General features: G+C 67.6%; 51 protein-coding genes and 2 pseudogenes. 26 read left to right on the top strand and 27 right to left on the bottom strand.

Annotation, left to right across the window (positions count from 1 at the left end):
• Nucleotides 1-259 precede the first annotated feature (259 nt).
• A pseudogene (locus tag DR046_RS24390) lies at nucleotides 260-688 on the top strand (IS701 family transposase); the annotation flags it as partial.
• Nucleotides 689-1,867: 1,179 nt separating this feature from the next.
• Here the strand turns inward: DR046_RS24390 and DR046_RS19030 are convergent.
• The 4 genes from DR046_RS19030 to DR046_RS19015 all read right to left on the bottom strand — a co-directional run bounded on the left by DR046_RS19030 (nucleotide 1,868) and on the right by DR046_RS19015 (nucleotide 5,245).
• The gene (locus tag DR046_RS19030) at nucleotides 1,868-2,383 is read right to left on the bottom strand and encodes an SH3 domain-containing protein (protein ID WP_167767187.1); all 516 of its coding nucleotides are present in this window, start codon (nucleotides 2,381-2,383) and stop codon (nucleotides 1,868-1,870) included.
• 110 nt (nucleotides 2,384-2,493) lie between these two features.
• Entirely contained in the window at nucleotides 2,494-4,236 is a 1,743-nt protein-coding gene (locus tag DR046_RS19025) for a serine hydrolase domain-containing protein (RefSeq protein ID WP_167767186.1), read from the bottom strand.
• 115 nt (nucleotides 4,237-4,351) lie between these two features.
• Nucleotides 4,352-4,564, bottom strand: coding sequence for a hypothetical protein (locus tag DR046_RS19020; protein WP_115383954.1), 213 nt, complete (start codon nucleotides 4,562-4,564; stop codon nucleotides 4,352-4,354).
• A 30-nt stretch (nucleotides 4,565-4,594) separates the two neighbouring features.
• Nucleotides 4,595-5,245 (bottom strand): pyridoxamine 5'-phosphate oxidase family protein, encoded by a 651-nt coding sequence (locus DR046_RS19015; RefSeq protein WP_115383953.1) that lies wholly within the window; start codon nucleotides 5,243-5,245, stop codon nucleotides 4,595-4,597.
• Between the two features lie 78 nt (nucleotides 5,246-5,323).
• Between DR046_RS19015 and pdxR the strand changes: the two genes are divergently transcribed.
• Together pdxR and DR046_RS19005 are read left to right on the top strand one after the other, a co-directional pair.
• Entirely contained in the window at nucleotides 5,324-6,760 is a 1,437-nt protein-coding gene (gene pdxR, locus DR046_RS19010) for a MocR-like pyridoxine biosynthesis transcription factor PdxR (protein WP_167767185.1), read from the top strand.
• Between the two features lie 96 nt (nucleotides 6,761-6,856).
• Complete coding sequence (locus tag DR046_RS19005; protein ID WP_115383951.1) at nucleotides 6,857-7,957, top strand: acyltransferase family protein; 1,101 nt, start codon at nucleotides 6,857-6,859, stop codon at nucleotides 7,955-7,957.
• A gap of 16 nt (nucleotides 7,958-7,973) precedes the next feature.
• Here DR046_RS19005 and DR046_RS24710 read toward each other — a convergent pair whose 3' ends face one another.
• From DR046_RS24710 to DR046_RS24705, 4 genes and pseudogenes are all read right to left on the bottom strand, one after another.
• Nucleotides 7,974-8,294 carry a DUF1349 domain-containing protein gene (locus DR046_RS24710; RefSeq protein WP_115383950.1) on the bottom strand — a complete coding sequence of 107 codons (321 nt, stop codon included), beginning with the start codon at nucleotides 8,292-8,294 and terminating at the stop codon, nucleotides 7,974-7,976.
• 25 nt (nucleotides 8,295-8,319) lie between these two features.
• Nucleotides 8,320-8,505, bottom strand: a pseudogene (locus tag DR046_RS24935) (DUF1349 domain-containing protein); the annotation flags it as partial.
• Between the two features lie 28 nt (nucleotides 8,506-8,533).
• Nucleotides 8,534-9,439 carry a GNAT family N-acetyltransferase gene (locus DR046_RS18995; RefSeq protein ID WP_245191010.1) on the bottom strand — a complete coding sequence of 302 codons (906 nt, stop codon included), beginning with the start codon at nucleotides 9,437-9,439 and terminating at the stop codon, nucleotides 8,534-8,536.
• Nucleotides 9,436-9,606 carry a helix-turn-helix domain-containing protein gene (locus tag DR046_RS24705; RefSeq protein ID WP_115383962.1) on the bottom strand — a complete coding sequence of 57 codons (171 nt, stop codon included), beginning with the start codon at nucleotides 9,604-9,606 and terminating at the stop codon, nucleotides 9,436-9,438. Before DR046_RS24705 ends, DR046_RS18995 begins: the two co-directional genes overlap by 4 nt.
• Before the next feature lie 240 nt (nucleotides 9,607-9,846).
• On the opposite strand from DR046_RS24705, the gene DR046_RS18980 reads away from it, so the two are divergent.
• Both DR046_RS18980 and DR046_RS18975 read left to right on the top strand, forming a co-directional pair.
• Nucleotides 9,847-10,425, top strand: coding sequence for a TetR/AcrR family transcriptional regulator (locus DR046_RS18980; protein WP_115383949.1), 579 nt, complete (start codon nucleotides 9,847-9,849; stop codon nucleotides 10,423-10,425).
• A gap of 58 nt (nucleotides 10,426-10,483) precedes the next feature.
• A complete protein-coding gene (locus tag DR046_RS18975; protein WP_115383948.1) occupies nucleotides 10,484-11,497 on the top strand; it encodes an alpha/beta fold hydrolase in 1,014 nt (337 codons plus the stop codon).
• Here the strand turns inward: DR046_RS18975 and DR046_RS18970 are convergent.
• Nucleotides 11,467-12,399, bottom strand: coding sequence for a LysR family transcriptional regulator (locus tag DR046_RS18970; RefSeq protein ID WP_115383947.1), 933 nt, complete (start codon nucleotides 12,397-12,399; stop codon nucleotides 11,467-11,469). The genes DR046_RS18975 and DR046_RS18970 overlap by 31 nt on opposite strands.
• A 197-nt stretch (nucleotides 12,400-12,596) precedes the next feature.
• Between DR046_RS18970 and DR046_RS18965 the strand changes: the two genes are divergently transcribed.
• Complete coding sequence (locus DR046_RS18965) at nucleotides 12,597-13,175, top strand: M48 family metallopeptidase (protein ID WP_245191009.1); 579 nt, start codon at nucleotides 12,597-12,599, stop codon at nucleotides 13,173-13,175.
• A gap of 28 nt (nucleotides 13,176-13,203) precedes the next feature.
• Here the strand turns inward: DR046_RS18965 and DR046_RS18960 are convergent, their stop codons facing one another.
• The 10 genes from DR046_RS18960 to DR046_RS18910 form a co-directional block, all read right to left on the bottom strand.
• Entirely contained in the window at nucleotides 13,204-14,364 is a 1,161-nt protein-coding gene (locus DR046_RS18960; protein WP_115383946.1) for an MFS transporter, read from the bottom strand.
• 54 nt (nucleotides 14,365-14,418) lie between these two features.
• Nucleotides 14,419-15,471 (bottom strand): permease, encoded by a 1,053-nt coding sequence (locus DR046_RS18955; RefSeq protein ID WP_115383945.1) that lies wholly within the window; start codon nucleotides 15,469-15,471, stop codon nucleotides 14,419-14,421.
• Between the two features lie 56 nt (nucleotides 15,472-15,527).
• Complete coding sequence (locus DR046_RS18950) at nucleotides 15,528-15,845, bottom strand: ArsR/SmtB family transcription factor (RefSeq protein ID WP_115383944.1); 318 nt, start codon at nucleotides 15,843-15,845, stop codon at nucleotides 15,528-15,530.
• Between the two features lie 45 nt (nucleotides 15,846-15,890).
• A complete protein-coding gene (gene arsH / locus DR046_RS18945; RefSeq protein WP_115383943.1) occupies nucleotides 15,891-16,604 on the bottom strand; it encodes an arsenical resistance protein ArsH in 714 nt (237 codons plus the stop codon).
• The gene (gene arsB / locus DR046_RS18940) at nucleotides 16,601-17,608 is read right to left on the bottom strand and encodes an ACR3 family arsenite efflux transporter (protein ID WP_115383942.1); all 1,008 of its coding nucleotides are present in this window, start codon (nucleotides 17,606-17,608) and stop codon (nucleotides 16,601-16,603) included. The genes arsH and arsB overlap by 4 nt, the downstream gene beginning before the upstream one ends.
• The gene (gene arsJ / locus DR046_RS18935; RefSeq protein WP_115383941.1) at nucleotides 17,605-18,870 is read right to left on the bottom strand and encodes an organoarsenical effux MFS transporter ArsJ; all 1,266 of its coding nucleotides are present in this window, start codon (nucleotides 18,868-18,870) and stop codon (nucleotides 17,605-17,607) included. The genes arsB and arsJ overlap by 4 nt, the downstream gene beginning before the upstream one ends.
• Nucleotides 18,867-19,865: an ArsJ-associated glyceraldehyde-3-phosphate dehydrogenase gene (locus DR046_RS18930; protein ID WP_115383940.1), complete on the bottom strand. Its 999-nt coding sequence runs from the start codon at nucleotides 19,863-19,865 to the stop codon at nucleotides 18,867-18,869. Before DR046_RS18930 ends, arsJ begins: the two co-directional genes overlap by 4 nt.
• Nucleotides 19,862-20,734 (bottom strand): arsenate reductase/protein-tyrosine-phosphatase family protein, encoded by an 873-nt coding sequence (locus tag DR046_RS18925; RefSeq protein ID WP_115383939.1) that lies wholly within the window; start codon nucleotides 20,732-20,734, stop codon nucleotides 19,862-19,864. The genes DR046_RS18930 and DR046_RS18925 overlap by 4 nt, the downstream gene beginning before the upstream one ends.
• 221 nt (nucleotides 20,735-20,955) lie before the next feature.
• Complete coding sequence (locus tag DR046_RS18915; RefSeq protein ID WP_115383961.1) at nucleotides 20,956-21,213, bottom strand: hypothetical protein; 258 nt, start codon at nucleotides 21,211-21,213, stop codon at nucleotides 20,956-20,958.
• The gene (locus tag DR046_RS18910; protein WP_245191008.1) at nucleotides 21,210-21,740 is read right to left on the bottom strand and encodes a YcbK family protein; all 531 of its coding nucleotides are present in this window, start codon (nucleotides 21,738-21,740) and stop codon (nucleotides 21,210-21,212) included. The genes DR046_RS18915 and DR046_RS18910 overlap by 4 nt, the downstream gene beginning before the upstream one ends.
• A 96-nt stretch (nucleotides 21,741-21,836) precedes the next feature.
• Between DR046_RS18910 and DR046_RS18905 the strand changes: the two genes are divergently transcribed.
• From DR046_RS18905 to DR046_RS18855, 11 genes are all read left to right on the top strand, one after another.
• Nucleotides 21,837-22,670, top strand: a complete 834-nt coding sequence (locus DR046_RS18905; protein ID WP_115383937.1) for a CPBP family intramembrane glutamic endopeptidase — start codon at nucleotides 21,837-21,839, stop codon at nucleotides 22,668-22,670.
• Nucleotides 22,667-23,845 (top strand): serine hydrolase domain-containing protein, encoded by a 1,179-nt coding sequence (locus DR046_RS18900; RefSeq protein ID WP_115383936.1) that lies wholly within the window; start codon nucleotides 22,667-22,669, stop codon nucleotides 23,843-23,845. Before DR046_RS18905 ends, DR046_RS18900 begins: the two co-directional genes overlap by 4 nt.
• A gap of 85 nt (nucleotides 23,846-23,930) precedes the next feature.
• Nucleotides 23,931-24,575: a flavodoxin domain-containing protein gene (locus tag DR046_RS18895; protein ID WP_167767183.1), complete on the top strand. Its 645-nt coding sequence runs from the start codon at nucleotides 23,931-23,933 to the stop codon at nucleotides 24,573-24,575.
• Nucleotides 24,572-25,534 carry an alpha/beta fold hydrolase gene (locus DR046_RS18890; protein ID WP_115383934.1) on the top strand — a complete coding sequence of 321 codons (963 nt, stop codon included), beginning with the start codon at nucleotides 24,572-24,574 and terminating at the stop codon, nucleotides 25,532-25,534. The genes DR046_RS18895 and DR046_RS18890 overlap by 4 nt, the downstream gene beginning before the upstream one ends.
• A 19-nt stretch (nucleotides 25,535-25,553) precedes the next feature.
• On the top strand, nucleotides 25,554-26,561 hold the full coding sequence (locus tag DR046_RS18885) for a medium chain dehydrogenase/reductase family protein (protein WP_115383933.1): 1,008 nt from the start codon (nucleotides 25,554-25,556) through the stop codon (nucleotides 26,559-26,561).
• A complete protein-coding gene (locus DR046_RS18880) occupies nucleotides 26,558-27,985 on the top strand; it encodes an amidohydrolase family protein (RefSeq protein ID WP_115383932.1) in 1,428 nt (475 codons plus the stop codon). The genes DR046_RS18885 and DR046_RS18880 overlap by 4 nt, the downstream gene beginning before the upstream one ends.
• A 31-nt stretch (nucleotides 27,986-28,016) precedes the next feature.
• The gene (locus tag DR046_RS18875) at nucleotides 28,017-29,138 is read left to right on the top strand and encodes an alpha/beta fold hydrolase (RefSeq protein WP_167767182.1); all 1,122 of its coding nucleotides are present in this window, start codon (nucleotides 28,017-28,019) and stop codon (nucleotides 29,136-29,138) included.
• Nucleotides 29,135-29,764, top strand: coding sequence for a DUF998 domain-containing protein (locus DR046_RS18870; RefSeq protein ID WP_115383930.1), 630 nt, complete (start codon nucleotides 29,135-29,137; stop codon nucleotides 29,762-29,764). The genes DR046_RS18875 and DR046_RS18870 overlap by 4 nt, the downstream gene beginning before the upstream one ends.
• Before the next feature lie 94 nt (nucleotides 29,765-29,858).
• Nucleotides 29,859-31,190: a serine hydrolase domain-containing protein gene (locus DR046_RS18865; protein WP_167767181.1), complete on the top strand. Its 1,332-nt coding sequence runs from the start codon at nucleotides 29,859-29,861 to the stop codon at nucleotides 31,188-31,190.
• Nucleotides 31,187-32,212: an alpha/beta fold hydrolase gene (locus tag DR046_RS18860; protein WP_115383928.1), complete on the top strand. Its 1,026-nt coding sequence runs from the start codon at nucleotides 31,187-31,189 to the stop codon at nucleotides 32,210-32,212. Before DR046_RS18865 ends, DR046_RS18860 begins: the two co-directional genes overlap by 4 nt.
• Nucleotides 32,209-32,619 carry a hypothetical protein gene (locus DR046_RS18855; protein ID WP_115383927.1) on the top strand — a complete coding sequence of 137 codons (411 nt, stop codon included), beginning with the start codon at nucleotides 32,209-32,211 and terminating at the stop codon, nucleotides 32,617-32,619. Before DR046_RS18860 ends, DR046_RS18855 begins: the two co-directional genes overlap by 4 nt.
• A gap of 8 nt (nucleotides 32,620-32,627) precedes the next feature.
• On the opposite strand, the gene DR046_RS18850 is transcribed toward DR046_RS18855, so the two are convergent.
• The 6 genes from DR046_RS18850 to DR046_RS18820 all read right to left on the bottom strand — a co-directional run bounded on the left by DR046_RS18850 (nucleotide 32,628) and on the right by DR046_RS18820 (nucleotide 39,758).
• The gene (locus tag DR046_RS18850) at nucleotides 32,628-33,590 is read right to left on the bottom strand and encodes a M23 family metallopeptidase (RefSeq protein WP_115383926.1); all 963 of its coding nucleotides are present in this window, start codon (nucleotides 33,588-33,590) and stop codon (nucleotides 32,628-32,630) included.
• A gap of 37 nt (nucleotides 33,591-33,627) precedes the next feature.
• Entirely contained in the window at nucleotides 33,628-35,469 is a 1,842-nt protein-coding gene (locus DR046_RS18845) for a serine hydrolase domain-containing protein (RefSeq protein ID WP_167767180.1), read from the bottom strand.
• A 41-nt stretch (nucleotides 35,470-35,510) separates the two neighbouring features.
• The gene (locus DR046_RS18840; protein ID WP_115383924.1) at nucleotides 35,511-36,350 is read right to left on the bottom strand and encodes a DUF6544 family protein; all 840 of its coding nucleotides are present in this window, start codon (nucleotides 36,348-36,350) and stop codon (nucleotides 35,511-35,513) included.
• A gap of 206 nt (nucleotides 36,351-36,556) precedes the next feature.
• Nucleotides 36,557-37,264 carry a DUF4386 domain-containing protein gene (locus DR046_RS18835; RefSeq protein WP_245191007.1) on the bottom strand — a complete coding sequence of 236 codons (708 nt, stop codon included), beginning with the start codon at nucleotides 37,262-37,264 and terminating at the stop codon, nucleotides 36,557-36,559.
• Nucleotides 37,261-37,620 carry a DMT family transporter gene (locus DR046_RS18830; protein ID WP_280652861.1) on the bottom strand — a complete coding sequence of 120 codons (360 nt, stop codon included), beginning with the start codon at nucleotides 37,618-37,620 and terminating at the stop codon, nucleotides 37,261-37,263. Before DR046_RS18830 ends, DR046_RS18835 begins: the two co-directional genes overlap by 4 nt.
• Nucleotides 37,621-38,732: 1,112 nt before the next feature.
• On the bottom strand, nucleotides 38,733-39,758 hold the full coding sequence (locus DR046_RS18820) for an HNH endonuclease signature motif containing protein (protein WP_115383920.1): 1,026 nt from the start codon (nucleotides 39,756-39,758) through the stop codon (nucleotides 38,733-38,735).
• A gap of 558 nt (nucleotides 39,759-40,316) precedes the next feature.
• Here DR046_RS18820 and DR046_RS18815 point away from each other — a divergent pair.
• Together DR046_RS18815 and DR046_RS18810 are read left to right on the top strand one after the other, a co-directional pair.
• The gene (locus DR046_RS18815; RefSeq protein ID WP_115383919.1) at nucleotides 40,317-41,441 is read left to right on the top strand and encodes an ATP-binding protein; all 1,125 of its coding nucleotides are present in this window, start codon (nucleotides 40,317-40,319) and stop codon (nucleotides 41,439-41,441) included.
• Complete coding sequence (locus DR046_RS18810; RefSeq protein ID WP_115383918.1) at nucleotides 41,438-42,163, top strand: type I restriction-modification system subunit M N-terminal domain-containing protein; 726 nt, start codon at nucleotides 41,438-41,440, stop codon at nucleotides 42,161-42,163. Before DR046_RS18815 ends, DR046_RS18810 begins: the two co-directional genes overlap by 4 nt.
• On the opposite strand, the gene DR046_RS18805 is transcribed toward DR046_RS18810, so the two are convergent.
• Nucleotides 42,153-43,049 carry a LysR substrate-binding domain-containing protein gene (locus tag DR046_RS18805; protein WP_115383917.1) on the bottom strand — a complete coding sequence of 299 codons (897 nt, stop codon included), beginning with the start codon at nucleotides 43,047-43,049 and terminating at the stop codon, nucleotides 42,153-42,155. The genes DR046_RS18810 and DR046_RS18805 overlap by 11 nt on opposite strands.
• Nucleotides 43,050-43,142: 93 nt before the next feature.
• On the opposite strand from DR046_RS18805, the gene DR046_RS18800 reads away from it, so the two are divergent.
• Complete coding sequence (locus DR046_RS18800; protein WP_115383916.1) at nucleotides 43,143-44,126, top strand: glutathione S-transferase C-terminal domain-containing protein; 984 nt, start codon at nucleotides 43,143-43,145, stop codon at nucleotides 44,124-44,126.
• A 56-nt stretch (nucleotides 44,127-44,182) separates the two neighbouring features.
• On the opposite strand, the gene DR046_RS18795 is transcribed toward DR046_RS18800, so the two are convergent.
• Entirely contained in the window at nucleotides 44,183-45,286 is a 1,104-nt protein-coding gene (locus DR046_RS18795) for a DJ-1/PfpI family protein (RefSeq protein WP_209313619.1), read from the bottom strand.
• Between the two features lie 49 nt (nucleotides 45,287-45,335).
• Between DR046_RS18795 and DR046_RS23995 the strand changes: the two genes are divergently transcribed.
• The 6 genes from DR046_RS23995 (at nucleotide 45,336) to DR046_RS18770 (ending at nucleotide 48,863) form a co-directional block, all read left to right on the top strand.
• Nucleotides 45,336-45,971 carry an AraC family transcriptional regulator gene (locus tag DR046_RS23995; RefSeq protein ID WP_280652858.1) on the top strand — a complete coding sequence of 212 codons (636 nt, stop codon included), beginning with the start codon at nucleotides 45,336-45,338 and terminating at the stop codon, nucleotides 45,969-45,971.
• 18 nt (nucleotides 45,972-45,989) lie between these two features.
• Nucleotides 45,990-46,370: a helix-turn-helix domain-containing protein gene (locus tag DR046_RS23990; protein ID WP_306418059.1), complete on the top strand. Its 381-nt coding sequence runs from the start codon at nucleotides 45,990-45,992 to the stop codon at nucleotides 46,368-46,370.
• A gap of 133 nt (nucleotides 46,371-46,503) precedes the next feature.
• Entirely contained in the window at nucleotides 46,504-47,013 is a 510-nt protein-coding gene (locus DR046_RS18785; protein WP_115383915.1) for an antitoxin Xre/MbcA/ParS toxin-binding domain-containing protein, read from the top strand.
• Between the two features lie 427 nt (nucleotides 47,014-47,440).
• Entirely contained in the window at nucleotides 47,441-47,773 is a 333-nt protein-coding gene (locus tag DR046_RS18780) for a DUF6364 family protein (protein WP_115383914.1), read from the top strand.
• Nucleotides 47,770-48,375 carry a hypothetical protein gene (locus DR046_RS18775; RefSeq protein ID WP_115383959.1) on the top strand — a complete coding sequence of 202 codons (606 nt, stop codon included), beginning with the start codon at nucleotides 47,770-47,772 and terminating at the stop codon, nucleotides 48,373-48,375. Before DR046_RS18780 ends, DR046_RS18775 begins: the two co-directional genes overlap by 4 nt.
• Nucleotides 48,376-48,473: 98 nt before the next feature.
• Nucleotides 48,474-48,863 carry a DUF4326 domain-containing protein gene (locus DR046_RS18770; protein ID WP_115383913.1) on the top strand — a complete coding sequence of 130 codons (390 nt, stop codon included), beginning with the start codon at nucleotides 48,474-48,476 and terminating at the stop codon, nucleotides 48,861-48,863.
• Nucleotides 48,864-49,293: the final 430 nt, after the last annotated feature.

The following is a 49,293-nucleotide window of genomic DNA, read 5'->3' as shown; positions in this document are numbered from 1 at the left end:
CTGTCGAGAACCAGCCGCACCGCCCGCTCGCGCACCTCAGGAGAAAACTTGTTCGTGGTCTTGCTCATGATGCTCCACCCTACTCAGAAGTTGGAGCCTCCGGCAAACCCGGCGCGGTTCATCCTCTCCGCCGTCGCCCTCGCCGCAACCGTCACCTACTGGTTATGAGTCTGGAGCCTAGAAGCTTAGTACTACAGTTGCGCATTGTCAGCAGATGTGGCTCTTTGCGCTCCGTGGAGCGGGAGCGGAGGGTTGGGCGATGGCATCTGCGGTCTTGGCAGGTGCGCTGGTGGACTGGCGTGCGGAGCTCGATCATCTAAAGGCGCGGATGGGGTCTGCGTTCGGGCGCGCCGAGCAGCGCGCGACGGCCGCGGCGTTCGTGGACGGGCTGCTATCGGGGGCGGAGCGCAAGACGGGCTGGATGCTGGCCGAGCAGGCGGGGCTTGCGAAGCCCTACCGGGTGCAGTCTTTGCTCGGGCGCAGTCGGTGGTCGGCGGAGGCGTTGCGGGATCTGGTGCGGGACTACGCGCTGGAGGTGCTCGGTGATCCGGGCGGCGTTCTGATCGTGGACGAGACGGGGTTCCTCAAGCAGGGCCGGCACTCGGTGGGCGTGGGGCGGCAGTACTCGGGTACGGCTGGTCGGATCGAGAATTGCCAGGTCGGCGTGTTCGCCACCTACGCCAGCCGTTGGGCGATCGAGGAATGCTTCCTGCGCGCCAAGGACGACCTCGGCCTCGACCACTGCGAGGCCCGCTCCTGGCACGGCTGGCACCGCCACATGACCCTCGTCATGGCTGCGCAGGCGTTCCTCGCCACGCTCGCCGCCACGCAGGCCCGCGCCGCCTTCGGCAAACCATCCGAAGACAAAACGAGTCCGACGCCGCACGACGCCCCCGAAGCCGCATGACCGCCATGGCGGCGGGGACCATGAGCATGTCCGAGCTGCGCACCCTGATCGCCAAGCTCGTGATTCCACACCGGACACGTGCCGCCTTCGTCTGGCACTGGTCCCGATGGCGACGACAGCACCAAACCGCAGCCGCCACCTGTCATCGAAAACGAACGGAGTATATGCAACTGTAGTATTAGGATTGATGCGTCGGCAGGCTTTGATACACGCGCACCGCGCCCTACGGAGGACGGCGCAAGCGCTGGCGGAGCCTGCCTTTCAGGCCGCTTCGCAGGGCCCCGCCGTCGGCGCTCATGTGAACACCATCGCTGCTTTCGACGATGCTGTGCCTGTACGCGTGATTGGTGAGGACTACCTCATCTCGCTCCGAAGCTGATGAGTGGCTGGCATGTTTATCGGGTCATCTTGCGGTTTTTAAACCAGAGCGAACCCTCAGGATCCGTGGCCACCACTGACTCAACCGAGTCTGTTTTGATTTCTGGTCCTTCAGGACGAATGCCTCTCATATCAAAACCCAAAATTCTCGAGGTAAGAAATCCCGTCGTTGCAGCGTCTTACAAGCTCTGCACCAAATCGGCGCAGTCATGAGGTCCGGAGAATACCGGCGCTGAGAGACCGCTTCCGGGTCACTTGGTGCCCGAGCCAGTGCTCAGCCCCACCCGCATAACCCCCAAAAACAACGGAAAAATCCGGCCGCGGCCGGATCGAGAGAACGCTTTCGCAGGGGCAAGTGGCGGAGGGGACGGGACTGGCATCGAACGTTCTCTGGCCCGTAACCCATTGCAATATAGGGAAATCGTCTCAGTTCGCGGCGTCGTTCGATGCAATCGCGACCGGGAGCGAACTGTTCAAAGCTTCTGCTTCGCCGCCGTTAGCCGCAGCGGCATCCGCAGGCCGGCCGCGAAACTGCTGACCCCGACCCATGGCGGCGATGACCGCGAGATGGCACAATCTGCCCTATCCATCGAAGAATAGAAGGTCCGACAGCCGGACCCAGCCTTCCCATCCGCCTTGGCGGACCTTCTGCCAGCCCTCTACTTGATATGGTAGAAGGGCGATGCCGCAGCTTCGTGGAACGAGGCGTGCAAGCACTCGCGAGCCATCGGACGGCCAGGCCCGTAATGCCACGGCTTGCGGCTGCGTGAGGGGGCTGAGGCAGTGCGTCGGGCGCGACACCGCCGCAATGTAGCGGCGGTGCAGCCAGCCGGCATGGTGGCCGTCCTCGACCGGGCACCAGTTGCCCCGGCAGGTGTCCATCACAGTTAGTCCGCAGGTCGCATAGGGCAAGCGGGTCACGACCCGATGGCCGGTTCCGGGCCCGACGCGCAGGTTCAACGGATCGCCGGGCGCGACGTTGACGACGCAATGCTCGGCGCCCACGCGAACCGGTTCGGCCACCGCGTGACCCGACGAGCCAATGATCGCAATCGGCGCAAAAGCCAAGAGGAGCAGGAGGACACCTTTGGCAGACATCATTGAACCGCCTCGAGCACGTATTGCGCAGCGCCTTCGCCGAAGATCAGCGACCGTGTCGCCGGATCGAAAGCGAGCGGCATGGTGAAGAGCGGCCCTTCCCAGACGATTCAGCGTTCGGGTCTTGCGGGGTCAACGCGAACCTCGCCCGCCATCTCCCCGATGTCGAAGATCAGCCGGTCGCCCTCGCGCCGCAGGGCCACCTCGCCCAGGACACTCGACCGATACCGTCCCACGGCGGCACTGGCCACCTCGGGCGGGATCGTCTGCGCGCCGGCCCAGTCCGCGGCACGGCGGTCGGCCTCGGCCCGGGCAATCAGGGCGCCGGCATGGTGAGTTGCAGGCAGGTCGAACAGCACCTCGAGGAACCGCGCGCGGACCGCCTGGACGAAGTCGTTCGCCCGGCCCGCGTTGGTCAGGATCACGATGCCGGCACTCGCTTCGGGCAGGAAGGCTAACTCGCTCGTGAAGCCGAAGGTGTTGCCGCCGTGCTGTATCAGACGCTGACCCTTCCATTCCTCGACGAACCAGCCGAGCCCGTAGGACATGGTCGCGCTGACCGGCACTTGCGGCGCTGTGAGATGGGCAAGGCTCTCCGTCGAGACGATGCCGTTCCCGCCGCCGATAGCCAGAAGCGCCTGAAGGTAGCGTGCCATGTCCGCGCCAGTGGACCAGTGCGCGCCCGCCGGTGCCACGGGCAGGAGCGCGCCCTCGGTCTGGGCCGGCAGCAGGCTGCGCTGGCCCGCGCCATGGGGCGCGTGGGGCGTAGCGACATCTGCATCGGCCATGACCTCGGCAAAGTCGATCGTGGAGCGGGTCATGCCGAGCGGCGCGAACAGACGTTCTTCCAGCAAGCGGGCATAGCCGGCGTCCAGCGCACCCCATTCGGCCCCGTCGGCGGCGGCGGTGACCCAGCCGCCCGTCGCGACCAGCTGGTTGGAATACTGGAAGGCCTCGCCGAACCCGGTGAAGAACTCGAACGCGGTCAGAGAGCCGATCACCGCTTCGGCATCGAGTTCCGTCGCGTTGAACAGGAATTCCATGTCGCGCCGCGGCACACCCGAGCAGGCGCAGACGAGGTTCTGGACGGTGATCGTCTCCGAAAGCTCCGGATCGGCGACGGCAAAGCCTGGCAGGACGCTCTGCACCGGCTGGTCCCAGGAAAGGCGCCCCTCTTCGACCAGGCGGGCCATCAGCAGCGTCGTCATCGACTTGCCGACCGAACCGATCATCATCCGAGTGTCCGGTGTCACCGCATCGCTTGTCCCGAGGGCGCGGACGCCGAAGCCCTGAAGCATCCGCACCTCGCCGCCCTGCACCACGGCGACGACGGCGCCCGGCACGTCGAAGCGGGCGAGGTGATCCTGAACGTAGGCGCCCAGCGCATCCAGATCCGTCGCATCGAGGGCATCAGGCGCGATACCGGTGAGATCGACAGTTGCCATATCGGCAGGCTGAAACCCCGTCACGGCGATGTTCACCTGCGCGCCGCGCCGCTCGAGCGCGGCCAGCGTTCCGCGGATCAGGGTCACATGCAGGCGGCCGCCGCGGCTCTCGACGATGGCCTGCCGGATCACGTCGCCCTCGGGCGGATAGGCGAAGGCCGTCGCCGCCTCGACCCCATCCCGGGGTGGGGCCGGGACCACGGCGTGCGGGGCGGGCACAGTCTCGCCAGCGGCGCTCCAGGCGGCATCGACCGCCTGCGTAGGGTCGCTTGCATCCGACAAGCCGAACCAGAGCGCGATGTCACCCTCCGGACTGGTAAGCTCCACAAGGGATCCCGACCCGTCGAGCTGCCATCCCTCAGGCCGAACGAGGGCGAAGCGGTTTTCGGGATCTGTCCAACGGGTCATGGCATCGTCCTCGGCGCGAACGGATACGGTCGAGCCGATCAGAACCGCCCCGACAAGGAAGGTGGAAAGAAGAAGGTGTCTCATCGCGATGGTGCTCCGTTAACGGCCTGTCGGGCTATCGCCACGCCATCATGGCGGCGCGCGCCGCGGCTTCGTGCGGCAGGAGCGTGCGCTCACTCTTCGGCGGCAGACCGACATCGGCACGCAGCCGGTCATCGAGATGCGCGATCGCTGACGCCGTGCGGTGACGATTGCAGAGGCTCGAGAGGGTCTCTCTCAGGGGCAGGATGAAGCGAGGGGTCGCGAAGGTGGTATCGGCGAAGGTCATGGGTCTGGTTCCTTGAAGGGGATCATGAGGTCAAAATGCGAACCGCGCGCGGGCGCGGGCGATCGAGGGCGGCTCGGGCAGGGCCTCAGGCGTATGAGCGTCAGGCAGGCCTCGGCCGAGCGCAGTCACCACCGGTACGACACCGCCCCAGAGGCCGAGCGCATGATCGCCCTCGTCATCGACGGGCGGACCGCCGCGGACCTTGGCGCTCGCCGCTTCGATGCAGAGGGCGACGACCCCGGTGGCCTTGCGCTCCTGCGCGGTCATCGGGCGGATCTCGGCACAGCGGCCGGGAAGCAGATGCTCAGTGATGGCCTGCAGGGCGGTTTCCAGATCATCGGGGTCCGTCACCGCGCGGCCCGTCCCGTGGACCACCGCCGAGCGATAGTTCACCGAATGGTGGAACCCCGACCGCGCCGCCACGATCCCGTCGAGCAACGTGACGGTCATCGACAGGGGCGCCCCATCGGCCAGCTTTACGATCCGTGCCTTCGACGCGCCGTGCAGCCAGAGGCACCCGGGGCCACGGGCGTAGGCCATCGGCATCACCATCGGCCGGCCGTCGGCCACGAAGCCGACGTGGCCGACCATCCCGGCATCGAGGATCGCGTGGACGGTCGCCTCGTCGTAAAGGGCGCGCTTGGGGTTGCGGGCGCGGTTGAAGCGGGGCTGGTCAGTCATAGCGCATCTTCCTCTTTCAGATGGGCGCCTTCTGCCCCATTATCTGGCTCCATGGAGGAGCCAGTCGGAAGGCGTTTCATGGAACCAGTGGTCTTTGCGAGCCTTGTGACAGTCGCCCCCGACGCGTCCGAGACATTGGTCGTCCAGCTGTATCGCAGCATTCGGACAGCCGTTTTGGAGGGGCGGCTGACTGCAGGCGAGTCGCTACCCTCGTCGCGCGCGGCCTCGGCCCTTCTCGGCGTCGGGCGCAACACGGTGAATGCGGCCTACGAGCTTCTGGCCGCCGAGGGGCTGATCGAGGTCCGGCCCGGGACGCTGCCGCGCGTGGCGGCACTGGATCTCGGACGGGCGTCCGGTTCTACAGCGTCCGTCCGCCTGTCGGATCGCGCGCGGGCCGCAAGCACGACCCTTCGCCGGGGATTGTCTGAAGGCCGGCTTGCCCCCGGCTCGCCCGATCCGGCGCTGTTTCCCGCCGACGCCTGGGGCCGGGTCCTGCGCCGCGCCGCGCGGCACCGCCAGGACGGGGCCGAGGGCTATGCCCATTTTGAGGGCCTTCCTGAACTTCGCCAGGTCCTGGCCGACCAGTTGCACCGCCATCGCGGTCTGATCTGCTCGCCCGAGGATATCGTCGTGACGCCCGGAACGCAGGCGAGCCTAATGATTGCCGCAGCAACGTTCGCGGATCCGGGCGAGATCGCGCTGGTCGAGAGCCCTGGCTACATCAGCGCGCGCGCGACGTTCGAGGCAGCCGGGCTGACCTGCCGCGCGCTACCCGTGGACGCGCAGGGTGTCGATCCCGCAGCAGCGGACCTGACCGCTGTCCGGCTGATCTATCTCACGCCCTCGACGCAGTATCCCACGGGCGTGCGCCTGCCGATGCCGCGCCGCCTTGCCCTTGTCGAGGCCGCCCGCGCAACTGGCGCGATGATCGTCGAAGACGACTACGATAGCGAATTCGTCTGGGCAGGCAGAGGCATCGCCGCGTTGGCCGCTGTACCCGACGCCAGTCATGTCGTCTATCTGGGCAGCGCCGCCAAGAGCCTGCTGCCGGGTCTGCGCATCGGCTGGCTGGTGGCGCCCAAGGGCAGCGCCCACGCCGTTCAGGCGGTGCAGCGTAGGCTGGGCCTCGCGGCCAATGTTCACGCACAGGCGGCTCTGGCCGAGTTCATGGCGCAGGGGGCCTACCGCGCGCATGTCGCGGCGATCTCCTCGGCCTATCGCGAGCGCCTGCGGCTCGTCACGTCGGCGCTGACCGAGGCGCTCGGGGACCGCGTCCAGCTTTCCGCCCCCGATGGCGGCCTGCAGCTGACGGCCCGCTTGCCGGAGGTGGCCGATGACGGCCCGCTGCGCGCCTCGCTGAACGACGCGGGTTTCGCGGTGTCCTCTCTGTCCGACTATTTCCTCGATACCCCCGCGCAGGGGCTCGTCGTCGGGTTCGGCACCGCAAACGCCCGCGATGCGCGTCGCTTCGCCGAAACGCTGCGCCGGCTCCTGGACAAGGGCGACGGAGGATGAACCCGGACCGGCCCCTATCATTCGATGACGACTGGTTCTGTGCGGTGACCCACTTCTTCTGCATGGGTGGCGCCAGTTCTGCAGCAAGGCGTCAGCATGACCACCATCACGGCAATCCGACCCGCCCCGTCCCGCACCCGCGCTTTCTGGATCGACAGGCTGCGCGCGGGCCTCATCCTGCTGGTGATCCTGCACCACGCCGCCATCACCTATGGTGCGAGCGGCAGCTGGTTCTTCAAGGCAACCGAAGCGACAAGCGTCCCGCTCACCTTCCTCGCCGCCGTGAACCAGGCCTTCTTCATGGGGCTGTTCTTCATGATCTCGGGCGCGCTGACGCCGGCGTCGGTGGACAGGAAGGGCGCAGCCGCCTTCCTGTCCGAGCGCGCGCTCCGGCTCGGGCTGCCGGTGCTGGTCTTCGGCTTCCTGCTCGGCCCGCTGACCGTCGCGCTAGCCAGCGCCCCTGCCGGTGACATCCTCGCGGAAACGGGCCGACGTATCCTGCACGGCAACTTCATCCTTGGCCCGCTCTGGTTTCCGGCGGCTCTGCTGGTCTTCTCGATCGTCTTGGCGATCTGGCCGACGAGCACGGGCGAAACCCGGCCCGTGCCGCCCTTCGCGCATTGGCTCGGCCTCGCGCTCCTCACTGGCCACGCCGCCCTCGCGGTCCGGCAGGTCGTGCCGGTCGGCGCGACGGTCGCGGGCTTCCAGCTTGGCTACTTTGCATCCTACGTCGTTCTCTTCGCCGTCGGCGTGCGGGCGGGTCGGAACGGCTGGCTCGACCGTCTGCCGACGCGCAGCCTGTGGCGCTCAATTGCCGTGGGTCTGGCGGCGCTCCCCGTTCTGCCGGCCGTCCTGCTGTCAACCGATGCGCCCCGCTTCGAAACGGGCTTTTCGCTGGCCGCCATCTCCTATGCCTCCTGGGAGCCGCTGGTCGCCCTTGGCGCCATCGCGGCACTCATCCACTGGACCCAGCGCCACGGAGATCGCGCAGCGGCGTTCTGGGCTTGGGCGGCTGCGAACAGCTACGGCACCTTCATCCTGCACGCGCCGATCCTCGTGGGCCTGAGCCGTGTCCTCGATGCTCTCGGTGTCCCGTACGCCGTGGCCCTTCCCTTGTCAGTGGCGGCGACGGCGCTCGCGGCCTTCGGGCTGACCGCACTCCTGCGCCGGTCAGCAGCGGTACGACGCGTCCTGTGATGGCGTCGTCGAGCGCCTAGGATGCCGGGCTGTCGTCGTGCAGGGCCTGCGCGACGGCCGGACCGAGGGTGAATTCCGTAAAGCGCGCCGCGAACCCGGCGCGCTCGGGCGAGCAGGCCATCAGCCCGATCCGGACCGGCCCCTCGAGAAAGGGCGCCACCCGCAGGAGTTGCCAGCGCTTCGCTGCGTTGCGGGCCTGGATCACGATGGCGCCCCCTGTCCGCGACAGGCGCAGGCGCTGCGGTCCCGGCCTGGGACCGAGCGGCAGAGTGGACCAGTCGGAAGCCCCTTGCGTGACCACGACCGAGAGGTTCGCCACCCCGTCGGACAGCTCGATCCCCGCCTTGCTTGATCCAGTGCGCCTCGTCCCGGCGCAGCATCAGCCCGGCCTGGTCGTAAAGCGCACGATAGTCGCCGTCGAAGCCGACATGGGCCGTGAAGTCCCCCTCGACCGGCACCAGCAGCGCATGGCCGCTGTCGCGCCGGAAGCCGTAGAGCGTATCGCGCCAGAAATCCGTGCGGTCGCCGGTTTCGGCGGGTTCAACCACTCGGCCGAGTCCAGAGCGCTCAGCCCGGTCATGGTCTGTCTCCTCGCGTCAGGGTCATGCGGATCAGCGGTAGTTTCCGCCCGTGATCGTCGATCTCGCGCCGTCCCGTCTCGGCGAAGCCGCAGGCGGCATAGAAGGCACGCGCGCCGGCGTTGGCTTCGTAGACCTCGACCTCCAGCCGACCACGGACGCGGGCGGCATCGCGGATCAGCGCGCGCCCCGCACCCGAGCGGTGTGTCGCCGGATCGACGAAGAGCCCGCCAACGAGATCGTCCAGCAGAGCTATGAATCCAACCACCGCCCCGCCCCGTTCTGCCACAACGATTTCGGCCGCAGGCATGTAGACGTCGCGGACCTGCACAGCATCGGCATCGAGCGTCGCGGCATCGAGGAACGGATGCCCGGCCTCGGACGCCACGCGCCAGATCGCCAAGCAGCGTTCGAGGTCACGTCCAGCCTCATAGGGTCGCAGACCGAGTGCCGATCCGGCGCGCAGGTGGGGCCGAAGGATGTCGGAAAGGTTCGCGGGGTGGACGATGTCGGTGGTCTGCTCGAGCGCATTGAGCGACCACCATTCATGCCGGTCCAGAACCTGCACCTCATGCGCCGTGCGCCCGGAGGCGTCCATTCTCGCCGCGGGCACGCGGATCAGGAAGAACCGCTCCTGCGCCTCGACCCAGGTGCCGTCCGGCAGCTGTAGCGGAAAGTCGCGCACATGGACCGGGGCACCGGGGTCTTCAGCGATGATGCCTGTTTCCTCGGCCAGTTCGCGGATCGCCGCCGCTTCCCATGTTTCGTCGGGCTCCAGCGCCCCGCCCGGCGTGGCCCAGTAGACCTGCCCTGCCAAGGGGCCGTCGCGGTGATTGAACCGCAGGAGCAGGACACGGTCATCGGCATCGACGACGAGAAGGCGGGCAGAAGGACGCGGCCTCATACCCCTCGCTCCTTCGACCCTTCGAGCAGGGTGCCCGGCCGGCAGTCGCACGCTTGGCATATGAAGGAGAGGGGCTGGGACGGCATGCCATGCGCCTTACCGGATTTGAGATGCGACAGGTTCTGCTCTGTGATCTCGATGCGTTTTGGATCGTCTCTCAAGCACATCTTGCGGCGGTCCGGTATCGCGTCCAGCGTCACTCTGTTCAGTATGGGGCACGTTTACACGATTTCGGCGTTGTCGACGACAATCCGAACTGCGCGTGGGTGTCACGGATTCCTGTTCTTGCCAACGTCACCACCATCCGACAGGTGCCTCGGCGATCCTCCGCAGTGGGCACGCCTATCCCAGCTTGACGCTATCAATCGACCTCATTATAGGACGGTTGTCCGTTTTAAGGTGACTCGATGCCGAAGATTGCGAAGGAAGCCATGGAAGAGCGGCGCGCGCAGATCCTCGCTGCCGCGCGGCGCGTCTTCGCCGAAAAGGGGCTGTCGAAGGTCACCCTGCGCGACGTGTTCCGTGAGGCGGGGCTGAGCGCCGGGGCGGTCTACAACTACTTCCAGTCGAAGGACGACCTGATCCTCGGCGTGACGGAGGCGGGGATGGCCGAGGCGCTGTCGGCGTTCGGCGGTTCCGCCACCGGGGCCGACCTCGATGCGATCATCGACACTTTCTTCGATGCGTTGACCAACATGGACCCCGGTCAGGCCCCGCGTGTCGACCTGATGATCGCGGCCGAGGCGCTGGCCAATCCGGATCTCCATCGCGCGGTGGTGAAGAACCGCGCGGCGGTCAGGGCCGCGCTCGTGCGCCTGATCGAAGGGCGGCAGGCAACGCGCGGGGACTGGACCGGACATGCCGCCCCGGTCCTCGCCGACCTTCTCTACGCGACCTACCAGGGCCTGATCCTGTCGGTCGCACTGGGCGAAAGGCCCGACATCGCCGGGATCGGCCGCGCGCTGAAGGCCATGCGCTTCGCCTGATCCTCTTTTTTCGCCATAATAACGGACGGACGTCCGATTGAAGAAAGGAAAAAGACCCATGACGACCCTCTCCACCTCTCCCGCCCAAACCGGGGGTGCATCTCTGCGCCGGCCCCTCCGGATTGCTGCCGCTGCGCTGACGGCCATTGCGCTGATTGCCGCCGCGCAGGAAGGAGCGCGCCTGTGGACGCAGGCGCAGATGTCCCACGAAGCGACCTTCGCCAGCACCGGAACGCATGATCTGCGGCTCCTCTGCACCGGCGCCGGTGAGACGACCTTTGTGCTCGAGGCGGGCGCAACGGGTTTCGCCGAGACCTGGACCTGGGTCCAGGACGCGCTCGACGATGACGCGCGGGTGTGCTCCTACGACCGGGCTGGCATGGGGCTGAGCGAACAGTTGCCCGCGGGCTTCCAGCCCGGACAGGCGGCGCGCGACCTGCACGCCGCCCTGACCGATGCCGGCGAGGCCGGCCCCTTCGTGGTGGTAGGCCACTCACTGGGCGGCTTCTTCGCGCGCGATTTCGCGGCGCAGTTCCCAGCAGATACGGCTGCCGTTGTTCTGGTAGACGCCTCTCACGAGGATCAACTTGCCGCCTTCAGCAACGACATGGTGGCCGAGTTCCGCGCCTTTCCGGGGCTTCTGTCCGCACTGTCGGGCATCTCGATGACCGGGCTCCTGCATCTGTGGAACCCGCTCGAGGCCGGGGCCGCCGGGCTGGAGGGCGATGCGCTGGTGGCGGCGCGCGCGTTCGCCGGCGACCGCGTCCATCTCGCGACGTCCGCAGAGGAACTGCGGCATTGGGACGACATCACCGCCCGCGCCGCCGCACAGGATCTGCCCGCCGAACTGAGTGTCCTGGCCGTGACGGCAGGTAGCCCGGTGCCCGGCTCCGAGGATTTCTCGGATCTCGTTGAACCGCTCCACCGCGAGACCGCCGGCCGCTTTACCATGGGCGCACAGACGACGATCGAGGGCGCGGACCACTTCTCGATCCTGATGAACCGCGACCATGCCCGCACCCTCGCACAGCTCATCACGGACTACGTCGCCCGCACCGCCACGCCCGAGTGAGGCGGCAGCACTCCGCTACGCAGCACGGCCGGCAGCACCGTCGACAGGTGGTCCGCCACGAGGCGGACCATCGGCAGCCGCCGCAGGTCGTCGTGCAGGACGAGCCAGGCGTCTAGGCTCCAGTTCAAGAGGTCGGGCAGCACCGGCTCCAGAAGCGGGTCCCTTGCCGCGATACCTGCATGCATCACGCCGATCCCCAGCCTAGCCCGGATGCTCGCGATTTGGGCCGCCTCGCTGTCGGTCCGCAGGCGCAGGTCGGACCGACCAATGACGCCGCCGAACGCCTCCAGTCCTGCCAGCGCCGCAGGGTCACCATCCGGTCCGATCAGCACATGCGCCTTCAGGTCCGTCATGCTCTCGGGCCGGCCGGCGCCGTCAAGATAGGCGCGATGCGCAAAGAGACCGAGCGGCACGTCTCCCAGCCGCCGCGCGACGAGGCGGCCCTGCGCGGGGCGCGCCATGCGGATGGCAAGGTCGGCCTCCCGCCGCAGCAGGTCGGCGCTGTCGTTCGACAGCGCGAGTTCCACGGCGAGGCCCGGATGCGCGGCCAGCAGCGGGGCAAGAGCGGTCGGCAGAACCTCGGCGCCGACGACGTGGCTCGCAGCGATGCGGACGGTGCCGGCGCCCGCCTCCGGTGCGCTGGCCGCCCGCCGGGCGAGGCTGTCGGCGGTCAGCTGCATCGCTCGTGCCTCAGGGACCAGCGCTGCGGCGGCCTCGGTCAGCCCGAGACCCTGCGGCGTGCGCAGGAACAGGGTCTGGCCCACCGCAGACTCGAGGGTATCGATGTGGCGGCCGACCGTAGGCTGCGTGAGGCCGAGCGCGCGGGCGGCCGCCGACAGGCTGCCGGTCTCGGCCACTGCAAGAAAGCTGCGCCATAGCGCCCAGTCGATCCGGCTGTTCATGGTTTTCTGTGTAGCCTAGATGCAGAGATAGACAATTCTATTGGTGTCGAGATTCCGGCATGACAAGGCATTACTTCAGAAAAGGAACCCTGCCATGGCGTAGGTCTGCGTGACGAGAGGGGCGTCGACCTGCCCGTGCAGGTGCTCGACGATCTCGAACTCAAGATCATGGATCTTGCTCGGGCCCGGTTCGCGGCATGACGCGGGAACTGCACTGCCTGCAGTACGGCGAGCAGGAGATCCGGTACGAGATCGTCCGCCGTCCGAGGAAGACGCTAGAGATCGCTGTCGAGCCGGATGCTTCGGTGGTGATCGCGGCCCCGGAGGACACGACGCTCGACGCCATAGAAGCCAAGCTGCGGAAGCGCGCGGCATGGGTGACGCGGCAGCAGCGGTACTTCGCCCAGTTCCTTCCAAGAACACCGGAACGCAGGTTCGTCGCCGGGGAGACCCATCTCTACCTCGGGCGCCAGTATCGGCTGAAGGTCGTCCCGCATGTCCAGGAAAGCGTAAAGCTGATCCGCGGCTACATCGTTGTGCAGACACACCGGCCGACCAGGCCGGAGGTGACGCGCGAACTGGTCGAGGCATGGTACCGGGACCGGGCACACATCAAGTTTCCTGAGCGGATCGAGCTCTGTCTCGGCCACTTCCCGGATCCGGAGGCATTCAGGCCGAAAGCTCTCATTGTACGCCAGACCCGGCAGCGATCCCAAGCAGGCATAAACACGAGCAAGGCCGCGGAAGCACAGACGCAGCAACAAACAGTTCTTTGATCGCATGGAAAGGCGATCAGAATCTGTTTCAGGAACGCCTGAGCATGACCAGCGCAACCATCGACGCCATGCCGATCCCAGCTGTAAGCCAGATAGCCGACAGTCCCCACGCCGAGAGCGCGGCGCCAAAGATCAATGGTGCCGCCGCTTGGAGGATGCGCGCCGGCGCGTTCAGCCAGCCAATGCGCTGCCCGTAGCCAGCCGGCCCGAACAACGCGAGCGGCAGCGTGCCTTTTGCGATGGTCAGGATGCCATTGCCCGCGCCATGCAGGATGGCAAAAACGTAAGCAGCAGGTCCACCAAACGTCACCAGCGCCAAGGCTGCGACCGGATGGGCTGCAGCTGCGAGCCTGGTCGATGCGAGCGGGTGGAAGCGGCGCAGCAGGCTGAACTCCAGAACCCGCGCCGCAACCTGTGCCGGGCCTATGAGGGCTCCGGCCGCGATGGCGACGGCGGTGCTGGCCCCCGCTGTCTGCAGCAGCCCCGGCAGATGCGCAGCCATGGCCGTCGAGTTGAACCAAGTCGCAGCAAAGACGAAAGCCAAAAGTGTCAGCGCGAGGCGGGAGGGCGGAGGTCCATCGTCGCGCGGCATGTCCGACCCGACTGGCTTCTCGGTGCCCTTCGGCAGACACGCGTTCAGCGGCAGTGCCAGGAACAGATGGATCAGCGCCCAGCCGAGGCAGGCCTCCCGCCAGCCCCAAGTCGCCAGCATCAGACCCGAGAGCGGCCAGCCGACCGTGCTCGCGAAGCCTGCGATGAGGGTGATGCCGGTGATCGGCCCGCGCGCCTCCTTGCCATAGATCCCCGCTAGCGTGGCAAAGCCCGCTTCATACAGCCCGATCCCCATGCCAAGACCGATGACCGCCCAGCCTGCGAACAGGACCGTCGGCGATGGGGCCACCGCCAGCAGGCCAAGGCCCACGGCAAAGACGAGGTTGGATAGCATCAGCACGCCGCGCCCACCGATCCGGTCAATCCGCGCCCCGGCCCATGGTCCGACCATGGCAGACACCACCAACGCCATGGAAAACGCGCCGAAGACCCAGACCGGCGAAAGGCCAAGGTCTTCGGCCATGGGCACCGCCAGAACGGCGGGAATGTAGTAGCTCGAGGCCCAGCTGACGGTCAGCGATGAGCCGAGGGCGGTAACTATCAGCCCGCGCCGCGCTGGTGTCAGTCTTGCGATCATGATGGGTTCAATCAGGAAGGGAGCGGCGAGGCGGCGCTAGCTCGCCGCTTTGGCTCATGCCATCGAGGTCCAGAGCTGGAACAGCAGCCCCGAAGCGAAGGCGCCTGTCAGCGACAGCCCGATATAGAGCGCAAAGACCTGTGGCCGAGCGAGCGCCCAGACGGCCATGGCCGCGGGGAGCGAGGTCACGCCGCCCGCCACGAGGAAGGCCATGCCGGCCCCCGGCGCCATGCCCTGCTCGATCAACCCGCCCACCAGCGGCAGCGCCGCGTAGCCGTTGAGATAGGCCGGCACGCCCACAAGCGTCGCCGTGACGATGGGCATGAGTCCCTCGCCTCCAAGCGCCGCGGTCACGGTCTCAGCTGGAATCCACGCCAGCATCAGACTTTCAAGGATGAAAGCGAGCGTCAGCCACTTGGCGAGGAACAGCGTCGTGCTCAGCGCCGTCTTGCCGAACTTCGCGCGGCGTTCGGCGTCTTGCCAGAAGCGCCAGACGACAGGCTTTGGCGCGCGGATCTTCGCGCCGCCGCAGCCGCCATTGCCGATGCCCTCGCGCAGCGGATCGGTGAAGGCCCCACCCTTCATCATCAGGTGCACGACTGTTCCGCCGAACACGCCTAGCCCGATGGCGGCGACCGTCTTGGCCACCGCAAACTCGAGGTCGAGCACGCCCGCGGTCAGCACGAACATCGACGGGTCCATGATCGGCGAGGCGAGCCAGAAGGCCATTACGGCCGACAACGGCACGCCCATGGCCAGCAGCGCCGCGATCAGCGGGATCACACCGCAAGAGCAGAAGGGCGATACACCGCCCGCCAGCGCGCCCAGCCCGATCATCAGGAGCGGCGCGCCTGTGAACGCCTTGGCGATCAGATTATCCGCGCCTGTAGCCCCCGCCCAGGCGGCAATGGCGATGGACAGGATCAGGAAGGGCGCCGTGTTCAGCAGTGCAGTGCCTGCAAAGAGCGCGCTATCAGCGGCCTGGGGCGTGTCGAACACTGCCAGCGCCACAAGGATCAGCGCCGAGGCAAGCCAGACCCGCTGGTCTTGCCATAGTTGGCGCAGGGTGGACCGGAGGCCAACCGTCGAAAGGGTCGTGTCTGTCATCACTAAATCTCCGGAATTGCCGTTGTATCAGGCCAAGAAAAAAGACGGCGCCAGCATCATGCCGCATCCTCCGAGGGCCGCACCGTGACGCCTGCGCAGCATTCGGAGGTCAGAAAGCCGACCACCCGGTGCATGGCGGGGAAATCGACACGGTTGAACACCTCGCGGCCCTGCTTGTCCTGTAGCACCAATCCGGCATCGACCAGCGTCGACAGGTGATGCGCGAGCGTTGAGGGCGCGAGCCCCAGATGGTCGCCGATATCGCTCACGCGAAGCCCGTCGCCGCCTGCCTTCACCAGCAGACGAAAGATCGACAGGCGGGCATCATGGCCGAGGGCGGCAAGGGCGCGGGCGTTGGGGCTGGTTGTGGTCATAGCACCCAAACTAACCACATTTCTAGTTTTGTAAATGATTCAAAATCAGATCCGCGACTCGTTAACCCTTCGCGAGGTCTGCTCCGCGCTTTCGATGCGCTCGGAATACCGGTCCGTCAGCGCCGCAGACCGTGCACGAGTCATCCACGTGAACTTCATCAGCTCTTCGCAGACATCGACAAGCCGCAGGTAGAGCGGCGACGGACGCATCCGGAGAGCCTGATCGAACTCGTCCCAGGCGCGCGGCACCGAGGATTGGTTCGGGATCGTGACCATGCGCATCCAGCGGCCGAGGATGCGCATCTGGTTCACCGCGTTGAAGCTCTGAGACCCGCCGCAGACCTGCGTCAGTGCCAGCGTCTTGCCTTGGGTCGGCCGCACGCCGCCCGTCGAGAGCGGGATCCAGTCGATCTGCGCCTTCATGATGGCAGACATGGCCCCGTGGCGCTCTGGAGAACTCCAGACCATCCCCTCCGACCAGATGGCGAGGTCGCGAAGCTCCTGCACCTTCGGATGCGCCGTATCGGCATCGTCCGGCAACGGCAGGCCGCTCGGATCGAAGCGTCTGACCTCCGCCCCGAACCATCGCAGCAGGCGCTCGGCTTCGTCGCCGACGGCGCGGGAATAGGAGCGCTCCCGGACCGAGCCGTGCAGGATCAGGATGCGCGGCGGATGGCCCGGATCGTCCGGAGCGGCGAACAGGCCGGGATCGATGGGACGCAGATGCGCCGGGTCGATATTGGGCAGGTCCGGAATCATGCGAAGCGGGCGCGGGTGCGGTTGGCGAACGCGACGAGCGACAGCATCACCGGCACCTCGACGAGCACGCCCACCACCGTGGCGAGCGCCGCGCCCGAATTCAGGCCGAACAGGCTGATGGCCACGGCGACGGCGAGCTCGAAGAAGTTCGACGTGCCGATCAGCGCGCAGGGTGCTGCGATCCGGTGCGGCACGCGCAATGCGTAGGCGGCGGCGTAGGCCATCGCAAAGATGCCATAGGACTGGATCAGGATCGGCACCGCGATCAGCGCGATGACCTGCGGCCTGTCCAGGATCACCTGCCCCTGAAGGCCGAACAGGATCGTCACCGTCGCGATCAGGCCCACGACGCCCCACGGCTTCACCCGCTCGCGGAAGGCCGCGATCCGGTCCGCGCTGCCGAGCATCCGCCGCGTCCAGAGCCCCGCCGCCAGCGGCAGCGCGACGAAGAGCACGACCGAGAGGACCAGCGTCTCCCACGGTACCACGATGTCGGTGACGCCGAGCAGGAACGCGACGATGGGCGCGAAGGCGAAGACCATCACCACGTCGTTCACCGAGACCTGCAGGAGCGTGTACCCTTCGTCGCCGCGCGTGAGCTGCGACCAGACGAAGACCATCGCGGTGCACGGCGCGGCGCCCAGCAGGATCAGGCCTGCGATGTATTGCTGCGCGTCCTCCGGCGCGATGAGGTCGGCAAAGACGACCTCGAAGAACAGGACGCCAAGCGCGGCCATGGTGAACGGCTTGATCAGCCAGTTGACTGCGAGCGTGATGGCAAGGCCCTTCGGCTGCTTCACCACATCCCTCAGGCTACCCGGGTCGACGCCGACCATCATCGGGTAGACCATCGCCCAGATCAGGACCGCGACCACCAGGTTGACGCTCGCCACTTCCGCAGCGGCGACCGCCTCGACCAGCCCGGGCGCCATGGTGCCGATGGCGATGCCCGCCAGCATCGCCAAGGCAACCCAGACAGTCAGGTAACGCTCGAAGACGCTCATGCCGGTGTGACCTGCGGGTGCTCGGGACTGAGGCGGCCGGACGCCAGCGCGGAGAGCGCGACCATCGCTGTCGCGGTTCCCAGCATCAGAGCGAGGCCGCCCGCCTGGTAGGTGAGGCCCGAGAGCACGGTGCCGAGGAGGCGCCCGCCGGCATTGGCCATGTAGTAGAAGCCGACATCCATCGTCACCCGCTCGGCCCTGGTGAAGGCGAGGATCAGATAGGAATGCAGCGCCGAGTTCACCGCAAAGACGCCGCCGAAGATCAGCAGGCCCGCCACCAGCGTAGCCGTAAGCCAGGGCTGCGGCTCGGCCGAGACAAACGCCGCCGCGGTCAGGGCCGCCGGGATCGCGGTCAGCGTCCAGGCCCAGCCGCGGGCCTTGCCGACGAGGTCGGCCTCTGGCGTGGTGGCCGCGCGCAGGAGCCGTGGGGCCGCCGCTTGCACTGCGCCATAGAGGATGATCCACAGCGCCATGAAGGTGCCGATCATGAAGAATGCGGCGCGGTTGCCCTCTTCCGTGCCGTCGGACAGCACGGCGTAGAAGTAGATGGGGATGCCGACGACGAACCATACGTCCCGCGCGCCGAAGAGGAACACGCGTGCGGCGGAGAGCCAGTTGACGTTGGCCGACTTCGAGAACACTTCCGAAAACTTCGCGCCCTTGCGACCCTTCGGCAGGCCCGACGGCATGGCGATCAGGACGGCGACGAGGATGGCGGCAAGGACCGCCGCCATCGCCAGCACCGCCCAGGTGAAGCCGACCGTGGCCAGAAGTGCAGCGCCGAGCAGGAAGCCCAGCCCCTTCACCGCATTCTTCGATCCCGTCAAAATCGCGACCCAGCGGAAGAGTCCGCCTTGCGCGGTAGGCGCGAGGATCTTTACGGCCGACTTGGAAGACATCTTGGCGAGGTCCTTGGCAACGCCGCTCGCGCCCTGCACGACCATGACGAAAGCCACGGACAGCCCGATGGCCCAGCCGGGATCGAGCTGCGCCAGCGCGAGCAGCGCCATGACCTGAAGCCCGAGCCCCGCATAGAGCGTCGAGGTCAGCCCGAACCGCGCCGCAACCCAGCCGGCGCCGAGGTTCGTGACCATCCCCGCCACCTCATAGAGCACGAAGAGGTAGGCGAGCTGCACCGGCGTGAAGCCGAGCGTGTGGAAGTGCAGCAGGACCAGCATCCGGAGCGCGCCGTCCGTCAGCATGAAGGCCCAGTAGGAGGCCGTGACGGCGATGTAGGCGGATAGGCCGTCCGGGCGGCTCAAAGCGACGCCCCAACCATCAGCGCGACATCGACGAGGCGATGCGCGTAGCCCATCTCGTTGTCGTACCAGGCGTAGACCTTCACCTGCGTGCCGTTCACGACCATCGTGGAAGGCGCATCGACGATGCTCGATCTTGTGTCGTTCACGTAATCTGCCGACACCAGCGGCCGTTCCTCGTAGCCGAGGATGCCGTTCAGCGGCCCTTCGGCGGCCGCCTTGAAAAGGGCGTTCACCTCCTCGGCCGTGGTCTCGCGCTCGACCTCGAACACGCAATCGGTGATTGACGCGTTCAGCAGTGGCACGCGCACGGCATGGCCGTTCAGCCGGCCCTTCAGCTCGGGATAGATCAGCGTGATCGCGGTGGCCGAGCCGGTCGTCGTCGGGATCAGCGAATTCAGCGCTGAGCGCGCGCGGCGCAGGTCCTTGGCAGGGCGGTCGACGATTGTCTGCGTATTGGTCACGTCATGGATCGTGGTGATCGAGCCGTGACGGATGCCGATGGCCTCGTGGATCACCTTGACCACCGGGGCGAGGCAGTTGGTGGTGCAGGAGGCCGCGGTGACGATGCGGTGCCGTGCCGGCTCGTAGATCTCGTGGTTCACGCCGTAGACGATGTTGGCCGCGTCGCCATCCTTGACCGGCGCCGAGACCCCAACCTTCTTGACCCCCGCCTCAAAATAGGGCGCTAGCTTCACTTCCGTCTTGAAAACGCCGGTGCAGTCGATGACCACGTCGACGCCGTCGAGCGGCAGGGCCGAGATGTCCTTCGTGCCGATGAAGGGCAGCCGCCTTCCGTCGATGGTGACGCTGCTCTCATCCGCTGCAAATGCCGCGTTCCAGCGTCCATGGATCGTGTCGAACTCCAGCAGGTGCGCGTGCATCGCCGCATCGCCCACGGCGTCGTTGATCCAGGCGATCTCGGCCCCCCGCTCCAGCAGGGGTCGCAGTGCCAGCTTGCCGATCCTGCCGAGCCCGTTCACCGCATAGACGGTCACGCCGGCGCTCCGGTTTGCGCTGTGCCAACGTCGCCCGCATCCCGGGCGCGGCCGATGTCGTCCACCGCCTTCTGCAGCGAGATGCGATCGAGCGAAGAGATTGGAAGCGCGGTGAAGGCTCTGATCCGGTTGTACAAGGCGCCGTAGGCCTGATGGAACGCGAGGCTTTTCTGCACGCGGGTGCCATCCGCATTCACGGGATCGGGCATCCCCCAATGGGCGCTGACGGGCTGACCCGCCCAGGCCGGACAGTCCTCGTTCGCAGCCTGGTTGCAGACCGTGAAGACAAAATCGAACTTCGGCGCGTATTCGCCCTGGAACTCGGACACATTTTTCGAGCGCAGGACGGATACGTCATACCCCTTTTGCGCGAGCACTTCGAGCGCGAACGGGTTGAGTTCCGAGTAGGGTCTCGTGCCGGCCGAGTAGACATCGAAGCGGTCGCCTCCCTCCTTGCGGAGGATGGACTCGGCAAAGATCGAGCGGGCGGAATTTCCGGTGCAGATGAAAAGCACCTTGTACCTAGGGTCGGTCATGGCCGTTGTTCCTGTGATCTGTGGGAGTGAAACTGGCGAGCAGAACTCCGGCCGACCGCGGCAGCAGTCGAGGAGCAGGTAATCGAAGGTGCGCCGGACCTCCGTTATGGCGATGGCGTAGCGCAGCGACGTCCCCGCCCGCTCCTGGGTCACCAGTCCGGCCTGCATCAATGCGGACAGATAGGCCGACAGCGTGGACGCCTTCAGCCCGAGCGCCTCGGCCAGTTCTCCGGCAGGCACGCGATCGGGATAGCGACGCATGAGCAGCCGAAAGATAGCCAGGCGCTGCGGATGGCCGAGCGTCGCGAGACGTGAGGGAATCAGTCCTTCCATATTTCGTGGATAACAGGAATATGTAGCGGAACAATCTCAATCCGGCTCTGTCACAAGATCTTCACGAGCATGACCGCGTCTGTTCGCGCAGCACGGCGTAATCACTCAGCATCTCAGCAATGGCCGAGCTATCCGACAATGCTCTGAGTTCCTCGGCCGCTCGCGCCTGGAAGTCCCGGCTATACTCGACGATGGACGGACAGGCCCCGAGCCGGCTGACGTCAGAAGCTCCCGTCGCGCAGCCGCTCAGCCAGATCGTCGCGAGAACGAGGGCGACGTGCCGCCGCCTCGAGCATCCGTCGTTGGACATCATTGGCCTTCTCTGTGGTTTTGTGGCGTTCCGCCAGACGTCCCGCTCGCTCGCCCGATCGGCGCAGGGCCAGCAGGAACAGAAGGATTGACAGGGCGGTGACGCCGTAGCGGAGCGCCGCACGCGCCCATCCCGACCCCGAAAGGGTCGCGACAATCCCGCCGATCACCGCCGCCCCCACTTCCAGTCGTCGAGCCGGGCGTAGATGGTGACCGCGATCCCGACGAGCGCCACGGCGATGAACACCCAGCGCAGGGTGTCGAGATATGACACGAGCGGCAGGATGGCGGATTGGGTCTCCGCCAGCACCTGCTGCGCCACCTCGACCCCTGCCGCACCGAGCGTCGCCACACCCGCCGCACCGCCGCCCTTCATCGTGCGGCTGTCAGGGAGCACCTCGCGCGCGGGCGGCGTCTCAGCCGCGAAGGCCGTCGCCCGGACCGGGAACCGCTCGCCCCACTGGCGCGCGGGGCCGAGGTCGACGTGGATGAAGCCCGAGCGCGGATAGAAACCGAAGCCGAGGAACCCGACTTCGCCCGCCGCAGCTTCGAATGCCACCGGGTCGTGGTTCGCCATGGCGATGTCGAAGGCGGTGCCGTCGAGGTGCTTCGAACGGGTTGCGCCGCTAACGTCGCGGTTGTGCGAAGAGTGCATCCCGATGGTGTGGAGACCATGCCCAACTCTGCCCGTTTGCATGCCGCCCTCCCGTTTGATCTCGATCAGCGAAGACGCGGGCGATTTGAACGATAGTACGCCCAATTCCGAAAATGACCGTCTCGAGAGGATGCGCTTATGTCTTCCATCGCGATCAGACCGCAGTCGAGCCTCCCGTCCTACGCGCTCCTGTTCTTCGCCTTGCTCACCTTCGGCATCACATGGACCGTGATCGGCGGCTACATCTACTTTCCGGAACAGGCCGCCACGCGTTTCGGCGAGATCAGCGGAAGCCACCCGTTCTACTTCCTCGCCACCTGGGCGCCCGGCATCGCGGGCATCCTTCTGGTGCTGGCGTTTGGCGGGCTGCGGGGCCTGCGCGCCTTCTTCTCGCGCCTCCTCTACTGGCGCTGCGCCCCGGTCTGGTGGGCCTTCATCCTGATCGGTATCCCCGTCGTCTTCATGGCCGGTTCGCTGATCAAGGGCGGGCCGCTGCTTGCGCCTCTGCCACCCGAAGGCGTGGGTCCCATGGTCGCGCTCATGGTCCTGATGCTGTTTCTCGGGCCGATGGAGGAATTCGGTTGGCGCGGCGTCGCGCAGCCGCTTCTGCAGCGCCACGTGGCCCCTTTCTGGGCCGGGGCCATCATCGGGGCGGCCTGGGGCGTTTGGCACCTGCCCGCCTTCTACCTCGCCGGTGTCGTCTACGAGAACTGGTCCTTCCTGCCCTTCTTCATCGGCAACGTCACCCTTGCGATCCTCATGACGCCGATCTTCAACGCGTCGCGCGGCAGCCTTCTTATACCGATGCTGTTCCACTGGCAGCTGATCATCCCGTTCTGGCCCGATGCCCAGCCCTGGGACACCCGCATCCTGGTGGTGGTGGCCGTGGTCGTGGTCTGGCTGAACCGAAAGACGATGTTCAGCCGTGACGGCGCGGTGACGGAGGTCATTCCGGGCGAGGCGCGGCCATGAAGGGCAAGCGTGTTGAAATCGTCGTCGCGGCATCCCTCGCGCTGGCCGGCCCGACACTCGCCGAAACGCCGCAAGCCCGGCTAGACGATCTGCTGGACAGCTTTCAGCAGGACTACGGCTTTCCGGGCGCGACGGCCGCCATTGCGTTTCCTGACGGCAGCGTGGTCACGGCGGCCGCGGAGTTTGCCGATGCCGAGGCCGCCACGCCGATGACATCCGGCAGCCGGATGCTCGCTGCAAGCATCGGGAAAAGCTTCGTCGCGATGACGGCGTTGTCGCTGGAAAGCGATGGTGTCCTGTCCCGGTCCGACCTTGTGTCCCGGCACCTCGGCGATCGCGACTGGTTCACGAGACTGCCGAACCACGCCACGATGACGGTGGGCGATCTGCTGCGCCACACGTCTTCCCTTCCCGACCACGTGCACCTTCAAGGTTTCCAGTTCGAGATGGCGGCACGGATGGCCGACGGCAGCGCTGCGTTCACGCCGGAGGAGGCCATCGCCTTCGTCCTCGACACTGATCCGTTGTTTCCCGCCGGGGAGGCATGGGCCTATTCCGACACAGGGTATCTGCTGCTCGGCCTGGTGATAGAACAAGCCGGTGGGGCGGCGTATTACGACCTCGTGGCCAAGCGTTTCCTCGTCCCGCTTGGCTTGACGGCCACGACGCCCTCGGACACGCCCATCCTGCCCGGTTTGGCGGCGGGTTATGTGGGCGAGGATAACCCCTTCGGTCTGCCGCAGCGGACCATGGACGATGCGGGCCGGCTCCTTTGGGATCCGGCGATGGAATGGACGGGGGGCGGGCTCGTTTCCACCTCGCGCGATCTGGCGGTCTGGGGCCATGCGCTTTTCGCCGGCGCGGCCATGGCGGAGCCCTATCTCAACCGGCTGCTCGATGGCGTCCCCGTCTCGCCCGATGCACCGAGCATTCTCTACGGCGCCGGTGTGGCGATCTATGCCGATACACCGCGTGGTCCGGTCTACGGCCATGGCGGCTGGATTCCGGGATATGTCTCGAGCCTGCGCCACTATGCCGATCACGGCGTGACGGTCGCGTTCCAGATCAACACCGATGTCGGAATCGTGGACGACAGCACCGATCTGGTGCCGGCGCTGGAAGCCGCGCTCGCGGATCTGGCAATCGGCCGAGACAGCGGAGCGGTTCAGCCATGAGGGCCGATCGCAAAGCCTCTGCAGGGTCCCGCTTGCAGGGTTCCGGCGTGGCTGGTCCCGGCTTCAGGCTCACAAGGGAGTAGCCATGCGGCTCATGGGACGGCGCAGGTTTGTGTTCGCGCTCGCCGGTGTCGCCTTGGTCGCGCTGGGCATCAGAAGCGCAACCCGGCGCCCCGCGCCCACACTCATCAACTCCGCTTGCCAGGGAGCCCCCCGAATGACCGACAGGATCCTCGTCACCTATGCAACCCGCACCGGCTCGACCGCCGAGGTCGCCGACGCCATCGCCAGTCGCCTCTGCGATGCGGGCCTTTCGGCCGAGGCACGACCCGTAACCGAGGTGACAAACCTCGAAGGCTACTCTGGCGCCGTCCTCGGCAGCGCGGTGCGTTTCGCGTCCTGGTTGCCGGAGATGACCGACTTCGTTTCGGCAAATCGCGACGCGCTGTCCGCCATGCCGGTCGCCTTCTTCACCATGCACATGCTCGCACTTGGCGACGGTCCCGCCGCCGTGGAAGAGAGCGCGAAATACACCGCGGAGGCGCGCGATCTGATCACGCCCACCGACGAGGTCTTCTTCGAAGGCATGATCGACCCCGCACGCCTGTCTTTCCTCGATCGCCTCGCCGTGCGCCTCGTGAAATCCCCGGTTGGCGACAGGCGAGACCGGGAAAGGATCGCCGCCTGGACGGACAGGCTGGCGCCCCGGTTTGCCGCGGTGCCAACATGACGACGCGGCGTGCCCTTCTTCTGGGCCTTGGCGGGCTGGCCCTGGGCGGTGGCGGCTATACCGCGGGCGCGTTCCACGAGGCCCGCAAGCAGGCCGGCGGCAGGCTGTTCGGGCAAGGATCCGTGATCGAGACAGGCGCGGGGCCGCTGGAATACGCGGTCGCCGGTGACGGCCCGCCCCTGATGATGATCCACGGAACCGGCGGCGGGTTCGACCAGGGGCTCCTCTTCGCGGCCGGGCTGCGCCGGAGCGGCTTCCGCATCGTTGCACCCTCGCGCTTCGGCTACCTTGGCAGCGCCTTTCCCGACGACGCCTCGCCCGTGCATCAGGCCGACACGCTGGTCGAACTGCTCGACCATCTGGGCATCGACCGACTGCCCGTCGCAGGGGGCTCGGCCGGGGCACTGACGGCGGCCGAGTTTGCCTTGCGCCATCCCGACCGGTGTTCGCATCTTGTCCTGATCGTCCCGGCAGCGAACCTGACGGATCGCGACCCGGTGGAATTCACGGCACTGCAACGGCTTGCCGTGGGCGCCGTGCTCGGCTCGGATTTCGCATTCTGGTCCCTGTCGCGCCTCGCGCCCGGTCAGATGATCCGCACCCTGCTGGCGACCGATCCGGCTCTTCTCACTCAGGTCCCGGAAGCCGAACGCCTGCGCGCCCGCACGATCCTTGACCAGATTTTCCCGATCAGCCGCAAAGTCGACGGCCTGCGAACCGACGGCTTCTGGGCTGGAACGCCCTCGCCCACGGCATACCAGCGGATTGGCGTGCCAACCCTGATCCTGTCTTGCGAGGATGACCTCTTCGGCACCGCGGACACCGCGCGCCTGCTGGCCGACCGCATCCCCGACGCACGACTGATCCTTTACCCAGACGGCGGACACATCTGGCTGGGCCATGACGACGGCCTGACCCGGGAGATCGCCGATTTCGTGAGCCAGACGGGGCGGTCCTGACCCCGCAAGGAGAGACAAGATGCCCTGGACCCGTGTCAGACTGAACGCCTTCGGCGGCCCCGAAAACCTCGTGCTGGAGACGGTCGTGGACCTGCCCGAGCCCAGAGCGGGCGAGGTGCGCATCCGCGTCCTTGTGACCAGCGCCGCCTTCACCGACGTGATGATCCGCAAGGGCATGTACCCGGATGTGAAGGACAAGCCGCCCTTTACCCCGGGCTACGACACGGTGGGGATCGTCGACGCGACCGGCCCGGGTGCCGTGCGGTTCGCGCCAGGCGACCGGGTGGCGGACCTGACCACCATCGGCGCCTATGCCGACTACATCTGTCTGCCCGAGGACAGGCTGACGCCGGTGCCCGAGGGCGTGTCGGATGTCGATGCACTGGGCATGATCCTGTCGGCGGTCACGCCCTACCAGATGCTGACCCGCGTGGCGAAATTGCAGGCGGGCCAAAGCCTGCTGATCCACGGCGCGGGGGGCGCGGTCGGCACGGCCATGCTGCAACTGGCGCGCGATGCGGGGATCGCGGCCTTCGGCACCGATGTCGCCGCCAAGCACGACCTGATCCGCAGCCTTGGCGCGACGCCGCTGGAAGCCGATGCGCCCGAGGTGGCGGTGCTGGAGGCCACGGGCGGGGTCGATGCCGTCTTCGACCCGCTGGGCGGCGACAGCCTCGCGCGGTCGCTCCATGCGCTGAAGCCGGGCGGCATGCTGGTGGCTTTCGGCTTTACGAAAGAGGTGCTGGGCCGCGGCGGCTCGATCCCGATGGATCTCGTGAAGCTGAAGCTCTGGGACTGGCTGCCGAACGGCCACGCGACCGCGTTCTATTCCATCGGCGCGATGCGGCGGAAACACCCCGAGTGGTTCCGCGACGATCTGGCGACGCTCTTCGAGATGCTGGCGCAGGGCCGCATCGCCCCCGTGGTCGCCGAGGTGCTGCCGCTGGCCGAGGTGCAGCATGCCCATGAGCGGGTGGAAGCGGGCGAGGTGGCGGGAAAACTCGTCCTGAGGGTGACGGAGCAATGAGGCACCTGCTTCACGTCATCCTCGCCTGCGCCCTGCCCCTCGGGATCCCGGCGCAGGCACAGGCGCAATCCGACACGCTGCTGACCGATGTGACCATCGTCGACGTGGCCGAGGGCACATTGTCTCCGGGCCAGTCCGTGCTGATCCGTGACGGTCTGATCGCGGAGGTCGGCGAAGATCTGGGTTCGGACACAACCACGCCCGTGAACGGTGCAGGCGGCTACCTGATCCCGGGCCTCTGGGACAGCCATGTCCACATCTTCTCCACGCCGGACGAACCGGACACGGCCCTGCCGCTTTACCTCATCAACGGCGTCACCGGCGTCCGCGACATGGGCGCGCTCTGGCCCATCGCCGAACAGCAGGCGTTGCAGGCCCGGATCGAGACGGGGGAGGTGCTGGGCCCGCGTCTGATCCTCGCCGGGGCATGGGTCGATGCAAGCCCCGGATCGTGGCCCGGCATGTTCCTCGCCGACACGGCCAGCGAGGCGCGGGGCGTCGTGGACAGGATCGCCGCCGAAGGCTGGGCCGCCGTCAAGGCCTACTCGATGCTGGACGAAGCGACCTACCTCGCGCTGGCCGAAGCGGCCCGTGACGCCGGGCTGCCCTTCGTGGGCCACATTCCCGAACGGGTCGCGCTCGGCACCGCCATCGACGCCGGTCAGGCGGGGATGGAGCACTTCGGGCGGGTGGCCATGGCCTGCTCGACCGAAGAAGGGGCCATGCTGGACGCATTGCGCACCGCCATGGCCGAGGGCGCAGACCTTACCCGCGTCTTCGAGATCATGGCGGCGCGCAACCGGATCATCCTCGAGACATGGGACGAAACCCTGTGCGACGCCGTGCTGGCGCGGCTGGCACAGGCCGAGATGCATGTTAGCCCAACGCTGGTCGTGGCCGATTTCTACACCGGCAACTGGCCCGGGCCGGACACGCCCCGGATGCGGATGGTCCCGGCCGAGGTACGCTCGGCCTGGGGCCGCCCCGATTTCCGGCTGGAGGCGATGACGGACGAGGTGCGCGCGCTGGCCGAGGACAGCATCGCGCTAGACCGGCTGACCTTCCTCATGGCGCATCGGGCGGGCGTGCCGATCCTCGCCTCCACCGATGCTTCCTTCGCCAATCCCTACCTGTTCCACGGCTTCTCGCTGCTCGACGAGCTGGACCTTTACGTGGCCATCGGCCTCACCCCGCGCGAGGCGCTCTACTCCGCGACCGTGGCCCCGCCGCGCTTCTTCGAGCTGACCGATCAGGACGGCACCATCGCGCCCGGACGGCGGGCGGACCTTGTGCTGCTGGACGCCAACCCGCTGGATGACCTCTCGACGCTGCGCGATCCGCAAATGGTCATCATAGGGGGGCGGGTGCTGGATCGTGCCGAGCTGGACGGCCTTGAAACCACGCTGCTGGAACATGGACGATAGAAATGGGGCCGTGCAGGGAGGAACCCACGACATGGCATCACGCACCACCCGCCGGTCTCTCATCAACAGGGTGGGCAGGGTCATGATGGTGGCGGGCCTGATCCTTCTGACCGGCCTCGCCCTGGGCCTAGCCTGGCTTGTCGCCATCAGCCCCGGCCGACCGGACCCGTTGCGCGATGCGATGGGCGACGTGATCCCCGGCAGCCTGTCCGAGCGTGTCACCATAGTGATCGGTGGGATCCCGCAAAGCATGATCATCCAGAGCGTCGACCCCGCCAACCCGGTCCTGCTGTTCCTCCATGGTGGTCCCGGCATGACCGAGCTCTTCATGGAACTGGATTATCCGACGGGGCTGGAGCGTCATTTCACCATGGTCTGGTGGGAACAACGCGGGGCGGGCATGTCCTTTGCCCCCGATATCCCGCCCGAGACGATGACCATGGAGCAGATGATCGCCGACACGATCGAAGTGGCGGATTACCTGCGCGACCGCTTCGATCAGGACCGAATCCTGCTCTTGGGTCATTCCTGGGGCAGCTATCTCGGCATACAGGTCGCCGCCGCGGCACCCGATCGGTTCCTCGCCTATGTCGGCATGGCCCAGATCGTCCATCAACTGCGCTCCGAGGTCATGGCACATGCCGTCCTGCTCGACACCTACCGCGCGCGCGGCGACACGGCCATGGTCGACCGGCTGGAGGCCGCACCGGTCAGCATGGAGGCGGGCACGTCGCCGGAATGGATGCGGCTGCGCGATGCCGCGATGCACCGGGCGGGCGTCGGGCATACCCGCGACATCGACTCCGTGATCACGGGCATCTTCCTGCCGGTCTGGCGGGTGCGGGCCTATACGCTGATGGACAAGATCAACGTCTGGCGCGGCAAGCTCTGGTCGCGGCCCTTTTTCTGGGAGGACCTGCTGCGCGACGACCTGAGCGCGCGGCTGACCGAATTCGACCTTCCGATCTACTTCTTCGTCGGCCGCCACGACCGGACCGCCCACCCGGACCTCTCGCGCGCCTTTTTCGACGCGATAGAAGCGCCGGTGAAGGGGTTCTACGTTTTTGAAGACTCCGCCCACAGCCCGCTCTTCGAGGAACCCGCGCGGGCCACGGAAATCCTGTTGAACGATGTGCTTCCAAGGGTTCCATGACGGAAACCGCGCGAAAAGGCTCGACACGCCTATTGGGCGGTTGCGGCGTGCTCGCGGCAGCCGCCTTTGCGCTGGCCGACGGCTTGGGGATTGCGCTGACCCCCGACTACTCGGCCTGGTCGGACGCGATCAGCGAACTGGTCGAACGCGGCGCGGCGGCCAAGCCGGTCGTGGATCCCGTCCTGCTGCTCTATCACGCGCTGGTCATCCCGTTTGCCGTCGGCCTCCACCGGGTGATCCATCCCGACGCGGCCATGCCCGCCGGTCCCGTCATGCTGGGCCTTGCGGGGCTCGCGGGCGTGATCCTCACGCTGTTCTTTCCCTGTGACCCCGGTTGCGAGCCGTTCGTATCGCTGCGCGGGACGCTCCACATCTTCATCGCGATCCCGATGGGCCTCTCGATCCTGATTGCGATCTGGCTGGTCGGCGGCGCCATGCGCGCGTCACCACAATGGCATCGCTTCGCAGGCTATTCCCGGGCGACCGCCGTAGCTGGTGCGGGGCTGGCGGCCGTGACCATCGTGCTGGCGGAAACCGATCAGGTTGGCCTGTTCGAGCGGCTGCTGACCTGGGCGTATCTTCAATGGTGCATCGCGATTGGATTGAACATTGCCCGGGGCGCATGACAGGACAGGGAAAGGCCGGATGACCCCGGTTGCCCGGCTCCGCGACGCGGCCCTGACCTTGATGGCCATGCTCACCCTGATTGCATCCGCCGTCGTGGCGCAGGACGGCGCATCCCCCTTGAGGACCCGCTTGTCAGAAACGGCATCGGCCCGGATCGAGTCCGATGGCGTCGCCGGGGCCGTCATCGTGCTCCTGCGCGATGGCGAGGCGGTGTGGACCGGTGCTTTTGGCATGGCCGATCCCAAACGCGGCATCCCCATGACGGAAGATGCCCTGTTCCGCGTCGAGTCCCTGTCCAAGCCTCTCACCGCCTGGGGCGCGATGCGCCTGGCCGAGACCGGGCGGCTCGGCCTTGACGCGCCCATCGACGTTTGCCTGACGCGCTGGCGCTTGCCCGAAGGCGCGGATCTGATTACCCCCCGCGCGCTCCTGAGACACAGCGCCGGTATCGGCCTCGGCGACTACGCCGCGCGCTTCCCGCCCGAGGGGCCGAGGCCCGGCTTGCCCGAACACATCGCGCAGGATTTCAGACTGATCGCCGCCCCGGGGACCGGGTTTTCCTACTCCGACACCGGATACAACCTGCTCGAACTCGTGATCGAGGGCTGCACGGGTGAGGATTTCGCCGGGCTAATGGCGCATGAGGTGCTTTCGCCCCTTGGCATGCCGGGGGCGAGTTTCGACTGGACCGGCGCGAACATGCCCGTGGGCCACGACCTGCGGGGACGCCCCGTCACAGCCTATGTCTATCCGGGGCGCGCCTCGGGCGGGCTGCACGCGACCGCTGCCGACATCGCGCGTTTCGCCATCGCCGGGATGGCGGGCGCAGAACAATCCGTGCTCTCGCCCGAGGGCGTGGCCAGCCTGCACCACCCCGAGGTGGCGGTCGGCGGACTGTTCGGCTTCGCCGCGGAAGGCTACGCGCTCGGGCACTTCACCGAAACGCTTTCCGACGGGCGGCATGCGGTCTGGCATGGCGGCCAGGGATACGGCTGGATGAGCCACATGCACCTCGTGCCCGAGACCGGCGACGGCATCGTGATCCTGTCGAACAGCCAGCGGGCCTGGCCGCTTTTCGCGGCCCTCCTGCGGGACTGGTCGGACAGCCTTGGCGTGGCACCGGTCGGTATGTCGCGCGTCCTTCTGGCCGAGCGGGCGGCGCGTATCGGCATCGCACTCGGCCTCCTCGTCGGGGCGCTTGGCATCTGGATGGCGTCACGGCCCGGAAGACGCCTCCGTTTTGCACGGCGCACGGCGGGCGGGGTCGGCGCAGCCCTGATCCTCTGGCCCCTCTGGGCCGCAGCGCAGGACTATCTTTTCCTGTTCTCGATCCTGCCGGGCCTGTGGCCCTGGCTTGGCGCGGCCTCGGGCCTTGCCGGGCTTGGTCTTTCCGCGTTGGCCCTCGCTCCGGAGCGGCGGCGATGACCTTCCTGCGCTTTGCCTCCCTCGTCCTGATCGCGGTGCTGGCCTGCGGACTGATCTGGAAATGCCTGCCGGCCCGAACCTCCTCCGTCGCCGGCCCCAACCCGATTGCAGAACTGGTCGCGGCCGAGATCGGCGGCATGACGCAGTGGCTCCTCATCCGGGGGGCGGACCGCGCCAACCCGATCCTGCTGTGGCTGCACGGCGGGCCGGGCGCGGCACAGATGCCGATCCATGGCCTGACGGGCGACCTGGAACGGGATTTCGTCGTCGTCCACTGGGACCAGCGCGGCGCGGGCAAGTCGAACCCGCCTGATTTCGACCCGGCGACGATGACGCTCGAGCGGTTCCTCATGGAAGCGCGGGAGGTCACCGCGCTGTTGCGCGAACGCGTGGGCGAGCAGCCGGTGATCGTGCTCGGCCATTCCTGGGGCACCATGCTCGGCGCGCGGCTGGTGGCGCGCTTGCCCGAGGATTACGCCGGCTACATCGGTATCGGCCAGCAGGTGGACACGCTGCGCGGCGCGGCGCTTACACTCGACTGGCTGAGGGAGGTTGCCCCATCCGATCTTGCGGACATGGATCCGCAGGCCTTCCGCGACCACGATCTCTACGTCCGTCTGATGCAGGAGGTCGAGACCCATGGCGGCGGCATGAACGTCTCGCTGCTGTCCATGTTGCCGCACGCGCTCCCAGCGCCGGAATACCGGCTGGCGGACTACCGGCGCTGGCTCGACGGTGCGAACCGTGGCAGCGGGCCGATGTGGGCCGAGTACCTCGCGCGCGACCTGATCGCCGAGGTGCCGCGCATGCCGGTGCCGATGCTGCTGATCTCGGGCGCGCAGGACTGGAACACGCCGGTCCCGTTGGTGCGCGACTGGTTCGGGACGGTCGAGGCCCCGCTCGGCAAGCGGATGGAGGTGTTCGACGGATCGGGCCATGCGCCGTTCCTGACCGAGACCGATCGCTTCGTGGAGACGGTGCGCGGCTTTGCGGCCGGGATCGCGGCCGGGAACATCGAATGACCCTGCCATGGCTCACGATCTTCGGCGTCTCATTGACAGGTCTGGCCGCGGCTACGAGCTTCGGCATGCTCCTCGTCCCCGAACGCTGGGGCAGGTTGGAGACTTGGGCCTATGGCGGCGCCCGGCGGCCGTGGCCGGTATGGGGTCTGGCGGCGTTGTTGCTCGCACTCTGGGGCCTTGGCGCGCTGGATTTCGCCCTGCGTTCTGAAGCGGGCAGGACCTGGGCCGGCTGGACGCTGGTCGCCGGTGTCCCGGCGCTCTGGGTGGTCAAGTCGGCCGCGCTGGTCTTCAATCCGAGAGGGCGCGCCGCCGTGTCTTCCGTGTCCGACCCGAAGACATGGCGGCGGATCGGTCTGGCCCGGTTGCCGATCGTGCTGGTTCTGGCTGCCCTGACCTGGTTGTCCTGAGCGGCCGATCAGATTCGCGCGCCGGACAGACGATCGCCCCGCACCAGGAACCGGCCATCGATGCGAAGCCCGAGCGGATCGCCCGAGATCGGCGGCGCACCCTCGGGCGCGGGCCGTTGCGCGTGGATGTGAAGATGCGGCTCGGTCGAGGCGCCGGAATTGCCGACCTCGCCCAGCCGGTCGCCCACGGCCACCCTGTCGCCGGGCGTGACCGGGATGCTCCCTTGCCGCATGTGCGCCAGCACGACTTCGGCCGCGCCGCAGCGCAGGATCACATGGTTGCCGAGCCGGTTGACCGGGTCCTCCTGCGGCACCTCGAAATCCGGCCAGTCGCCCTCGGCCGCGACGATGGTGCCGGCACAGGGCGCGCGAAGCTCGGCCCCGAAGATGGCGTAGGCGGCGGGATCGGCAGGCCGCCAACCCCGGGCCCGCAGGCCCAACGGTCCCAACCCGAAGAAGTCCACTGCGTAGGATTGACCGCGCCAGGGCCGGAACCGCGCGACGCTGGCATCGAGCGTCCGCATATGCCCGTTCACCAGCGTGTTGGAGCCGCCATGGCCGACCAGATAGCGCCCGGGGCCGAAGGGATTGGCGATGTCCACCACCTCGACCGGCGGCAGACGCTGCCCCAGCATCGCCCGTGCCCCATACCAGCCGCCGAGACCCAGGAGCACAACCGACACGGCGGCCGCGACCCATCCCGCCGGCGCGTCGGGCAGCCAGGGCAGGCCGGGGACATCCCGGCGCAGGAACGCGGCGCCGGTGAGCACAAGCCAGAGCGCACCATAGACCCACGGCAGCCACCAGACCGGCACCGCCCATTGCGCCACCCGCGCCAGCGCGAAGAGAAACGCGCCCGTGCCTGCCGCCTGAAGCAGAACCCCGGCCACGCTGCCGGCGGGCCAGAGACCGAGCCAAGCCAACAGGGCCAGGGGCATCGCGACCTGTGTGAGCAGGATCAGCGCCGTCATGGCGAAGCCTTCCTTCCGAAACCCCGCGAGACGTGCATCAGATCGGCCCGCCGAAGGCCAGCCCCCAGCGCAGCAGGAAGGCCGCGAGGGCCGCGAGCGAAAACGCGAAGAACGTGTCGTGGATGCGCCGCCAGAGGCTCCAGCCCGCGACGCGCCAGATCGGTACGAGCGCCACGAGCGCGGCTGCGGCCATGATCGCCACCACGTCGCCCATCGCAAGGAAGGATTCCAGCGTCGGTTGCGGCTGGTCGAAAAGGAACTGCGAGCCGAGTCGTGACGCCGCGAGGCCCGCCGCGGCGCCCGCTCCGATCAGCCCGATGACCGAGAGCGCGCCGGCCAGCGGAACGGCAGTGACCAGCGTGCCTGCCCTCGTGCCGCCGTGCAGGCCATGCCGCCATGTGAGTCCCAGAAGGCTCGAGACCGAGAGCAGCGCCGCCAGCCCCAGCGCCAGCCACAGCCAGACCGGATCGGCCAGGCCCCGCAGCCGTTCGTGGGTCTGCGCGCCCGTCCCGTCGGCAAGCCGCGTGATCCGCCCCGTCCCGTCCCGCAGAAAGGCCACGCGCGCGCCGTGGGCGTCCTGCCAGATATCGGGCGCGACGGGGTCGTGGCGCACGGGCCCCTGCGACAGCGGCGTCGGGATCAGCAGCGTGCCATCGGGCAGTGCGGTCACGGTCATGGGTGAAAGTGCCGCCAGAAGCTGCCCCGGTCCCGAGAACGTCCGGCGGTTCGTGAGGTAGCGCCCTGCCGCCTCGACGGCGCGGGCGGCGGCATCGGCCACAGGCTTTGGCGCGGCCGCCTCCAGCCCGGACCGCGCTGCCAGCACGCCGATGATTTCCGTCGGCACCATTAGCGGCAGATCTGCGCCCTTGCCCCCGTTCTGCGAGAGGAACACTCCGGCGCCGATCTCGGGGATGAAAGCGAGGTTGGAGAGAAACTCGTCCACGCCGCCGCCATGGCCGTAAACCGTGGCGCCGCACATGGGCCGCGCCTGAAACCCGTGCGCCATGTCCGCCGCCTGCGGCCGGTCGTCGAAGAGACGTGTGCGTAGGCGCACCATCGTCTCGGGTTGCAGGAGGCGCACCCCATCGAGCGCGCCGTTCCCCATGAGGAACCGCAGGAAGCGCGCCATGTCGGCAGCGGTGCTGGCGATGGCGCCGGCAGGTCCGAAGGCGCCGATATCGACCCGGAAGGCCGGATGCGCGACGCCGCCCTGCATGCGGTAGCTGCCGGCCAGCGGGGGCTGATCCGGCCGCCGCAGCCGCTCGGCCGTAGTCGTGTCGTCCATGCCGAGCGGACCCAGGATGCGCGCCTCGACGAAGCTCTCCCACGGCTGCCCGGACACCTCCTCGACGACGTGCCCCGCCAGCGCCGCGCCCCAATTGGAATAGGAGGTGATCTCGCCGCGCGGAAAGACCTGGTCGGGCGCCGCGACCGACAGCGCCTCGGCACGGGGCAGCGTCGCCACGGCCGGATCGAAAATCGCGTAGCTCTCCTCGAAGCCGCCGCGGTGGCTCATCAGCTGCGTGAGCGTCAGCGGCTCGGTCCCCGGCACCTCCACGTCCCAAAGGTATTGCGCCACGTCCGACCCGAGGTCGAGACGCCCCTCCTCGACCAGCATCATGACCGCGATCCAGGTGAAGAGCTTGGTGATCGAGCCGATCTCGAAGCGTGTGTCGTCCGGACCGGCCGCAATCCCGCCGTCGAGATCGGCGATCCCATAGCCGCGCAGGATCACCGTGTCGCCGCTGACCACGGCTGCGATGGCGCCCGGGACCTGATCGGTCACCATGACAGCGTCGGCCAGCGCATCGAGCCGCGTGGCAATCTCCGCATCCTCGTCCGCGAGCGCAGCAACCGCGACGACCGGCCAGAGGGCCATAGCTGTGACGACAGACAGCGCGCGCCTTCGGGCCGTCCAACTCATGGCTCTGCGCCGGGAAAGCTGATGGAGGTCACCTCGGCGCGGAAGAACGGGAAGTAGGCCTCCGTGCCATAGAGGTTGCCCGCCTCGACGCGGAACGGCAGGCGGTATCCGCCGACCTCGCGGAAGTCGGACATGGTCGCGCCGAAGGGCTGCAACCGGTGCTCCTTGTCCGGATTGGCATTGCTCCAGCGCTGGAAGACGGCCGTGACGGGCCGGCCCTCGGCATCGACGGTGACATCCACGGCCTGTGCGAGGCCGCCATGCGCGACCGTTACGCGGGCGGTATCCTCGTCCACCGCCTCCCAAGACACACCTGGCCCGGGCAGCACCGCGGCCGGTGACCAGATCACGGCCTCGCCCACATACCGCCCATAGGCCGAACGCGTGTGGTCCGGATCGCCGCCGAGACGGGCCACCGGGATCAGTCCGAAGATGCGGAACCGTGTCCAGCGGCCGGAATCCGATCCGGATACGGGCATGCCGCCGGTCGTGCGTATGGCCCAGACGAATCCCTCCGGCGCGGCAAGGATCTGGTGCGCCTCCATCGGCTGGTAGTTGGGGGCCTGCTTAGTGCCGAGACTGAACTCTCCGCGCATCTCGATCTCCGCCACCGGAAGGATCGGTGTGCCCGGGCGGATCGTGTAGCCGAAATAGCGCCGGGCGGGTTCGGGCAGGTCCGCCACCATCCGCGGATCGAATGGCTCGGGCGCCGCGGGTTGGAGCGCGGTCAGCCTTTCCCGCTCCAGGCGATCGGCGCGTCGATCCAGGAACAGCAGAAGCCCCAGCGAGAGGACGCCGATACCGACGATCGGGACAAGAGCGATGAGTGCTTTCATGACAGGTGTTGAGGTCCTTCTTCGTCTCCTGAGAGTCCGTTCGACGCGTGGAGCGAAAAATCAGGTGAGAAAATACCACGAACGATATCCGACGTCACAGGGGGTCTCCGGGTCCCGAGCGCGGGCATGTGCGACGGGATGTCTGACCGCAATCTGCCATGCCAAAAGGGGGACGGCGGGGCGTGGCGTTTGGGAAGAGGCCGGGATCATGACACGCCTCGTTGCAAAAGCAGGCGCAGACAGAACGCCGTCTCGGCGAAGATCGTCACTCCATAGGCGGGCATGAACGCCGATGACAGGTCGGGGGCGAAGAACCGCAGGCCGCTGCCGGTCAGATAGACCAGTCCGGCCAGCGCCAACCCCGCACCGAATACCTTCGCGAAGAGGCCTGAGTGCCACACCAGCAAGCCCATGATCAGGCTGTTCCTGCCGAAGAAGACAAGCCCGAGGTCGTAGCCGTGCGCGTGCAGGTCGAGGAACACCAGCGCCAGCGTCGGAGCGTCGGTCAGACCCTCGGCGCGGGTCAGCACGAGCAAGGCCGTCAGTAGCGCCATGAGGCTTGCAGCGATCAGCACCGTCTGGATCAGGCGGAACACCATCGCCGAGAGGGCAAGGCCCGGCGCCATGGTGCGGAAGATCAGATAGAGCAGGATCGCAAGCCCCGCATCGCTGAGCGCCATCACGAGATCGGCGGCGATGGCGAGGCGGAACCGGGCGGGTGCCGTGAGGATCGCGGCGGCGGTGGCATCGGCATCGCTGAAGTCGATCAGCGGGCCCCGTAAGCCAAGCTCGGCGCCGAGGCCCGCAGTGATGATGACGAAGTAGAGCAGCCCGGCAAGGCGCGCTTTCCATGCGAGATCGGGGGTGATCGTGAGAACGGGCATTCGGATAATCCTTTCTGGAATGGCGATCATGCGGCTTTCGCCGGCGATGGGGTTGGAAGCACAGGGGTGGTGTCAGTTGATGGGCGGTTGGCCCGCTGTCCCGCCCAGACCGAACCAAGGATGATGGCGGCACCGAGCCCCTGCAGCGGCGACAGGGACTGGCCCAGCACGACCCAGCCGAGGATCACGGCCGTCATGGGACTCATCATGCCGAGCATCGAGACCGCGCCGGGTTCGAGGCGGGCGACACCCCGGAACCAGAGCACATAGCTGGCCGCAGCTCCGATCACGCCGAGCCGGAGCAGTCCGGCAAGGTTCGTCGCCGTCAGGGGCGGGAGCTGCGGCTCGACGATCAGCGCCATCGGCAACAGGATCAGGCCAGGCAGCGTCGACCGTCGGAACGGGCCCTGGAAAGCCGCCGGAACGGGGACTGCGGTCCCGGCGCGGGGACGCTCCGGGGAGGCGGGTCGGGGGCGCCCCCGGCGGTCGACTTGTAATAATCCGGGGCGAGCCGGGGGCGGCCGGGACGGGATTCCGGGCTCATCGGGGCGACGCCGGACCCACCCCGGCGACCCCCGATCTGGCGCCCGGAGCCGTGCGGCCGAAAGTTTGTAATAACGCTCAAACGCCTTTTTTCGTTACTTCACAATGCTTTCCGAGGCGACGTTGATTATTACAACGCGGCGGCCTGTTACACATGATGTAATAGGTGCAAAGCATTGATCTGCTTATCTTTTATATATATTATTACACTATTACAAGATTCAGACAAAGTACTACACGTGCACACACACACGCATACGCGCACGCACGCACGCACACACACGCGATACACTCATCCTGGAGTGTAATACTGTAATATTGTAATAATCGTTTGCGATCAGTATCTTAGCCGTGTCGGATTATTACAGATCCGCAAGTAACTGATTTCGCTCGCATTTTCAGGGGCGCCTTCGAGGCCGCTTCGAGGCGGCCTTCCGGAGCCACGGGGGTGCTCCCGACGGAGGTCCGGGGCGCTGGACGAGGAGGTTTCCTCCCGGAAGGCCCCTGCCCCACGAAAGCCGCCGGAGGCTGTCTCCCGTCCCCGAGGGCACCGGGGTGGTGGTCGGGGACCCCGGGAGGGCTCCTGGAGGCGCTGAGGGGGCCGCTCCCGGGGCGTGGGTCCCTCCACCGCCCCTGGGAGGCGTGGAGAGCCTGCCTGGCGCTTCAGGGACGTCCTGGGGGCTCTCCGGTACCCGGAGGGTCAGCGGGGCGCTGAGAGGCCCGGAGAGCGCCTCCAGGGGGCCGCGGGGCCAGGGATGGGATGCGCAGGCCGCCGGGCCACGCAGAGGCGCTGAGAGGCCCCTCCCGGGGCCTGGAGGCACCGGGAGGCACGACAGGGGCACGTAGAGGCCCTCGTGGCGCCACGGGGCCTCCGGGAGCCCGGGGCCGAGGGCGGCCTGGGCGGGCGGCCGGGCACATGCCGGATTCCTGCGGCCCGGCGATCCTGGCCGCCCGTTCAGCAGTAATCGTCGATCGAGTCCTCGGTCGTCCTCGGCGGCCCTCGCAGCTCCATGAAGTCGTTCTCGGCGCCTTCGTGGCTGAAGAACGTACCGTGGCTCTCGTGGACGAGGCTGCCGTTCTCGAGGGTGATCCGGGCGAGCGACCATCGCTTGACAGCCTCCTCCCCCATGTCGCCGAGAAGGTAGATCTCCGTTCCGTCTGCGGACGTCGCCGTGGGATTGACCACCGTCTCTCCCCAGGGCGAGACGATGGCGACGGCCCCCGGCTCGAGGCGTGCGGCATAGACCGAGAGCGAATCCGGCTCGGACGGCTTCGGGCAGAGCGGGAACGCCACCGGCACGCGCCAGAAGCGCTGCGCCGCTCCGGGGGTTCTGGAGGCAACGAGCTCGGGTTCCGTCCGCGGCTGCTCATACGGCGCCTGCCGCGTCCCCGCCGCGCCGGATCCGGACGCGTCCGTCCTGCGACGGAACACCCAGTCCCCAAGCGAGCCGCCGCCCCCGGGCGGCGTCTCGGCCCGGGCCCAGGCCGTCATCCGCGCAAGGCTCGCCTCGGCCTCGTCGGGTGTCACCGCGCGCATCCACTCGAAGTCGCGCGTCACGGTCCCGCGCTGCGGCTCTCGGGGATTGGCCAGGAACGCCTCGATGCTCCCGTAGAGATGCTCGATGCGCTTCGCCGTGATCGGGTTCAGAAGAACGTTCTCGAGACGGGTGACCCAGCGAAGATTTTCGGGACGGTTGTTGCGGCGGTTGGTGTCGATGTGGTCGACCACATGCCTGCGGCTCGGCTCCTCTCCATGGAACCCGGTCGCCACGATGCGGTGCACCTTGTGGTCGGCCAGGGTCATGTACCCCGTGCTCGCGCAGGGATTACCGAAGGTCCACGTCTCGTCGAGCGGCCGGACGCGCCTGCCCTCACTGGCCCTGCGCAGCACCGCGCCATTGTCTCGCGCGAGGTAGGTTTCCCCCCGATAGGTGATGCGCAGTTCCGTCTGGAAGGCGTCGATATCCGCAACCTGGATCATGGGTTCCCTTTCGCTATCCTCCTGATCTCCTTCGCATCACGGGCCTGCGGTCAAGGCCCCGACCCATCCGCTCCAGAGGGCTGCCGGAGGATCGGGGAACGACCGCCCCGCCTGAGGGCGCCGTTCCGGGGACTTTCGGAGATCAGTGCCAGCGGGCCCTGTAGCCCGCCATAGCGCGTCGGAATACTCCGGGAGGGTCCCCCTGGTGACCGCGACGCCCGCGCCCGTCTCCCGCGAAGACCTGGCACCTGAAGAAGGACGGCAACACCCACGACCCGGCGCGGTGCCTCCGGATCTACTTACTGCTTCGATCCGGCGAGCCAGCAGATCGTGGTGGCGGACATGCCGCGCATCGGCGCACGGCGATGACCTGAGGCGGCCGAGTCGAGCCGGATCTTGGGGGATCTTGAATCACCTGCAAGATTTTGCGTGGGCCGCAAGATAACGGCGCTCGCTATAGCCTCGGAACGGGGACGACGACGAGCAATCCTGCTCCGAATGCGCGCGTGGTCTCGATAAGTCTTGCTCCGCGAGACCAGTCTCGATAGGTAGAGACCAATGGCGACCGACCCCTGGCATTACCCGCGGACCGAGTTCCGCGACCGTGTCCTGCGGACCCTGCTGCGCGGGGGCGCCGACGCCATCACGATCTACGGGCCGCGCCGGACCGGCAAGACGCAGTTCCTGCTGCGCGACGTCGCGCCGGAGGCGGCAAAGAGCGGCATCTCCGTGGTCTACGCGAGCTTCTGGCAGGCCTCCGAGCCGCCCGTGACGATCCTCGCGCATGCGCTCCGCACGACGCTGGCCGAGCCGGGCCTGTGGACGCGCACCCGCGATGCCTGGAGGCAGATGAAGCCGAAGCTGCGCGTGGCGCCGATGGGGATCGGCGGCGAGATCGACCTTTCCGGCGGCGCGGAGGTCGGCGCGTCTTCGGCGCAGCTCGACCTCGACGACCTGATCGGCAATCTGCCGGCCACCCAGGAGAAGCCCGCGCTCCTCCTGCTCGACGAGATCCAGGAGCTTGCCTCCGAGGGCCATCGCGGCTTCGTAGCAGGCCTGCGCACGAGCCTCGACAAGCGCCGCCCGCTGATCAAGGCGATCTTCACGGGATCGAACATGGACGGGCTTCGCGCGATGTTCGCCGAGCGCGAGGCGCCCTTCCTCGCCTACGGGATCCAGGAGACGCTGCCGCCCCTCGGGATCGAGTTCGTCGAGCACATGCTCGGCGCCCAGGAGGCGGCGACGGGGAGCCGCGCGGACACGGCCGAGGCGATGAGCTTTCTCGAGGAAGTCGACCGCTCGCCCTACGCGTTCCGCCGCGCCCTCGAGACGATGTCCCTGCGCCCAGGGACAGGCTTGCGCGAGGCGCACCGTTTGTTGCTCGACGAGTATTCTGAGCGGCAGGGCTACAACCGCGTCTGGGCGGAGCTCACCGTGCTGCACCGGCTGATCCTCGTCCGCCTGGCGGAGGGGAGCGACGGGCTCACGGGCCGGGCGGCGCTCGAGGACATGGCGGCCGAGCTCCGCGAGCCGGTGAGCAAGGGGCGGATCAGCTCCGCCCTGGCCACGCTCTCGCGCCGCAACCTCGTCCACAAGGTCTTCGGGAAATGGTCGATCCAGGACCCGGAATTCGCCCGATACCTCCGCCACGTGGAGCGGACCGAAGAAGGAAGCGCTCCATGAGCCGCGACACGATTTCCACCCATGTGGGCTTCATCTGGTCCTTGGCCGAGCTCCTGCGCGGCGACTTCAGACAGTCGGATTACGGCAAGATCGTCCTGCCCTTCGTGATCCTGCGGCGCCTCGACTGCCTGCTCGAGGGTACCAAGGAGGCCGTGCTCAGGACGGCCGGAGGCCTGCCGGCCGGCATCGACGACGCGACCCGGACCATGATCCTGGCGGACACGGCCGGCGCCGGCGGGCAGGTCTTCAACGCGAGCCGCTTCACCTTCGCGACGATGCGCGAGCAGGATGCCGGCCAGCTGCGCGCCAACCTCGTGGACTACGTGGCGGGCTTCAACGCCGAGGTCCGGGACATCTTCATCGAGAAGTTCGAGGTCACCGAGATCTTCAAGAAGCTCGACGGGGCCGAGCTGCCCTGGCCCGCCTTCGACCGGCTCTGCCAGATCGACCTGCATCCGGACACGGTCTCCAACCTCGAGATGGGCTACCTCTTCGAGGAGCTGATCCGCCGCTTCTCGGAGATCTCCAACGAGACGGCGGGGGAGCATTTCACGCCGCGCGAGGTCGTCCGCCTTCTCGTGGACCTGCTGATCGCCACCGACGCCGACCCTCCGCGCCTCCTTCCGCGACACCGCCTCTCGCGGCAAATCTGCTCGACCGGCTTTCCTGGATTCTCAGGACGTCCGCGCCCAGAACGTCCGCAACACGAGGTCAGACGGTGACCGTCAGCTCCGACGCTTCTCTCTGGAGCCAGTCCGAGACGGCGTCCACGCTTCGGTTGCTTGCCGTGGTCCGGTCCGCGCGGAGCAACCAGTATGCCGTTCCAAGCTCGATCCTTTCGGATCTGAATGGGCGCATGACGAGGCCTGCGGCGAGGTCGTCCATGACAAGGCGCTCACGCGCCAGCGCATAGCCCAGGCCGGCCGAAGCCGCACTGATCACGAGATCCGACGACGTGAACCGGGCTCCCTTCGACGCATCGACGCCGGGTGCGGGGTGTCTTTCGAGCCAACGTGCCCATGTCGTCTCCGGGTCGCGATCATGAAGAAGGGCTGCGTCCGGCGGCAGGCAGTCCATCATTCGCTCCGCATCCGGGTGCCGGGCGGAGATGACGGGACAGATCGCGTCGTCCATCAGCGGCAGAGCAGAGACCCTGCTCCGCGGCTCGACGCTCTGCCGGATCGCGATGTCGGCATTCTCCCCATCCGGATCGACGAGACGCTGTTCGGTGAGAACGGAGACTTCGATCCCGCCGTTCTCTTCGCGGAAGCGCGAAAGACGCGGGAGGAGCCAGCGAACCGCGACCGAGGCCGTCGTCGCGATAGTGACGGTGCGAAGTCCGCGCCGTTCCTTCAGACGCATGGAGGCTGCCTCCAGTTCTTCCAGCGCGCGCGACGCGGTCCCGGCCAGGGCCGCGCCCTCAGGCGTGAGGATCAGGCCGCGTCCCTCCGCCTCGGCGAGGGGCACGCCGTAGAAGCGCTCGAGATCCCTTATCTGCCGGCTCACGGTCGAATGCGTTACACCGAGAAGCCGCGCGGCGGCGCGGACGCCGCCCGACCGGTGAAGGGCGGCCAGGGCGCGAAGGGAGGTAAGAGGCAGGTCGCGCATGGTGCTCAGGATGCACCGATGCCGGAGGCTTTGGCAACGGACGGGGACGGCTCGAGGCGGCTAAGCTGAGGCGAGTTCAGGAAGGGCGACGCCATGGGCATGCTGATCGACGGGAAATGGAGCGAGGAGGACCGTATCTGGTCCGAAGGCGGCTACAAGCGGGCGACAAGCCCCTTTCAAGGAGCGAATGATGAACCGGTCGTCGACCGGCTCCGGCGGACTCCGGAAAGGTTCCTCCTCATCGCATCGGACAGTTGCCCCTGGTCCCACCGCGCGCGCCTCGTTCTTGCCGTGAAACGCATGGACGCGCTTCCGGTGCATCTGGCGCACGGCGCGCGCGTCGAGGGATATGCGCTTGCCGGCGGCGATCACTGGAAGATCCCGGGCACGGAGAGAGAGATCCGGCACCTGCACGAGCTCTACGCGCACGGGCATCCGCGCCATACCGGCCGCTCGACCGTTCCGGTTCTCTGGGATGTCGAGGCGGGGATGATCGTGTCGAACGAGTCCGCCGACATCCTCCTCGCCTTCGACCGGGCGTTCGGAGACACGACGCTCGCGCCGCCTGGGCTCGAGGCGGCGATGGCCGAGACGGACGCACACATCTACGACACGCTCAATAACGGGGTCTACAAGGCCGGCTTCGCAAGATCTCAGGCAAATTTCGACGCGGCGGCGGAGGGTGTCTTCGAGACGCTTCTCTGGCTCGAGAGGCGTCTCGCGCGGACGCGCTTCCTGCATGGCGACCTTCTCACGCTCTCGGACCTTCGGCTCTTCCCGACGCTGGTGCGGTTCGACCCTGTCTACCACTTCCTCTTCGGATGCAGCCGACTGCGAGTCCGGGATCTTCCGCATGTCTGGGGCTACGTACGGGACCTCATTTCCGATCCCGGCATCCGCTCGACGGTGGATTTTCCACGGATGGTCGAGCCGGCCTATCTCAACGATGGCAGGAGCGCATCGCCGATCCTGCCGAGCCTGCCGGAGATCGATTGGGACGCGCCGCACGACCGGGATGCCTACGGCCCCGCTCGGATGGCGGCACGCGATGGCGGGTCGGCGGTTTTCGGATCGTGACACGACGCTCGGGGACGCAGATCGCGAACGCGCGCACCGGGCATCAGGGCCCGGCATCAACGCGCCGCTCCCGGCCAGACATACTCCAGCTGTGCCGCGACGAAGGCCGCCGTCCGGCGACCGTAGCGCCCCGCGATCGCATCGAGATTGGCATCGAGTGCGGCCAGGGGCGCGCCTGCGGACGGCGCAATCCGGGCGTCGCCACCTCGATCGGCCTCGGTCAGGAAGGTCACGCCCTCGGCGGAGATGGCGCGGCCGGCGGGGTTTCCTGCGATGAGGCGCGAGCGGTAGGTGCGCGACCACGCATCGGCCCGGAGCGCGAAGGTGACGCCGTCGAAGCCGTCGGAGACCGGGGCCTCCAGAACTCCGTGTCGCCACTCGCCCAGGACATTGCCCGCAGCAAGGCCGATCTTTCCGGCATCGAGCGAGAAGCGGCTGCTGTCGTGCTCGGCACCCCATGCCTCGAGACCGAGACCTGCGGCCGTGTCGCGCGTCACCGTCCCGCCTGCCAGGATCTCGAGAAGCCCGAGCATCACCCGCACCGAAGCGGAGACGCCGGAGGAAGCCATCACCGGCCCGTCGATCACGTATCGCGCATTCCGGACCCATGTCGCTTCCGGATGGCGCCGGGCCATGCGGTTCTGCGCAAACCAGTGCGTCGTCGCGGCCCGCCCGTCGAAGAGGCGGGCGCGCGCCACCGGCTCGGAGCCCTCGCAGATGGAGACGACCATAGCGCCTCGCGCGGCCTGTTCCCGGATGAAGGCGGTGGTGGCCTTCGTCCCGCGGCTGTGGAAGGCCGGGACGACGACCGCGTCGGCGCCGTCGGGATGCGCGTCCTCGAACTCGGATACGGTCATGTCGGGCAGGACGGTGAGCGCGGGCATGAGCTCCACCGGCCCGTCCTCCGTCGCGACGATCAGCACATCGACCGCACCGCTGCGCTTGAGGATGCCATGCGGAACCAGGAGGTCCGTCGTCTCCGTCCCGGCATTGTCCGCGAGCAGGACGACGAGCCGGCGCTCCCCTTCGGGCGCACGCAACCGAGGCGGCTCGGTAGCTGGCATGGGACGCGCTTCGGGCTCCGCGCCGCCGGCGCGAAGGAAGACAGCCGGGGCGGCGGCCAGAATGAGGATCAAGAGAACGGTCAGTCGGCGGCTCATGGGGATCTCCTGTTTGCGCCGGGGATAGAGGCGCGCTACCTTGGCGGAAATGACATATGATCCGCATAATCCGCCACGCGGCGAAGCCCGACCGCGCCGGGTCGCCTTCTTCGCCCTCGAGGGAGTGCAAAGCCTCGACGTGACCGGGCCGATGGAGGCCTTCGCGGTATCGACCCGCTTCGGGGCCGCCTACGACCTCGTTCTCTGCTCGGAGGACGGGTCGTCCATCGGCACCCATGCAGGGCTGTCGCTGGGGCCGGCCGTGCCCCTCGCGAGCCTCTCCGAGCCGATCGACACGCTGGTGATCTGCGGCGGATCGGAAGCGGCGATGCTGGCAGCCCGGGATGCGGGGACGACGCTCGACGTCGTTCGCGTGCAGGCGTCGCGCGCCCGCCGCGTCGTGTCGATCTGCACCGGCGCTTTCGTGCTGGCCGCGGCGGGCCTCCTCGATGGGCGTCGTGCCGCGACGCACTGGAACGCCGCCGACCGCTTCCGTGCGCTCTTCCCGCAGGTAGATCTCGACGCCGACGCGATCTACGTCTCCGACCCGCCCTTCTACAGCTCGGCCGGCGTGACCGCGGGTATTGACCTGTCGCTCGCGCTCATCGAGGAGGATCACGGGGCCCGGATCGCCCTTTCGGTCGCGCGCGAGCTTGTCCTGTTCCTGCGCCGTCCGGGTGGCTAGGCGCAATTCGGGGCCGGGCTGAACCTGCCCTCGAGCGGGCCGGACCCCATCAGGCGACTGGCCGCGCGCATCCTCGAGGATCCGTCCGGGCATCTCCATGGCGAGGGCCGACGGGTCCCGGACCTGGCCGCCCTCGTCAACATGAGCGAACGGACCTTCCTCCGGGCCTTCGCCTCAGCCACCGGAACGACGCCTGCGAGGTTCGCGGAGGACGCCCGGCTCACCCGCGCGAAGACGCTGCTCGAGGAGACCTCCCACGCGCTCGACCGGATTGCCTTCGAGGCCGGCTACGGCTCGGTCGACGCGCTCCTGCGCTCGTTCCAGAAGAAGGTCGGCATCACGCCCGGAGCCTACCGGGCGCGGTTCAGGACGACGGGATGGCCTGCCCGTGACTTCTGATCCTGTGCCTGGACCATCGCACCTGGACCCGCGGTAGGAGCCGCGTGCCCTTTTCAGGAAAATATCCGATCATGAACTACGAAGAACCATTCCATCCTGAGATGCATTCCCCTTCCCCAGGAAGAGACCGCCAATGACCGACGAAAGACCCCCGGAGATCCCTGAGGAGGCCACCCTTCCCCGGGAGATCACCCCGGAGGACCGCGCGCGCCTCGGCGGACCCGGCCTGCGGGCATTCCACGCCATCGCCGATGCCTGGGAGATGGATGCGCGGGAGCGTCTCGCCCTGCTCGGCCAGCCGGACAGGTCGACCTTTGACGAATGGACGCGCGCGGCACGTGTGCAGGCGCCGCTGTCCCTGCCCCACGACACGCTGACCCGGATATCGGCCGTGATCGCCATCGAGCAGGCGCTGGCCACCCTCTTCGAGGACCGGGCGCAGGCCATGACCTGGATGCGCGGCGCCCATGACGGACCCGCCTTCGCCGGGGCCTCGCCGATGGAGACGATCCTGAATGGTGGTCGGGACGGGCTCGAGACCGTGCAGAGGTATCTCGACGCCTGGCGGGCCGGTGAGGTCGGCCAGGGCGCGCCCGAGGGCAGCTTCGTGCCCGTGACGGAAGAGGATCTCGTCTTCGAGTAAGGCTGCCGGGGCGGTCGGAGCCGCTCGCGCTCTCAGCTTCAGCTCTTCGTCGAGAGCGCCCACCCCAAGGCGGAGTTGAACGGTATCAAAACAAGCCTTGCTGCCGTCGTCGGCGCAGCGCGCGAGGGACGCCTGGTGAAGTATCGCGCCCCATAAAGACACCAAAGGGGCCCCGTGGGACCCCTTGGCTATCTCCGCGACCTCTTCGCCTTGCGGCTTATCTACCCTTACGGTTCGACCTGACCAAGGTCAGGCGGAGAAGCTCTGTCAGCGGATCGTGAACTCCTGTGTCGTGCAGATACGACTACGCAGTGTCGTATTCAAAGCCCATGATGCCTCCTGGTGCCCATGAAGCCTGATGGCGCTTTCGGCCCCGGCTCCGACCCCGCGTGTTGCGCAAGCCGGACATCTCACATACATATGTGAGATGAAGCGGAACACGACCATCAACCTTGACCAGGAGCTCATCGCTCGGACCCGAGCCTACGCGGCGGCGCATGGCACGACCATGACGAAGCTCATCCAGTCCCACCTGGAAGCTCTGACGCGCGAGGAAGCGGTCGGGGCCCGGGACGCGCTCCTGCTTTGGTCGGAGGGACGGATCTCCCCCGAGGAGGCCTGTCGCAGGATCGGTCTGCGGGACGGCGCGGCGCTTCTCGTTCATGCCGCCGCGCGGGACGTACCGATGCCAATCCCTCCGCGTCACGAGATCGAGGCGCAGGCTGAAGAGTTCGTGGCCTTGTGGCGCGCGACCGCATGAGGCGCTGCCGGATCCTCGTTCCCGATGCCGGACCGTTCAACTCGCTCTGGGTGGCTGACGCGCTCGACCTATTGCTACGGCTCGACATGCCGATCGTTGTCGTGGACGCCGTCTTCGACGAGATGACAGGGGATCGAAGCTACCGGAAGGACCGCGAGGTCGGGGCCTTCATCGAGGAGAACACTCCTCCCTTCGAGATCGTCGAGACCGATACCGGGCGCGCCGAGCGCGCGCGTCGCGCACGTGGCGAACCGCCGAAGCGGAACGCAGGCGAGATCGCGATGACGGATTTCATGACCTCCGAGGAAGGGCTCGATTCCTGGATCGCCGCGGGCGACCCTGTGCTGATCCTGTCGGAGGACATGAAGGCGATGCGGCGCCGCTTCCTGCCCGAGCCAGGCGTTCACGCTCTCGGCACGATCGGCCTGCTTCACGGGATGGAGAGGGCCGGGCTGATCCCATCGGCTGCCGAGATCGTCGACAGGATGCGAATTCCGAGCGGCCCTGGCCGGACCCTGGAGGATGCACGGCAGCTCGCGGAACCGGAAGGCGGGCTGGATCGGCAAACTGAGGGAGGAAGCTCCTGGCTTCCCGAACCCTGAGCAACTCGCCAAGCGCCTCACGGCCGTCGGAACGCTCGAGGTCCTGCGCCAGGGCCTCGAGATCGTGCCGAACATTCCATCCGAACCGGGAGGACCCCATGCCGAAAGTCCACAACAAGCGCGCCTGCACGGCGCCCCGCGACGCCGTCTATGTCGGGCGCGGCTCGCCCTGGGGGAACCCGTTCAGGATCGGCCCGGACGGCACGCGCAACGACGTCTGCGACCGGTTCGAACGCGAGGTCCTGCCGGGGCTCGACCTGGCACCGCTGCGCGGCCGAGACCTCGTCTGCTTCTGCGCGCCGGCGCGCTGTCACGCGGATGCGCTGCTCGCGGCGGCGAATGCCGATCCTCGCCGGGCCCGGTCCGCCGGATCGGAGAAGGGCGTCGAGATCGCAAAGGCGGCGGCCAGCGCGGCCCGGCCAGTCGCCTCTCTCGAGGACGAACATGAAGACAAGCACGGTGCGTTCGATCTCGTCTCGGACGCCTGACCGGATCCTCCTCCAGGCATGCGTGCCAGGCCCTCCCGGCCCGCCCGAAGGGACCCGGATCGTCGGCGGTGAGGCCTCTATTTGGCAGTTTCGACAGCGGTGAGGGCGATCCCGCAGCGATCTGGCGGCGGTCGGGGCGCGCGGCGTGTGCGGCGAACTCCTCTTCGATGCACATGGATCGAACGCGGCCACGATGATCGCCGCCCATTAACATCTTCTCCGCCCCTGAAGGACGGGGCTTCGGGATCATCCGGCAGCCGTGGCCGCCGACTTGATGCCGTCAATCGAACGGCGAGGGCGCGCGAAAGCCCGACCGGCCGAGGGCATCGAGGATGACGGTGGAGAGCGCCTCGTCCATGGACATGTCCCGCATGCACCGTTCGAGCCAATCGAGGTCAGAGATCCTGTCCGCGGCTTTGCCGAAGCTCTC

Origin of the sequence: Jannaschia formosa (assembly GCF_003340555.1) — a bacterium.
Taxonomy (GTDB): Bacteria; Pseudomonadota; Alphaproteobacteria; order Rhodobacterales; family Rhodobacteraceae; genus Jannaschia; species Jannaschia formosa.
Note: the sequence above shows the minus strand (reverse complement) of the source record. Positions and strands in the feature narration are given on the sequence as shown.

Bases quoted from the DNA above. Each gene is read 5' to 3' on its own strand.
- DR046_RS19030 (WP_167767187.1), bottom strand. From the start codon at position 2,383: ATGTCTGCCAAAGGTGTCCTCCTGCTCCTCTTGGCTTTTGCGCCGATT.
- DR046_RS19025 (WP_167767186.1), bottom strand. From the start codon at position 4,236: ATGACCCGTTGGACAGATCCCGAAAACCGCTTCGCCCTCGTTCGGCCT.
- DR046_RS19020 (WP_115383954.1), bottom strand. From the start codon at position 4,564: ATGACCTTCGCCGATACCACCTTCGCGACCCCTCGCTTCATCCTGCCC.
- DR046_RS19015 (WP_115383953.1), bottom strand. From the start codon at position 5,245: ATGACTGACCAGCCCCGCTTCAACCGCGCCCGCAACCCCAAGCGCGCC.
- pdxR (WP_167767185.1), top strand. From the start codon at position 5,324: ATGGAACCAGTGGTCTTTGCGAGCCTTGTGACAGTCGCCCCCGACGCG.
- DR046_RS19005 (WP_115383951.1), top strand. From the start codon at position 6,857: ATGACCACCATCACGGCAATCCGACCCGCCCCGTCCCGCACCCGCGCT.
- DR046_RS18995 (WP_245191010.1), bottom strand. From the start codon at position 9,439: ATGAGGCCGCGTCCTTCTGCCCGCCTTCTCGTCGTCGATGCCGATGAC.
- DR046_RS24705 (WP_115383962.1), bottom strand. From the start codon at position 9,606: ATGTGCTTGAGAGACGATCCAAAACGCATCGAGATCACAGAGCAGAAC.
- DR046_RS18980 (WP_115383949.1), top strand. From the start codon at position 9,847: ATGCCGAAGATTGCGAAGGAAGCCATGGAAGAGCGGCGCGCGCAGATC.
- DR046_RS18975 (WP_115383948.1), top strand. From the start codon at position 10,484: ATGACGACCCTCTCCACCTCTCCCGCCCAAACCGGGGGTGCATCTCTG.
- DR046_RS18970 (WP_115383947.1), bottom strand. From the start codon at position 12,399: ATGAACAGCCGGATCGACTGGGCGCTATGGCGCAGCTTTCTTGCAGTG.
- DR046_RS18965 (WP_245191009.1), top strand. From the start codon at position 12,597: ATGACGCGGGAACTGCACTGCCTGCAGTACGGCGAGCAGGAGATCCGG.
- DR046_RS18960 (WP_115383946.1), bottom strand. From the start codon at position 14,364: ATGATCGCAAGACTGACACCAGCGCGGCGCGGGCTGATAGTTACCGCC.
- DR046_RS18955 (WP_115383945.1), bottom strand. From the start codon at position 15,471: ATGACAGACACGACCCTTTCGACGGTTGGCCTCCGGTCCACCCTGCGC.
- DR046_RS18950 (WP_115383944.1), bottom strand. From the start codon at position 15,845: ATGACCACAACCAGCCCCAACGCCCGCGCCCTTGCCGCCCTCGGCCAT.
- arsH (WP_115383943.1), bottom strand. From the start codon at position 16,604: ATGATTCCGGACCTGCCCAATATCGACCCGGCGCATCTGCGTCCCATC.
- arsB (WP_115383942.1), bottom strand. From the start codon at position 17,608: ATGAGCGTCTTCGAGCGTTACCTGACTGTCTGGGTTGCCTTGGCGATG.
- DR046_RS18925 (WP_115383939.1), bottom strand. From the start codon at position 20,734: ATGGAAGGACTGATTCCCTCACGTCTCGCGACGCTCGGCCATCCGCAG.
- DR046_RS18910 (WP_245191008.1), bottom strand. From the start codon at position 21,740: ATGCAAACGGGCAGAGTTGGGCATGGTCTCCACACCATCGGGATGCAC.
- DR046_RS18905 (WP_115383937.1), top strand. From the start codon at position 21,837: ATGTCTTCCATCGCGATCAGACCGCAGTCGAGCCTCCCGTCCTACGCG.
- DR046_RS18900 (WP_115383936.1), top strand. From the start codon at position 22,667: ATGAAGGGCAAGCGTGTTGAAATCGTCGTCGCGGCATCCCTCGCGCTG.
- DR046_RS18895 (WP_167767183.1), top strand. From the start codon at position 23,931: ATGCGGCTCATGGGACGGCGCAGGTTTGTGTTCGCGCTCGCCGGTGTC.
- DR046_RS18890 (WP_115383934.1), top strand. From the start codon at position 24,572: ATGACGACGCGGCGTGCCCTTCTTCTGGGCCTTGGCGGGCTGGCCCTG.
- DR046_RS18885 (WP_115383933.1), top strand. From the start codon at position 25,554: ATGCCCTGGACCCGTGTCAGACTGAACGCCTTCGGCGGCCCCGAAAAC.
- DR046_RS18880 (WP_115383932.1), top strand. From the start codon at position 26,558: ATGAGGCACCTGCTTCACGTCATCCTCGCCTGCGCCCTGCCCCTCGGG.
- DR046_RS18875 (WP_167767182.1), top strand. From the start codon at position 28,017: ATGGCATCACGCACCACCCGCCGGTCTCTCATCAACAGGGTGGGCAGG.
- DR046_RS18870 (WP_115383930.1), top strand. From the start codon at position 29,135: ATGACGGAAACCGCGCGAAAAGGCTCGACACGCCTATTGGGCGGTTGC.
- DR046_RS18860 (WP_115383928.1), top strand. From the start codon at position 31,187: ATGACCTTCCTGCGCTTTGCCTCCCTCGTCCTGATCGCGGTGCTGGCC.
- DR046_RS18855 (WP_115383927.1), top strand. From the start codon at position 32,209: ATGACCCTGCCATGGCTCACGATCTTCGGCGTCTCATTGACAGGTCTG.
- DR046_RS18850 (WP_115383926.1), bottom strand. From the start codon at position 33,590: ATGACGGCGCTGATCCTGCTCACACAGGTCGCGATGCCCCTGGCCCTG.
- DR046_RS18845 (WP_167767180.1), bottom strand. From the start codon at position 35,469: ATGGCCCTCTGGCCGGTCGTCGCGGTTGCTGCGCTCGCGGACGAGGAT.
- DR046_RS18840 (WP_115383924.1), bottom strand. From the start codon at position 36,350: ATGAAAGCACTCATCGCTCTTGTCCCGATCGTCGGTATCGGCGTCCTC.
- DR046_RS18835 (WP_245191007.1), bottom strand. From the start codon at position 37,264: ATGATCGCCATTCCAGAAAGGATTATCCGAATGCCCGTTCTCACGATC.
- DR046_RS18820 (WP_115383920.1), bottom strand. From the start codon at position 39,758: ATGATCCAGGTTGCGGATATCGACGCCTTCCAGACGGAACTGCGCATC.
- DR046_RS18815 (WP_115383919.1), top strand. From the start codon at position 40,317: ATGGCGACCGACCCCTGGCATTACCCGCGGACCGAGTTCCGCGACCGT.
- DR046_RS18810 (WP_115383918.1), top strand. From the start codon at position 41,438: ATGAGCCGCGACACGATTTCCACCCATGTGGGCTTCATCTGGTCCTTG.
- DR046_RS18805 (WP_115383917.1), bottom strand. From the start codon at position 43,049: ATGCGCGACCTGCCTCTTACCTCCCTTCGCGCCCTGGCCGCCCTTCAC.
- DR046_RS18800 (WP_115383916.1), top strand. From the start codon at position 43,143: ATGGGCATGCTGATCGACGGGAAATGGAGCGAGGAGGACCGTATCTGG.
- DR046_RS18795 (WP_209313619.1), bottom strand. From the start codon at position 45,286: ATGAGCCGCCGACTGACCGTTCTCTTGATCCTCATTCTGGCCGCCGCC.
- DR046_RS23995 (WP_280652858.1), top strand. From the start codon at position 45,336: ATGACATATGATCCGCATAATCCGCCACGCGGCGAAGCCCGACCGCGC.
- DR046_RS18785 (WP_115383915.1), top strand. From the start codon at position 46,504: ATGACCGACGAAAGACCCCCGGAGATCCCTGAGGAGGCCACCCTTCCC.
- DR046_RS18780 (WP_115383914.1), top strand. From the start codon at position 47,441: ATGAAGCGGAACACGACCATCAACCTTGACCAGGAGCTCATCGCTCGG.
- DR046_RS18775 (WP_115383959.1), top strand. From the start codon at position 47,770: ATGAGGCGCTGCCGGATCCTCGTTCCCGATGCCGGACCGTTCAACTCG.
- DR046_RS18770 (WP_115383913.1), top strand. From the start codon at position 48,474: ATGCCGAAAGTCCACAACAAGCGCGCCTGCACGGCGCCCCGCGACGCC.